46 protein-coding genes and 3 pseudogenes (1 of these 49 only partly in view) are annotated in these 47,542 nt (G+C 59.7%); 13 read left to right on the top strand and 36 right to left on the bottom strand.

Annotated elements, in window-relative coordinates; genetic code table 11:
* Nucleotides 1-361 precede the first annotated feature (361 nt).
* The 3 genes and pseudogenes from A7P95_RS05605 to A7P95_RS12475 form a co-directional block, all read right to left on the bottom strand.
* A complete protein-coding gene (locus A7P95_RS05605; RefSeq protein ID WP_245636570.1) occupies nucleotides 362-922 on the bottom strand; it encodes a DUF4376 domain-containing protein in 561 nt (186 codons plus the stop codon).
* 93 nt (nucleotides 923-1,015) lie between these two features.
* Nucleotides 1,016-1,729 (bottom strand): gp53-like domain-containing protein, encoded by a 714-nt coding sequence (locus tag A7P95_RS12480; protein ID WP_067592434.1) that lies wholly within the window; start codon nucleotides 1,727-1,729, stop codon nucleotides 1,016-1,018.
* A 32-nt stretch (nucleotides 1,730-1,761) separates the two neighbouring features.
* Nucleotides 1,762-1,890 (bottom strand): annotated as a pseudogene (locus A7P95_RS12475) (phage GP46 family protein); the annotation flags it as partial.
* A gap of 177 nt (nucleotides 1,891-2,067) precedes the next feature.
* Here A7P95_RS12475 and A7P95_RS05595 point away from each other — a divergent pair.
* The gene (locus A7P95_RS05595; RefSeq protein WP_082890746.1) at nucleotides 2,068-2,910 is read left to right on the top strand and encodes a helix-turn-helix domain-containing protein; all 843 of its coding nucleotides are present in this window, start codon (nucleotides 2,068-2,070) and stop codon (nucleotides 2,908-2,910) included.
* A gap of 483 nt (nucleotides 2,911-3,393) precedes the next feature.
* Here A7P95_RS05595 and A7P95_RS05590 read toward each other — a convergent pair whose 3' ends face one another.
* The 6 genes and pseudogenes from A7P95_RS05590 to A7P95_RS05565 all read right to left on the bottom strand — a co-directional run bounded on the left by A7P95_RS05590 (nucleotide 3,394) and on the right by A7P95_RS05565 (nucleotide 11,626).
* Nucleotides 3,394-4,095 carry a tannase/feruloyl esterase family alpha/beta hydrolase gene (locus A7P95_RS05590; protein ID WP_082890745.1) on the bottom strand — a complete coding sequence of 234 codons (702 nt, stop codon included), beginning with the start codon at nucleotides 4,093-4,095 and terminating at the stop codon, nucleotides 3,394-3,396.
* 198 nt (nucleotides 4,096-4,293) lie between these two features.
* Nucleotides 4,294-5,589, bottom strand: a complete 1,296-nt coding sequence (gene efeB, locus A7P95_RS05585; RefSeq protein ID WP_067592432.1) for an iron uptake transporter deferrochelatase/peroxidase subunit — start codon at nucleotides 5,587-5,589, stop codon at nucleotides 4,294-4,296.
* A gap of 132 nt (nucleotides 5,590-5,721) precedes the next feature.
* Entirely contained in the window at nucleotides 5,722-6,909 is a 1,188-nt protein-coding gene (gene efeO, locus A7P95_RS05580; protein ID WP_067592431.1) for an iron uptake system protein EfeO, read from the bottom strand.
* A gap of 25 nt (nucleotides 6,910-6,934) precedes the next feature.
* The gene (gene efeU, locus A7P95_RS05575) at nucleotides 6,935-7,795 is read right to left on the bottom strand and encodes an iron uptake transporter permease EfeU (RefSeq protein WP_067592430.1); all 861 of its coding nucleotides are present in this window, start codon (nucleotides 7,793-7,795) and stop codon (nucleotides 6,935-6,937) included.
* A gap of 241 nt (nucleotides 7,796-8,036) precedes the next feature.
* The gene (locus tag A7P95_RS05570; RefSeq protein ID WP_082890744.1) at nucleotides 8,037-8,435 is read right to left on the bottom strand and encodes a hypothetical protein; all 399 of its coding nucleotides are present in this window, start codon (nucleotides 8,433-8,435) and stop codon (nucleotides 8,037-8,039) included.
* A gap of 109 nt (nucleotides 8,436-8,544) precedes the next feature.
* Nucleotides 8,545-11,626 (bottom strand): annotated as a pseudogene (locus tag A7P95_RS05565) (TonB-dependent receptor domain-containing protein).
* 382 nt (nucleotides 11,627-12,008) lie between these two features.
* Here A7P95_RS05565 and A7P95_RS05560 point away from each other — a divergent pair.
* On the top strand, nucleotides 12,009-12,668 hold the full coding sequence (locus A7P95_RS05560; RefSeq protein ID WP_067592429.1) for a hypothetical protein: 660 nt from the start codon (nucleotides 12,009-12,011) through the stop codon (nucleotides 12,666-12,668).
* Between the two features lie 134 nt (nucleotides 12,669-12,802).
* On the opposite strand, the gene A7P95_RS05555 is transcribed toward A7P95_RS05560, so the two are convergent.
* Nucleotides 12,803-13,696 (bottom strand): AraC family transcriptional regulator, encoded by an 894-nt coding sequence (locus A7P95_RS05555; protein ID WP_067592428.1) that lies wholly within the window; start codon nucleotides 13,694-13,696, stop codon nucleotides 12,803-12,805.
* Nucleotides 13,697-13,892: 196 nt separating this feature from the next.
* On the opposite strand from A7P95_RS05555, the gene A7P95_RS05550 reads away from it, so the two are divergent.
* Together A7P95_RS05550 and A7P95_RS05545 are read left to right on the top strand one after the other, a co-directional pair.
* Nucleotides 13,893-14,231: a carboxymuconolactone decarboxylase family protein gene (locus tag A7P95_RS05550; RefSeq protein WP_067592426.1), complete on the top strand. Its 339-nt coding sequence runs from the start codon at nucleotides 13,893-13,895 to the stop codon at nucleotides 14,229-14,231.
* A gap of 251 nt (nucleotides 14,232-14,482) precedes the next feature.
* Nucleotides 14,483-14,860: a rhodanese-like domain-containing protein gene (locus A7P95_RS05545; RefSeq protein WP_245636567.1), complete on the top strand. Its 378-nt coding sequence runs from the start codon at nucleotides 14,483-14,485 to the stop codon at nucleotides 14,858-14,860.
* A gap of 66 nt (nucleotides 14,861-14,926) precedes the next feature.
* On the opposite strand, the gene A7P95_RS05540 is transcribed toward A7P95_RS05545, so the two are convergent.
* From A7P95_RS05540 to sucC, 3 genes are all read right to left on the bottom strand, one after another.
* Nucleotides 14,927-16,255, bottom strand: a complete 1,329-nt coding sequence (locus A7P95_RS05540) for an L-cystine transporter (RefSeq protein ID WP_067592424.1) — start codon at nucleotides 16,253-16,255, stop codon at nucleotides 14,927-14,929.
* Nucleotides 16,256-16,398: 143 nt separating this feature from the next.
* Complete coding sequence (gene sucD, locus A7P95_RS05535; protein ID WP_067592422.1) at nucleotides 16,399-17,289, bottom strand: succinate--CoA ligase subunit alpha; 891 nt, start codon at nucleotides 17,287-17,289, stop codon at nucleotides 16,399-16,401.
* A 10-nt stretch (nucleotides 17,290-17,299) separates the two neighbouring features.
* On the bottom strand, nucleotides 17,300-18,466 hold the full coding sequence (gene sucC / locus A7P95_RS05530) for an ADP-forming succinate--CoA ligase subunit beta (RefSeq protein WP_067592419.1): 1,167 nt from the start codon (nucleotides 18,464-18,466) through the stop codon (nucleotides 17,300-17,302).
* A 129-nt stretch (nucleotides 18,467-18,595) separates the two neighbouring features.
* Between sucC and A7P95_RS11600 the strand changes: the two genes are divergently transcribed.
* Entirely contained in the window at nucleotides 18,596-18,787 is a 192-nt protein-coding gene (locus A7P95_RS11600) for a hypothetical protein (protein ID WP_156503510.1), read from the top strand.
* Nucleotides 18,788-18,863: 76 nt separating this feature from the next.
* On the opposite strand, the gene A7P95_RS05525 is transcribed toward A7P95_RS11600, so the two are convergent.
* The 3 genes from A7P95_RS05525 to A7P95_RS05515 all read right to left on the bottom strand — a co-directional run bounded on the left by A7P95_RS05525 (nucleotide 18,864) and on the right by A7P95_RS05515 (nucleotide 21,008).
* Complete coding sequence (locus tag A7P95_RS05525; RefSeq protein WP_067592416.1) at nucleotides 18,864-19,523, bottom strand: deoxynucleoside kinase; 660 nt, start codon at nucleotides 19,521-19,523, stop codon at nucleotides 18,864-18,866.
* Between the two features lie 96 nt (nucleotides 19,524-19,619).
* Nucleotides 19,620-20,111: a 2-amino-4-hydroxy-6-hydroxymethyldihydropteridine diphosphokinase gene (gene folK / locus A7P95_RS05520; RefSeq protein WP_067592413.1), complete on the bottom strand. Its 492-nt coding sequence runs from the start codon at nucleotides 20,109-20,111 to the stop codon at nucleotides 19,620-19,622.
* Between the two features lie 150 nt (nucleotides 20,112-20,261).
* Nucleotides 20,262-21,008, bottom strand: coding sequence for a rhomboid family intramembrane serine protease (locus A7P95_RS05515; RefSeq protein ID WP_179945900.1), 747 nt, complete (start codon nucleotides 21,006-21,008; stop codon nucleotides 20,262-20,264).
* A gap of 250 nt (nucleotides 21,009-21,258) precedes the next feature.
* On the opposite strand from A7P95_RS05515, the gene A7P95_RS05510 reads away from it, so the two are divergent.
* Together A7P95_RS05510 and gloA are read left to right on the top strand one after the other, a co-directional pair.
* Nucleotides 21,259-22,596, top strand: coding sequence for a replication-associated recombination protein A (locus A7P95_RS05510; RefSeq protein ID WP_067592407.1), 1,338 nt, complete (start codon nucleotides 21,259-21,261; stop codon nucleotides 22,594-22,596).
* Between the two features lie 514 nt (nucleotides 22,597-23,110).
* Nucleotides 23,111-23,505, top strand: a pseudogene (gene gloA, locus A7P95_RS05505) (lactoylglutathione lyase).
* Nucleotides 23,506-23,585: 80 nt separating this feature from the next.
* Here gloA and A7P95_RS05500 read toward each other — a convergent pair.
* From A7P95_RS05500 to A7P95_RS05470, 7 genes are all read right to left on the bottom strand, one after another.
* On the bottom strand, nucleotides 23,586-27,272 hold the full coding sequence (locus tag A7P95_RS05500) for a DUF2339 domain-containing protein (RefSeq protein WP_067592404.1): 3,687 nt from the start codon (nucleotides 27,270-27,272) through the stop codon (nucleotides 23,586-23,588).
* A gap of 421 nt (nucleotides 27,273-27,693) precedes the next feature.
* The gene (locus A7P95_RS05495) at nucleotides 27,694-28,272 is read right to left on the bottom strand and encodes an opacity family porin (RefSeq protein WP_067592401.1); all 579 of its coding nucleotides are present in this window, start codon (nucleotides 28,270-28,272) and stop codon (nucleotides 27,694-27,696) included.
* Between the two features lie 460 nt (nucleotides 28,273-28,732).
* Entirely contained in the window at nucleotides 28,733-29,239 is a 507-nt protein-coding gene (locus A7P95_RS05490) for a hypothetical protein (RefSeq protein ID WP_067592398.1), read from the bottom strand.
* A gap of 12 nt (nucleotides 29,240-29,251) precedes the next feature.
* A complete protein-coding gene (purN, locus tag A7P95_RS05485) occupies nucleotides 29,252-29,872 on the bottom strand; it encodes a phosphoribosylglycinamide formyltransferase (RefSeq protein ID WP_067592396.1) in 621 nt (206 codons plus the stop codon).
* 85 nt (nucleotides 29,873-29,957) lie between these two features.
* Nucleotides 29,958-30,773: a glutamate racemase gene (gene murI, locus A7P95_RS05480; RefSeq protein ID WP_067592393.1), complete on the bottom strand. Its 816-nt coding sequence runs from the start codon at nucleotides 30,771-30,773 to the stop codon at nucleotides 29,958-29,960.
* A 139-nt stretch (nucleotides 30,774-30,912) separates the two neighbouring features.
* A complete protein-coding gene (locus A7P95_RS05475; protein WP_067592390.1) occupies nucleotides 30,913-31,398 on the bottom strand; it encodes an FxsA family protein in 486 nt (161 codons plus the stop codon).
* Between the two features lie 179 nt (nucleotides 31,399-31,577).
* Nucleotides 31,578-32,210 (bottom strand): DJ-1/PfpI family protein, encoded by a 633-nt coding sequence (locus tag A7P95_RS05470; protein WP_067592387.1) that lies wholly within the window; start codon nucleotides 32,208-32,210, stop codon nucleotides 31,578-31,580.
* A gap of 218 nt (nucleotides 32,211-32,428) precedes the next feature.
* Between A7P95_RS05470 and A7P95_RS05465 the strand changes: the two genes are divergently transcribed.
* Together A7P95_RS05465 and A7P95_RS05460 are read left to right on the top strand one after the other, a co-directional pair.
* Nucleotides 32,429-33,094 (top strand): peptidoglycan DD-metalloendopeptidase family protein, encoded by a 666-nt coding sequence (locus A7P95_RS05465; protein ID WP_067592452.1) that lies wholly within the window; start codon nucleotides 32,429-32,431, stop codon nucleotides 33,092-33,094.
* A 262-nt stretch (nucleotides 33,095-33,356) separates the two neighbouring features.
* Nucleotides 33,357-34,178 (top strand): class I SAM-dependent methyltransferase, encoded by an 822-nt coding sequence (locus A7P95_RS05460; protein ID WP_067592384.1) that lies wholly within the window; start codon nucleotides 33,357-33,359, stop codon nucleotides 34,176-34,178.
* A gap of 81 nt (nucleotides 34,179-34,259) precedes the next feature.
* Here the strand turns inward: A7P95_RS05460 and A7P95_RS05455 are convergent, their stop codons facing one another.
* Nucleotides 34,260-34,841, bottom strand: coding sequence for a hypothetical protein (locus tag A7P95_RS05455; protein ID WP_156503509.1), 582 nt, complete (start codon nucleotides 34,839-34,841; stop codon nucleotides 34,260-34,262).
* 194 nt (nucleotides 34,842-35,035) lie between these two features.
* Nucleotides 35,036-35,917: a hypothetical protein gene (locus tag A7P95_RS05450; RefSeq protein ID WP_067592378.1), complete on the bottom strand. Its 882-nt coding sequence runs from the start codon at nucleotides 35,915-35,917 to the stop codon at nucleotides 35,036-35,038.
* Nucleotides 35,918-36,160: 243 nt separating this feature from the next.
* Between A7P95_RS05450 and A7P95_RS05445 the strand changes: the two genes are divergently transcribed.
* Nucleotides 36,161-36,448: a hypothetical protein gene (locus A7P95_RS05445; protein ID WP_067592376.1), complete on the top strand. Its 288-nt coding sequence runs from the start codon at nucleotides 36,161-36,163 to the stop codon at nucleotides 36,446-36,448.
* Between the two features lie 134 nt (nucleotides 36,449-36,582).
* Nucleotides 36,583-37,953 carry a bifunctional UDP-N-acetylglucosamine diphosphorylase/glucosamine-1-phosphate N-acetyltransferase GlmU gene (glmU, locus tag A7P95_RS05440; RefSeq protein ID WP_067592373.1) on the top strand — a complete coding sequence of 457 codons (1,371 nt, stop codon included), beginning with the start codon at nucleotides 36,583-36,585 and terminating at the stop codon, nucleotides 37,951-37,953.
* A gap of 165 nt (nucleotides 37,954-38,118) precedes the next feature.
* Here glmU and A7P95_RS05435 read toward each other — a convergent pair whose 3' ends face one another.
* The 9 genes from A7P95_RS05435 to A7P95_RS05395 form a co-directional block, all read right to left on the bottom strand.
* Nucleotides 38,119-38,574 carry an MliC family protein gene (locus A7P95_RS05435; RefSeq protein ID WP_067592371.1) on the bottom strand — a complete coding sequence of 152 codons (456 nt, stop codon included), beginning with the start codon at nucleotides 38,572-38,574 and terminating at the stop codon, nucleotides 38,119-38,121.
* A gap of 218 nt (nucleotides 38,575-38,792) precedes the next feature.
* A complete protein-coding gene (locus A7P95_RS05430; protein ID WP_067592369.1) occupies nucleotides 38,793-39,431 on the bottom strand; it encodes an MBL fold metallo-hydrolase in 639 nt (212 codons plus the stop codon).
* 171 nt (nucleotides 39,432-39,602) lie between these two features.
* Nucleotides 39,603-41,168, bottom strand: coding sequence for a glutamine-hydrolyzing GMP synthase (guaA, locus tag A7P95_RS05425; protein ID WP_067592367.1), 1,566 nt, complete (start codon nucleotides 41,166-41,168; stop codon nucleotides 39,603-39,605).
* 96 nt (nucleotides 41,169-41,264) lie between these two features.
* Entirely contained in the window at nucleotides 41,265-41,630 is a 366-nt protein-coding gene (locus A7P95_RS05420) for a hypothetical protein (protein WP_067592365.1), read from the bottom strand.
* Nucleotides 41,631-41,716: 86 nt separating this feature from the next.
* Nucleotides 41,717-42,508, bottom strand: a complete 792-nt coding sequence (gene trpC, locus A7P95_RS05415; RefSeq protein ID WP_067592363.1) for an indole-3-glycerol phosphate synthase TrpC — start codon at nucleotides 42,506-42,508, stop codon at nucleotides 41,717-41,719.
* A gap of 33 nt (nucleotides 42,509-42,541) precedes the next feature.
* Complete coding sequence (locus A7P95_RS05410; protein WP_067592360.1) at nucleotides 42,542-43,045, bottom strand: RNA pyrophosphohydrolase; 504 nt, start codon at nucleotides 43,043-43,045, stop codon at nucleotides 42,542-42,544.
* A gap of 182 nt (nucleotides 43,046-43,227) precedes the next feature.
* Nucleotides 43,228-44,133, bottom strand: a complete 906-nt coding sequence (xerD, locus tag A7P95_RS05405) for a site-specific tyrosine recombinase XerD (protein WP_067592358.1) — start codon at nucleotides 44,131-44,133, stop codon at nucleotides 43,228-43,230.
* Nucleotides 44,127-44,591 (bottom strand): methylated-DNA--[protein]-cysteine S-methyltransferase, encoded by a 465-nt coding sequence (locus A7P95_RS05400; protein ID WP_067592349.1) that lies wholly within the window; start codon nucleotides 44,589-44,591, stop codon nucleotides 44,127-44,129. Before A7P95_RS05400 ends, xerD begins: the two co-directional genes overlap by 7 nt.
* Before the next feature lie 8 nt (nucleotides 44,592-44,599).
* Nucleotides 44,600-45,049: a peroxiredoxin gene (locus A7P95_RS05395; RefSeq protein WP_067592347.1), complete on the bottom strand. Its 450-nt coding sequence runs from the start codon at nucleotides 45,047-45,049 to the stop codon at nucleotides 44,600-44,602.
* A gap of 149 nt (nucleotides 45,050-45,198) precedes the next feature.
* Here A7P95_RS05395 and A7P95_RS05390 point away from each other — a divergent pair, with 149 nt between their 5' ends.
* Both A7P95_RS05390 and A7P95_RS05385 read left to right on the top strand, forming a co-directional pair.
* On the top strand, nucleotides 45,199-45,750 hold the full coding sequence (locus A7P95_RS05390; protein ID WP_067592344.1) for a nitroreductase family protein: 552 nt from the start codon (nucleotides 45,199-45,201) through the stop codon (nucleotides 45,748-45,750).
* A gap of 171 nt (nucleotides 45,751-45,921) precedes the next feature.
* A complete protein-coding gene (locus A7P95_RS05385; RefSeq protein ID WP_067592343.1) occupies nucleotides 45,922-46,599 on the top strand; it encodes a hypothetical protein in 678 nt (225 codons plus the stop codon).
* A gap of 85 nt (nucleotides 46,600-46,684) precedes the next feature.
* Here A7P95_RS05385 and A7P95_RS05380 read toward each other — a convergent pair whose 3' ends face one another.
* The gene (locus A7P95_RS05380; RefSeq protein ID WP_067592341.1) at nucleotides 46,685-46,987 is read right to left on the bottom strand and encodes an integration host factor subunit beta; all 303 of its coding nucleotides are present in this window, start codon (nucleotides 46,985-46,987) and stop codon (nucleotides 46,685-46,687) included.
* Between the two features lie 11 nt (nucleotides 46,988-46,998).
* Nucleotides 46,999-47,542: the final stretch of a 30S ribosomal protein S1 gene (gene rpsA / locus A7P95_RS05375; RefSeq protein WP_067592338.1), read on the bottom strand. The gene runs 1,133 nt beyond the window's last position; only the last 544 of its 1,677 coding nucleotides appear in the window; the start codon falls outside the window, past its right edge; its stop codon occupies nucleotides 46,999-47,001.

Below are 47,542 nucleotides of genomic sequence, written 5' to 3'. Positions count from 1 at the left end.
TGCGGTAGTTGCCCTGCTGGGTGCAGACGTAGGGCGGGTCGAGTACCAACAGCGTGCGCGGGTTGGCGATGTGTTGTGGCAGCAGCTCGCGGTAGGACTGGCTGACTATCTCCACGCCGTTCAGGTAAATCCCATTTGTCGGCAGGCAGAGCCATGGTTTTGGCACGCACTCCGCCGTCGCGCACAGAGGCGGAAAGGCAGTCGTGCACGCCGCCGCTGCCGGGGCCGTAGGCAATCTCGGCGTGGCTGTATTGGCCGCGGGTAAGGATGCGGGTGAGCCAGTCGGTGCCGCGCCCGGCCAGCACGCGCCAGCCGCGGCCGCTGCGGCGGCCTTTGTACAGAGCTAGGTAGTATCGGGATTTCATGATTTAGATTCCCCCAGCTCGGCGGCAGCGTGCTCAAAGTTGGCCGTCCAACCGCCTGAATAATCGTACTCAAGCGGTTTGTCGGCTTGGAGCATGGCGGCGCGGTGTTTTTCGGCGTTGGCGAAATCGGCCTGCTCGTCCACCATCATTTGGTCTAGCAGCTCGCCCAACAGCTCTTTGGTCATAGGCAAAAAGCTGTTGTCCATCGTTTTCCAAAGCAGGTTTTCAGGTAATTTTGTTCGCACCGCTAGTGCCAAATACTGCGTACGGCTGTTATCGTCGGTGTGAAACCACTTGCCCACGGATTGGATATAAACGCCGTGCCGCAGGTTGTCGGCACGCTTGGCTTTGATGCGCTCCCACATTTCGGCCTGCTGCTCGGCTTTAAGCCGGGCGGCGCACTCGGGGTCAATCTGCCATTGCTCCCCATCCCAAGTGCTGCTCGGGCAGGGCGGCTGCGGTGCCAGCACGGGTTTGCCGTCTTTGCCGGGCATAATCACTTGCCCGACAGACTGACCGGCCAGCAAGGCGGTGTGCTGCTCTGGGCTAATCTCCACAATATTTTCAGGCAGCCTGTTATGGATTTGGTCGTCGTAAAATCCGCCGGTGAATCATGAGTAAAAAATAGTCATATCTACTCCTTTAATAGCTTAATAGCCGATGGCAAAAACATATGCGGTAGCAGGATTACCGTGCCCATTGAGTGTCCATATATCCACGTACAAATCAAACGTGGATTTAGATTGAGCGATGGCACGCACTATCTGCCCGCAGCCGCCTTCTGGGCGCTCCAAATATGAATTGACCATAATCGCTGCACACGAGTTCGGGAACGCTACGGGAAAATTATAAGTACCTTGAAAAGCATTCATATTTTTCTTAATTCTTATCCACTGCAATATGATATCGCCGTCCATTTTCAGGTAGCCATTTTCAGCTTTGCTTGCCTCCGTAGTCTGTAAATCGTCTATATTCAGCAGCCGCTTGCCGTCGTAGTGCAGCTCGCCGTTGTTAAGGAGTGAGAGGATTTTGCCGCTACTTTGGTTTTTTAGGTAGGCGCTTGTCCCATCCGCGCCCAGTTTCAGCGAGCGGCTGGCAGCAAAGTGGGCGGCGCTGTCGCTCGCCAGCAGGCCGGATTTGGCGTGCAGAGTGTTGGTAAAGCTCTTGATACCGGCGATGTCTTGGTTGCCAGTGGTTTTAACTGCGCCGCCGGCCTGCTCGTCGATGATTTTGCGCAAAGCCTCCAGCACTTGGTTAGGCTTGGCCTTGTCCGGCTGGATGCCGCCCGCCGTCAGCACAGCCAGCAGCTCGGCTTGGATTTGGTTGAGCCACCACGCCGGCAGGATGGTGCCAAGCTCGCTCACGCCGTCGCCGTCGTGAAAGGTCTTATCGGGGGTTTGGCCAGCACGGCGATGCGCGGCAGGTCTTTCATGCGGCGCAATTCGTGCAAGCGGCTGCCCAGCGCAGGCTCGGCCCAGTAGCTGCCCAAAGGCGTGACCAGCCGCACATAGACTTCGTTTTCAATCCCTTGTAGCCCCGCTTGTTTAGCTCTTGATAGATTTTTTCAGAGTTCATAAAATACGCTCAATTTCTAGGCTAAATTTAACAACTTAAATGAAGCACCAAAGATGTTTCATCACTATTTGCACGAATATTAGTAAATAAATTTGACCATGTCAAATTTATTTACACTGGAGATACCATGTCTGACGAAAATGCAATGATGGAAGAAGTGGCAGATCGCCTGATTTCGGAGCGAGTTCGCTTGGGGTACTCTAAAGCGGATTTCGCTAGAGAAATAGATATAACTAGAAATACATTAAGGACTTACGAAATAGCGAAAAGCAATATTCCGTCTAATATTTTGGTGCGGATGGGCAGCTTAGGCGTGGATGTAATGTATGTGTTGTTTAATCAACGCAATCCGGCTCAAGCCGAATCTTTGGCCGAACAAACTAGGCGCGAAGGCGAAAGATTGGCAGAGCAGATGATTAGCGGCAATACCATGTCCAATAGTGTGATTGCTGGCAACGGCTCAACCATCAACAACATAAACACGACTAAACACGTCAGCAAAACGGTGGCAGAGGTTAAACCCGGCAAGGGACACATCACAGATGAGCAAGCATCCACGATACAAAAACTAGTCGATGACATAGTGGTCATCGAGAGCAGCGTAAAACAAAAGCCTAGAGGCCATAAAGCGGTCTGGACAGCCTTTAACCGCCGCATGAAAATTCCCAGTTACCGCTTGCTCCGGTTGGAACAGTTTGATGATGCTTGCAACTATCTCCGTTCCACCGTGGGGCGCCTAATGAAACAAAAAAACGCCCGCAAAAAATTGCCGGGCGATGAGTGGAGAAACCGAAAGTATCGCTATATCCATGCCAGCTTCAAAGAAATCCCCGAGCTGGAGACTTGGTTCAAGAGGCACATAAAGGCTAAATTTAAGGTGGATAGCAAAGCAGATTTAAGCGACGATGAGCTAGAGCAGGCATACACCTCCTTGTCCAATAAGAAACGCGAATTAGCCAAGCGAAAATGATTTAACCGTACAAGTTTGAGAGTGGCATTTAGCGTACAAGTTATATTTTTGAGCAGGCAGCCATAATATCTTTTATATGACTGATTTTATTTGGCTTAATTAAACTTATACGCCGTATTAGTTTAAACAAGCCCGTGTATAAGTTCACGTTTCAAACTTATCCTGTATAAAGCGCGACCTCCTTTTCTGCTGCCGAGAGCTTAGGTTGATGCTAGGCACCAGTTCACAGCATGAGTAGCTTTTTGTGCAACGGCTGGCTAACAGGGATTAGACATAGGAGGCATCGGTTGTGGTGAGCGGTTCGGCCGTCAGGTTTAAAACCTTTTAAACCTCTTTTAGAAGGTGCTCAATCCCCTCTCATTCTGGTGCAAAAGATAACGCATTTTTTATCAAACTAAAGCAAAAGCTGGTGCAAGTTTTTTCTCGCACCAGCTTCGCTCAAATCCGCACCTGATAAAGTTTTCCGCCGTTTTTCGCCTCCGGTCATCCCAGTGCAAAAATAACCACCTCCCCACAGTTGGCGGCAATCACGCCGTCAAATTCCAAAGGATAACGCTGGGCGGCCATCATCGCCTCGCGTCCGCCGTTGGAGCAGCCCATGAAGTAGCTGTGCTGCGGGGCGGCGGCATACATTTTTTGAATCAAAGCCTTGGCAACGGCAGTAACTTTGCCGGTGGACTGGTAGGCAAAATCCAGCCGCGCCTGCTGGTCTGCGCCGAAATCGGGCGTGGGTGTCGGGTGTCCGCCGTCCATGCTGACCACGGCATAACCGCGCATCAGGGCAGGCGCGGCAGTGGAAGTGCGCACGGGGATATTGCCGACTGCCGGCGCGACAAAGCCGTCCACCCCGCCGCCGCCTTGAAACAGAAAATTGCCGTTCCAGTTTTCAGGCAGGCGAAGCTGGAATTTGGTGCCGTAATGCTTGCCGTCCGCGCCCGTGCGCGCGCCGATTTCGCCTTCGACGATGCAGTGCGGTTTCGCCTGCTGGCTGCTTGTTGAACCACCCGTGAGCGACGACATTTTGTCCGCGCCGATTTCGCCGTTTGACCATTCGGCTTTGGTGATGGCGGTGTCGGGCAGGGCTGCGTTTTTCAGGGCAAGGCATTGCTGCTGCGGCGAAGCCTGGGCGGTGGCGGAAACGCCTGCCCACAACAGCAGGGTGGCAATGGGGGTGACTTTGTGCATGACGAACTCCCTTTAAACAGTGTGAAAAAACGGTCTGCCGCGATGATAAAGCACCATACCCGGAAAGACCATGCCAAGATTTTTCAGGTAGCCTGATTGAGCCGGGCGCAAGGGCTACCTGAAAACCAAAAGGCTACCTGAAAACGAGCAACGCGAGTTTCTGCGAAGCTAAATTTTTCAGGTAGCCTTTTGGCTGCCTCACAATACGTTGGCCAGCAGGCTTTGGCCGAGGTAGCCGCCCTGCTCGGCGCCGGGCAGGGTGAAGAAGTAGCCGCCGCCGAAGGGACTGATGTATTCCTCGAGCGGTTCGAAATCGAGCAGCTTCTGCACGAAGATGAAGCCGTCGTCGAGGTTGGCCTGATAGCAGATGAAAATGAGGCCGACGTCGAGCTGGCCGGATTTGGCCAGGCCGCGCGAGTAGTCGAAGGGGCGGCGATAGAGCAGGTGCCGCTTCATGAATTCAGGGTCGCGCGGGTTGGCCAGGCGCATGTGGCTGTCAGCGGGAAGGGTTTTGCCTTCGGGGTCGGAAGCGTAGTTGGGGATGTCGCCTTCGTTTTTCATGCCCAGCGGGGCGCCGCTGTATTTTTCGCGGCCGAAGATGGTTTGCTGTTCTTGCAGCGGGGTGCGGTCCCAAAATTCGACGAAGTGGCGGATGAGGCGCACGGCTTGGTAGCTGCCGTTTTTGGCCCAGGCGGGCTCGTCTCGGCTGTTTTCGGCCACGCCGCTCCACAAGACGGCGTCGGCGGTTTCGGGCTTGGATACGTCGGGGTTGCCGGAGCCGTCGCGGAAGCCGAAGAGGTTGCGGGCGGCGAGTGCGCCGGGCTCGGCCTTGGGCAGGAAGCCGTCGATGCTCCAGCGGATGACGGCGAATTGGGCGGTGTTTTTAATGATGTCGCGCAGGGCGTTTTGGCAGGTTTCGGGGGTGAAGGCGCAAATTTGCAGGCTGAGGTCGCCGTCGCACCAGTCGCGTTGCAGTTTGTCGTTGGGGAAATCTTTCATTTCCTGGAGGTGTTTGGGCTTGTGGGGGGCGAGGCCGAAACGTTCGTCAAACAGGCTGTTGCCCACGCTGAGGGTGATGGTGAGGCCGTCGGGCCGGATGACTTTGCCGAGGATGCCGCTGCCTTGCGGGGGGAGTTTGGGGTCGCCGTCTTGCAGCTCGCCGCCTTTGGTGAGGAAGTCGGCGCGGGCGGTGATGGCGCGGAAGAGGTGTTCGAGTTCTTTGGGGGTTTTGGCGAGCACGTCGAAGGCGGCCATGATGGCGAATTGTTGGTGCGGGGTGGTGATGCCGGCTTGGTGGGTGCCGTAGAAGGGGAAGCTTTGGCTGGAGTGGTGTTCGGGGCTGTTGCCGCCGTTTTGCGCGGAGCCGCTTTCGGCATTTTGCTCTTTACTGCCCATGCCGCAGGCGGCGAGCCCGGCGGCTGCGGCGCCAACGGCGAGGCCTTTGAACAGGGTGCGTTTGGAGGGGGATTGGGGTTGCTGGTCGTTGGGTTGCATGGTTTCTCCTGCTGGGGAAGTTTTCAGGTAGCCTGGATGCGCTAAAAATAATTTCAGGTAGCCTCTGGGACGATAGAGGCTACCTGAAAACGGGATTCCCTTTTTTAAACTGGGTCAAACATTTCGGGCTGATTAGTTCAAACCGAGAATGCCGCGCAGTTTGGCCAAGTCTTCAGCCAGGGTGTTAATCGGTGCCTGCAAGGTTTTGCGGTCGGCTTCGGTGAGCTTGTCGTAGGGCTCGAAGCCTTTGTCGTTGCGGTATTTAGCGAGGATGTCGGTAACCTGTTTGAAGTTGGCATCCACTTTTTCCAGCAGGGCTTTGTCTTTCTCGGCAATCATCGGGCGGAAGAGCTCAACGATTTTCTGCGCGCCTTCCACGTTGGCTTGGAAGTCGCTCAGGTCGGTGCGGCTGTAGCGGTCTTCCTCGCCGCTGATTTTGCTGTTGGCCACTTCTTCAATCAGCACGGCGGCGCCGCCTACCACTTTGGTGGGCGGGAAGGTGAGGATGTCGATTTCCTGTTTCAGCTTCTGCACGTCGGCCAAGAGTTTGTCGGCCACGGGCTCCATGCCTTTGGTGGTGTTCAGCGTCCACAGGGAGTGCTCGATGCGGTGGAAGCCGCCGAAGCCTTCATCTTTCTCGCCGAGCTTGAAGTCGTCGGCGCGGGCGTCGATGGCCGGGTCGAGCTCGTTAAACAGCTCGGCTATCGGCTCGATGCGCTCGTAGTGGCTGCGCACGTCGGCAAACATGGCTTTGGCTTCTTCGGTGCGGCCGGCTTTCACGGCGTTCACGAAGGCGGTGGTTTTGGTAACCAGCTGATCGGCTTCGTTTTGCACGTATACTTTGTAATCCGCCAGGGGCTGTGCCAGTTTTTCCATATCGGCTTCGCCAGCGGTTTCTTTAAAGCCGCTGTCGGTAACCACCAGCTTGCCGCGCGGGTTGTTCAAGAGGCCGCAGGTCATTTCGTATTCGCCGGGCAGCAGGGTTACGGTCATCTTATCGCTCAGGGTCGGGGCGATGTTTTCACGCTCATCCACCACCATCACGCCTTTGAGGATTTCCCATTCCAGCTTGCGGGCGCTGTTGTTTTTGATGTTGAACACTACCTGGCCGCTGGGCACGGTCATTTCCATCGGCTCGCAGGCGTGGTCATTCACCGCGATGTTGTAGCTGCCGTCGGCATTGGGGGTGGCGGCGGCACCGGAAGCGGCAGACGCGCCTGAAGCGGCAGGCTGGCCGGAAGTTTCGGCAGCCGGCGGCTGGCAGGCGGCCAAACCGAAAGCGGCAAACACGGCCAAGGCGGTAAGATTCAGTTTCTTCATAGTAAGACCTTTCACATGGCAAAACTTAAGGGGTTGGAGAAGATGCAGCGGCGGCAGCTGGCTTGCTGCCGCGCAAAAACAGAAACAACACCGGAATCAGATAAGCAAAATACAGAATAAAATCAGACAGCACCGGATGGTGCGTGTAGCCGAAGAAGCCGCCCATCAGCACGCCCAGCGGGCTATCCTCATGCAGCACGCCCGACCAATCCAGCGGCATCGGCGAAGACCAATCAAACGGGTTCACCTGCCACACATTCCACACCCCCGCCTCATGCAGCGCGCGGAACGCCCCGGCAGTGAGCCCGGCGGCCACAAAAATCAGGAAAATGCCCGTCCAGCGGAAAAAGCGCGCCAAATTGATGCGCACCCCGCCTTGGTAAATCAGCCAGCCCACCACCACCGAAGCCGCCAGCCCCAGCACCGCGCCCAGCGGCATGGCCGCACTCTGGCTCTGGTTGAACACCGCCAGCAGGAAAAACACACTCTCCATGCCCTCGCGCGCCACCGCCAGAAACGCCATGCCCACCAGCGCCCAGCCGTGGCCCTTGCCCCGGTTCAGCGCCGCCGTAACCGACTGCTGCAAATGCTGTTTGATCGACTTAGAAGCCTTCTGCATCCACAGCACCATATAAGTGAGCATCGCCACCGCCACCAGGCCGATCACGCCCACCACAAACTCCTGCTGCTTCTGCGGAATCTCGCCGGTTTCCTTATAAATCAGCCAGCCGGCCAGCAAACACATACCCGCCGCCAGCACCACGCCCAGCCACACCTTCGGCATCATGCGCTGGTAGCCGCCCTGCTTCAAAAAGCCGGCCACAATGCCCACAATCAGCGCCGCCTCAATGCCCTCGCGCAACATAATCAACAAGGCAATCAGCATGGCTGCCGCTCCTTTACATAAACTTGAACTTGCCCGATTATATCCCCGCCCTCTAGCAAAATGCAAACAATTCCCAATTGAATTCAAACAAAATCCACCAGCATTCACAAGCAATTAAAAAGCAAAAGAAAACCAAAATGCCCGGCCGTCTGCCGCCGGGCATTCCGATGATTTTGTTATGGTGGTGAACACCTCTCCGCACAAGGCCGGCACAGGCTACCTGAAAAATTCCAAGCCCGCCCTACCACCAATACGGGTAATACGGCCGATACATCATCCACTCCAGCTCACGCCGCCGCTCGCGCCTCTCCAGCTGTGCCAAGCGCTCCCGATACACCAAATTCTCCCAAGCCATCCGGTAGCAGGCCTGAAACGCCGGCTCCGACACCTTGTCCGCATATTCCAGCCGCAGCTTGGCCTTCTGCTCATCCGGCACACCCAGATAATCCTCCTGCTGCAAAGCAATCAGCTGCGCCGCACGCCTATCGCACTGCGCCGCCAGCGCCACCGCCGTCTGCTTCATCTCCCGCTCCCGCGCCGCCTCATAGGCCGCACGCTGCTGCGGCGTCATCGCGCAACCCGCAAGCAGCAGGCCGCAAAAGGCTACCTGAAAAATAGGTTTCATCCGTTTCGCATTCATCGTTTTCCTCCTTAAGCGGCTGTTTCATCCGCCGATTTATCATACACCATCCAACCGGCGGCTCAAACCGCCCTTTCGTTTTTCAGGTAGTCTTTTACTTCATGCTCGGCTAAAACCTGGCCTTGATGCCGAACGTTACCGTCCTGCCCGGGCCGGGGGTGGGCACGTTGCTCATCGGGTCGAGATAGTAGCGGTTGGTGAGGTTGTTCACGCCGAGGTTGAGGCTGAATTGCCTGCCGATGCGGTAGCGGGCGTAGGCATCCCACACAGTGGAGGCGCGCCAGTGGTAGGCCGTACCGGTGGAAGTGAGCAGATGCCCCATGCCTTGTTCGATAAGCCGGTCGTGCTGTTTGCTGCTGCGGCGGCTATGGTGGATGCCGCGCACGCCGAGTTCGAGTTTTTCGCCCAACAGCCGCACGCCCAAATCGAGGTTAAGGGAATATTTGGGCTGGATGGACTGATAAAACCGCGTCGCGCCGATGCCGCCTTCGATGCAAGCAGGCACGCTGTTGTAGTACATATCGTAGGCGAAGGAGAGGTTTTCATCGCAGGTTTGCTGTTTCAAGCGATAAGTACCGCCAAGCGACATGAAGAAGCGGCCGAAATCGAAGCGGCTTTGCAACTCGATGCCTCGGGTGATTTTGCGGTCGTATTGGATGAGGTCTTTATTGGCGGCGGTGTCGATGACGTTTTTGATGGTGTTGGAGAAATAGGTGAGCCGTACGTCGCCTTCGCGTAGTTTTCTCCACAACGGGGCGAAGTTATAGGTGTAGCCGACTTCCCAGTTGGTGCTGCGCTCGGGCTTGAGGTCGAACGAGGGCAGCATGGCATCCAAATACACCGCGCCGAAGCTCATATTGGTGGCTTCGTAGATGCTGGGGAAGCGCGTCATTTGCGCCCAGCGCAGGTGCAGGCGGCTGTTGTCGGTCAGGTCGTAGCTGAGGGCGACCATGGGCGACCAAGCCGAGCCGTTGAGGCGCTTCACCGGCGGGAAGTTGGCATCGCCCGTTATCGTGGTAGAGAGATGATGGGCTTCGGCAGTGAGATCCGTGCTGGCAATATCGTTGCGGCGGGTGCGGTAATCAGGCGAAGTGTCATCATCGGTGTTTTCGTAATATTGGCTGGCTTCATAACCGTAATCAAACGTATAGTTGTCGTCATTGGGATAATATCCGAAGCGGGCGCTGCGGCTGATACGCAGGTAGCGGTAGTAGCTGCCCTGCCTGCCCTGCGGGTTGCTCACGCGCTGGTCGAAAAAGCCGTTTTCAAAGGCCGGGCCGTGGAATTTGTGGTTGCCGTATTCCACGATTTTGGGGCGCATCGGGCGGTAAAGTACGGTGCGGCTTTCATCGAAAGCCTGATAATCACCGTTGCCGTCGATATAGCCGGTGTTGCCGTTTTGGTCGTGGCGCGACAGGCTCTCGTCGGGATAGAAGCCGTAGCGTTGCTCAAATTCGCGGTAAATGGGTTCGTAATTGTCGGGGTCGGCGGCGATGGCGGCGCGGGCGCGGTTGTAGGCGGCGATTTCTTCGGGCGTCATCACTTGCAGATACGGCAGGGCGATACCGCTGATCACGTCGCCGCCGTCCGCACTGTAAGTAACGGAATAGGCGGGGTTGCGGCTGGCGCGGGCGCGGGCGAGCAGGTCGTCGAACGCCCAAAATCGGTCGTAGCGGACGCCTGCTTCGATTTTCAGGCGTTCGGTCGGCCGCCAGTCGAAACTCAGTTGTGCACCCCATTCCTTGCGCCGTCCGGAGCGCAGGCCGGTAAGCTTGGTGAGCGCGGTTACGGCATCCATGATGCCGAAGAAGTCTTTATCGTTTTGCGCCACTTCGCTGCTTTCATCCAGCTTCTCGTATTGGTGTCGGGCGGAAAGGGTAAAGCTGAAATTGTCGCTCAAGCGCATGCGGTTGCTGATGTTGAAGCCGGTGCGGGTGGCTTTGGTGGTTTGCACCGCGCCGGAAAATACGGTGTTCGCGCCGTCGATAACGGGCGGGTTGTTGGGCGGATTGTTGCGGTCATAGCCTTCGTCTATCAGTTCTTGGCAGCTGGCGATGCCGCGTGCGGGGTCGGGCTGGAAGTTGTGGCGGAAGCAGCGTGCCCAGGCATCGTATTTGGCATCGCCGTATGGCACGGCCAAATCGGGGCCACCGCTTTGGTGGCGGGTGCTGTTAGTGCGCACGCGCCAGATGTCGGCTTTAAGGTCTATCCAGCGGCTGCCTTCGGGCTGCCATTGGTAGCCGAGTTTGTAGGTGCGGTTGCGGATGTCGGAATCGATACCCTGCACGGGGGCGATGTCGTAACGCTGCCGCCGCATATTGTATTCGCTGCTGTATGGCATTATTCAGGTAGCCTGCTCACGCCGCGCTTGCCGCTGAAATAAGTACCTTTGCGGCGGTCGCTGTAGGCGATGAGGCCGTCTGAAACATCGGTTTGAAGGCGTTAGAGAACAATAGGTTACGGTCGTTTTTAAATTCGCTAAAACGGCTGCTTTGGCGTGGTTTGTCGGCATCCGAGCCATAGAAATTGAGTCCGGTGAAAGGTACGCCGCCTCCCAACATGCCGGATGCGCCATCGGCAGTGGGGTTGCCGGGCAGGGTGCGGTAGTCTTTGCCCAAGTAGTCGTTGAAATTCTGAATCTGCTCGGCAGTGTTGTTGGAAAACTCGGTTTTCAGCTCCACGCCCCAGCTCTTGCCTTCGGGGATGATGTCGGCAGGCTCGATGGTGCGGATGGACACCGCGCCGCCCACGCCGGATTTCACCCCGCGCGTCATGGCCGGGCCTTTTTCCACCGTGATGCTGCGAAACAGGGCGGGATCGACATAGTTGCGGTCGGCAATGCCGTAGTTGTTCATCCACACGTCCACGGTCTGCTCCGTGCCGTCGATGGTAACGGGGATGCGCCCTTTGCCGCTGATGCCGCGTATATTGGGCGTAATCGCGCTGCCCGCATTGCGGGTATTCATGTTGTACACGCCGTTGAGGCCTTTGAACACGTCGCCGGCGGCATCGGTGCGGTAGCGTTCTAGGTATTCGCGGCCGGCGTAAACGCTGGACACGTTTTTGCGGTACACATCGTCTGCGCCGCGCTGGTCGCGGCTGCGGCCTTTGATTTCGATGGTTTCGAGCTCGCCGGCGGCGGGCGACGCACCATCGTTCTTGGCTACGGCCGAATCGGCCACAGCCTGCATATGGGCAAAGGCGGCGGAAAGCAGCAAAACTAACAAACGGGGGCGGAATGCTTGGGGCTTCATGTTAATATCCTGCAAAGAATAGTCATCAACAATCAAACAAAGCAGCTTATTTCCCTATTTTTTATCAGTGTATTTTTAACTTTTGTTAAATTAACTGGCATACTATTAAAATTAAGAATTATTTTCAATAGCACTAAGGGTAGTTTTTAGGATGCTGCGACCGTAACAACAAAACAACCCTGCCTTGCCGCAAAGCTGTTTTATTTTTTCAGGTAGCCTTCCGCCGGTTTCCCCATTTTTGAAAAACTAACGATTATTCTTTACAATGGCGCCCCAGCAGCGATGCTGCCCAGTAAACAACCAAAAAAGGAATCAACTGATGAAATCCAAACAAGCCCTGTGGCTGTTGTGCCTTTCCGCCGTGCTCGGCCTCTCCGCCTGCGGCGGCAAAAGCGAAGGCCAGGCTCCTGCCCAGCAGGAAGGCCAAACCCAGGCACAAAGCCAAGACAACGCCCAACCCGAAGCTGAAAGCAAGCCCGAAGCTGCCGCTATGGACAACTTCCTGAGCAACGCCGAAGCCCTGCAAGCCGCCGAAGATTCGCTCAAAGCCCTGCCCCAATTTGAAGGCAAGCCCCTGAGCATCTTCCAAAACATCCAGTTCTACGGCGGCAGCCGCCCGCGCATCGAAATCGACGTGCAAGACCCGAACAAGCCGGAAAACATCGACCACTACACCTACGAAAACGGCCAGTGGAGCGAGCCCCAGCCCGTGCAGATTTCCGGAGGCGGCGACATGAAACACAACGTTACCCCCTTGGCCGACATCAAGTTTGCCACCGTGGCCACCATCGCCCAAACCTGGGCCGAGAAAGCCAAGGAAGTGGAAGCCACCGAAGCCGAGCTCGATTTCGTGAGCTTCCAACTGTGGGTGCCCAACCAAACCCGCCGCTGGATTACCTCTTCCATCGAAACCCCGCGCGCCAAATACTCAGTTGATTTCAAACTGGACGGCAGCCTGCAAGAATTTAAGAAACGCTGATTCTTAAAGCAATTTGGCAAGCAAAAGGCTACCTGAAAACCGAAATTTGGTTTTCAGGTAGCCTTTTTATGTATTCGCAGACTAAGGATGCAGCAAGCAATCAGGCAGCCCAAAGGCTACCTGAAAAACACCCCTCAGCCCGACCGGTTCGCCCCCACCCGATACTGCTTCGGCGTTTGCCCAAAATACTGCTTAAACGCCCGGTTGAAATGCGATTCCGACACAAAGCCGTTGTCCAGCGCAATGCGCAGCACCGTACCCGCACTGTCGGCCAGCTGCACCGCCGCCTGCTGCAGGCGGATCGACAGCACGAAGCGGTGCGGGCTCACCCCCACCACAGCCTTAAACAAACGCATCAGCTGCGCACGCGAAAGCTTGGCCACCTCCGCCATCCTGTCCACCGGCCAATCTTCCTGCGGCGACACCAACACCGCCTGCAACACCGCATTCAGGCGCGGGTCGGCCAGCTGCGACAAAAACGACGGATCGCTGCTCTGCTGCCGGTAGCGCCGCAATACCGCCACCAGCATCACCTGCGACAGAGCGTTCACCACCGTGCCGCTGCCGTAGCGCGCGCCGTCGGCCTCCTCCAGCATGGTCAGCGCCACCTGCCGCATTTCCGGCAACGGCAGCAGCAGGTATTCCGGCATGCCCAGCCACAGCGCGGCATGGCGCGTGTAGCGGTATTGGCCGCACAAAAGCTGGAGGCTGTTGCCGCCACAGTCTTTAATGGTAAACACGCCGCGTTCGCTCAAATGCGGGCTGCCAGGCGGCTGGCGCAGCCCTTCCAGGCTGTCGGCGATGCTGTGCGGCGCATCATGCGGCAGCAGCACCGCGTCGCCGCTGTGCAGCGCCACCGCCGGCCCGTTGCCCACGCGCAGCCAGCCGCCGCCGGAAAGCACCCAGTGCAGCCGCGCCGTTTCTGGCTCGCCCTCGTGCCCGAGATGGAAGCCGCCGCCCAAACGGCAGCACACGTCTATCCGGCCGCGCAATCTGGCCAGATACATCAATTTATCCAACACATCCATGATTCCCTCCCCCTAGTTTACCCTTCCGCCCGCGCTTTCCCGCCCGCCATCCAAGCGGGCAACAGAATGAGACAATCGGGCAAGCCTCGCTCCATTTTCCGTAGCACAATACGCCGCATCAAACAGCCGAACGGACGCTACAACCCGTTCAGGCTATATTTACTCCAACTCACCCCATTACACAAGGAGCATCATCATGTTTTTAGATTGGAAGAAACACGCCGCCCACGTTAAACAATCCTTCGGCAACCTGGGCAAAAAACACCCGAAAATGCTGGCCGGCTATGCCGCGCTGGATAGCGCCGCCGCAGCCGAAGCGCTGGATGCCAAAACCCGCGAGCTGATTGCCCTCGCCGTGGCCATGACCACCCGCTGCGAAAGCTGCATCGCCGTGCACGCCCAAGCCGCCGTGAAAGCCGGTGCCACCGAAAGCGAAATTGCCGGCGCGCTCGCCACCGCCATCTCGCTGAACGCCGGCGCCGCCTACACCTATTCGCTGCGCGCCATGGAAGCCGTGGAAGCCAACCGCGAATAAGCCGCGCCCACATTTTTCAGGTAGCCTCTTGCACTGCGCCTGAGGCTACCTGAAAAAAGCGATACGGCTCACGCCAACGCGCAAAAGAACACTCACTACCAAACCGAGCCGTATCGCTTTAAACCGCCATAGCTTTAATCCCGTAGCAATCCAGTTCGTTTTAACTACGTTGAAGCTAACGCTTTCAGGTAGCCTCCACGGCAACGCCAGAGGCTACCTGAAAATTTAAACCGCCCACGCAAGGATTCGCCATGAATATGCACAAACTCCCCACCCTCGCCGCCATCGTCCTGCTCTCCGCCCTGCCCGCCGCCGCATCCGCCCACGGCAGCCAGCGCCACGCCCACAGCCAGCCGCCCCGTGCCGCCGCCCGCCAGCAGGCCGTGTGGATCGACGTGCGCAGCCCCGCCGAATACGCCCAAGGCCACATTCAAGGCGCACACAACCTGCCGCACGACCAAATCGCCCGGCAAATCACCGCCGTCGCGCCCGACAAACACACCCCCATCCAGCTCTACTGCCGCAGCGGCCGCCGCGCCGAAGCGGCCAAACAGGCGCTGGAAAGCCTGGGCTACACCAATGTGCAAAACCGCGGCGGCTACGAAGCGCTGAAGCAGTCCGGCATTTAATCACCCCGCCTTTGTCTCAAACAAAAACCGCACCCGATTCCGGTGCGGTTTTTCATGGCCACGGCCCTATTCTTTCAGCTTCAGCCATTTATTGCTCAGCGTGCCGGCCACCATCGCGCCGTTCACATTCAGCGCGGTGCGGCCCATATCAATCAGCGGCTCGATGGAAATCAGCAAGCCCACCAGTTCCAGCGGCAGATTGAGCGTGGAGAGCACCACGATGGCGGCAAACGTGGCGCCGCCGCCCACGCCGGCAATGCCGAAGGAAGACACGGCCACCACAAACACCAAAGTGGCGATGTAGCTCATGCTGAAGGGATCCACGCCCACGGTGGGCGCAATCATCACCGCCAGCATGGCCGGATAAATGCCCGCACAGCCGTTTTGGCCGATGGTGGCGCCGAAAGTGGCGGAGAAGTTAGCGATGGCGGAATGGTTGCCCAGTTTGTCGGTTTGCGTTTCGATGTTCAGCGGGATGGAGGCGGCGCTGGAGCGGGAAGTGAAGGCAAAAGCCAGGGTGGGCATCACTTTTTTGAAGTAGCCCAGCGGGTTGATGCCGGAAAGTGCCAGCAGCGCGCCGTGCACGATAAACATCAAGATAATCGCCAGATAGGAAGCCACGATGAAGCTGCCCAAGTTTAAAATATCCGTCCATTTCGAGGTGGCGGCCATCTTCAGCATCAGGGCAAACACGCCGTAGGGCGTGAGGCGGATCACGAAGCGCACCAAGCGGCTCACCAGCTTGTTTAAAGTATCCACGCCCTGCGCGATGCGTTCGCCCAATGCTTGGTCTTCCTTACGCAGGCTCAAGGCGGCCACGCCCAAGAAAGCGGAAAAAATCACCGTGCTGATGATGGAAGTGGGGTTGGCGCCGGTGAGCTCGGCAAACGGGTTTTTCGGAATAAACGAAAGCAGCATGGCCGGAATGGTGAGGTTGCTCACCTGATCCACGCGCCCCACCACATTAGCCTGCGCCGCCATTTCGCGCTCGCCGGCAATCAGGCCTTCCGCCGTGAGACCGAACACCTGCACCATGATGATGCCGATAAAGGCGGCAATCGCCGTGGTAATCAGCAGCACGGAAAGCACGCTGAAGCTGATTTTGCCCAGGGCGCTGGCCTGGTTCAGGCGCGTGATTGCCGACAAAATCGACACGAACACCAGCGGCATCACGATCATTTGCAGCAGGCGCACATAGCCGCCGCCCACCAGGTTGATCCAATCCAGCGCCGCCGCCGTGGTTTCCGGCGCAGCAGATGATTGCAGCAGCGCGCCGAAAGCCAAACCGGCCAGCATGCCGGCAAACACCGTTTGCCCCAGCTTCTGCGTTTTCTTATATAGATAGCCCAGGCCGGCCAAGCCCAGCGCGAAAACAGCCAAAATCAAGAACAACATTGCTTGCTCCCTTGTGTGTGTCAATAACGACCGGCACTATACCTGCCGTGCAAAGAAAAGGCTACCTGAAAATTCTAGCTGCGCAGAAACTTCGCTGCGCTGCGTTTTCAGGTAGCCTCTGTTTGGCAGGCAATCAGGCCGGATTAAGCCAAACCTTTGGCTTTCAACACTTCCAGCATGGTGCTGCCCAATTCGGCCGGGCTGCGGGTGTAGGCCACGCCGGCTTTTTCGAAGGCGCGGAATTTCTCTTCCGCCGTGCCTTTGCCGCCGGAGATAATGGCGCCGGCATGGCCCATGCGTTTGCCTTTGGGCGCGGTAACGCCGGCAATGTAGCCGATTACCGGTTTGGACACGTTGGATTGGATGTATTCCGCCGCTTCTTCTTCGGCCGTGCCGCCGATTTCGCCAATCAGGATGATGGCTTCGGTTTGCGGGTCGGCTTCAAACAGCTTCAGCGCGTCGATTTGGTTCATGCCCGGAATCGGGTCGCCGCCGATGCCGATACAGGTGGATTGGCCGAGGCCGAGCTTGGTGGTTTGCGCCACGGCTTCATAAGTCAGCGTGCCGGAGCGGGAAATGATGCCGATTTTGCCGAGCTGGTGGATGTGGCCGGGCATGATGCCGATTTTGCATTCGCCGGGGGTAATCACGCCGGGGCAGTTCGGGCCCACCAGGCGGGTGCCGTTGCCGTTGGTTTCCAGATAGCGCTTGGCTTTCAGCATATCCAGCGTGGGCACGCCTTCAGTAATCACCACCACCAGCTTCACGCCGGAATCCACCGCTTCCACGATGGAATCGAGCACGAAGGGCGCGGGCACGTAAATCACTGAGGCATCAGCGCCGGTTTCGCGCACGGCTTCGTTCATGGTGTTGAACACGGGCAAGCCCAGATGGGTTTGGCCGCCCTTGCCCGGGGTTACGCCGCCCACCACTTTGGTGCCGTAGGCAATCGCCTGTTCGGAGTGGAAAGTACCGTTTTTGCCGGTGAAACCCTGTACCAATACTTTGGTGTCTTTGTTTACTAATACGCTCATTCTGTTCTCCTTAGGCGTTTACCGCGGCAACAATTTTCTCGGCGGCGTCGTTCAGGCCGTCGGCGGAAGTCAGTTTCAGGCCGGATTCGTTCAGAATCTTGGCGCCCAATTCGGCATTGTTGCCTTCCAAGCGCACCACCACCGGCACGCCCACGTTGATTTCCTTCACAGCGGCCACAATGGCTTCGGCAATCATGTCGCAGCGCACGATGCCGCCGAAAATGTTGATCAACACGCCTTTCACCGATTTGTCTTCCAAAATCAGCTTAAATGCTTCCACCACGCGCTCTTTGGTGGCGCCGCCGCCCACGTCGAGGAAGTTGGCCGGCTGGCCGCCTTTGAGCTTGATGATGTCCATGGTGGCCATCGCCAGGCCGGCGCCGTTTACCATACAGCCGATGTTACCTTCCAATGCCACATAGTTCAGATCGAATTCGGAAGCCTTCAGCTCGCGCTCGTTTTCTTGCGATTTGTCGCGCAGCTCGGCCACTTTCGGCAGGCGGTACAGGGCGTTGCCGTCGATGCCCACTTTGGCGTCCACGCAGGCCAGGCTGCCGTCTTGGCGCACGCTCAGCGGGTTGATTTCAAACAGGGCGAAATCGTTTTCGATGAAGGCCTGGTAGGCGCCGGTCATCAGTTTCACAAACTGGTTCACCTGCTTGTCTTTCAAGCCCAGCTTGAAGGCCACTTCACGCGCCTGACAGGGTTGCAGGCCCACCAGCGGGTCTACTACGGTTTTGAAGATTTTTTCCGGGGTTTCGGCGGCCACTTTTTCAATTTCCACGCCGCCCTCGGTAGAGGCCATGAACACCACGCGGCGGGCGGCACGGTCCACCACCGCACCCAAGTAGAGCTCGGTTTGCACCGGATACATATCTTCGCACACCAGCACGCTGTTTACCGGCTGGCCGTTGGCATCGGTTTGATACGTAATCAGATTGGTACCGATCAGGCTTTCGGCCACCTGCCTGGCTTCTTCGCGGCTTTTCACCACTTTCACGCCGCCCGCCTTACCGCGGCCGCCGGCGTGCACCTGAGCCTTAATCACGGCAAATTTGCCGCCCAGCTTGTCGAATGCGGCGGCGGCTTCCTCGCCGTTCACGGCCAAAATGCCGCCCTGCACGGGCAGGCCGTAGCCGGCAAGCAGCTCTTTTGCTTGATATTCATGTAGGTTCATCAAAGTTCCCTCAGTTTAGGTTAAACAAAGTTTGCGGTTCATGGCGAGCGCAACGCTCAAATTTAAATCCAGCTTTGATAATGCAGGGCGAAGTATAGACGAAAACCCGCAGCCCACAGCGGGGGTTTTATGTTAGAACAAGTAAATACGCGATGGATTTTTCCGGCTTGCGGTTGCTTTGCGGCAGCGCTTGGGCAAACGGCGGCGGATGCCGCAGGCAAAGAAAGGCTACCTGAAAATATCCCGCCCGAATCGCTTGCGGATTTTTCAGGTAGCATGTGGGGCAAACGGCTGCGTGTGCGCAAACCAAAGGCTACCTGAAAACGGTGAGGCGGGAATATCGGCTTTGCCGTTTTCAGGTAGCCCTTCGGCGCGGGGCGCGTTTGCCGGCGCGGAATCAGCGCTCGCTCAGGTTGAGGTAATGCCGGCTGCCGCGCAGGTTGGCGATGGCGTGCAGCAAGAGATCGAAGTGCTCGGGGTTGTTGATGAAGTCGAGCTCGTCGGTATTGGCGATGAGCAGGGGGGCGCGGTCGTAGAGGTAGAAATAGCGGTGGTATTCGTCGTGGATTTGCTGGAGGTAGCCGGGCGGGAAGAGGTTGATGTGGTTGTCGCCGCGCTGGCGCAGCTGCTGTTCGGCGGCGCCGGCGCTGGTTTGCAGATAAATCACCAAATCGGGCACGGGGATTTCGGGCATCACTTTCTGCTTGAGCTGCCAATACAGCGCCTGTTCGTCTTCGCGCAGGATGGTGGGCACGAATATCTGGTCTTTTTCCAGCAGGAAGTCGCTCACCACGCGGTGCATGCCGTGGTTGGCGTTGCCGATTTCGTCGGCTTCGGCGATGAGTTTGGGCACTTCGGCGCGGCGCAGCAGGAAGTAGAGCTCGGTGGCGAGGCCGTGGTTGGCGGCGTTGAGGTAGAACTGTTCGAGGAAGGGGTTTTGCTCGGGCTGCTCGCTGAGGAGGGTGCAGCCGAAATGCTCGGCCAGCTTGCGGCTGAGCGGGGATTTGCCGCTGCCGATGGGGCCTTCTACAACGATGTAGCGGTAGTCTGTTTGCATGGTTTGCTTTCTGTTTGGATTTTTCAGGTAGCCTTTGCCGTGCCGCCTGAGGCTACCTGAAATAAACGAAGTGGGTTACTGCGAAGCAGAAAAAGTTTAACCGCCCGCTCCGATACGCTGCACGCCTTCGTTGCCCAATGCGGCGGCAAGCTCGGCGGCGGTGGCGGTTTGCCCGGGCAGGATGTGCTGCGGGGCGATTTCGGCCAGGGGAATCATCACGAAGCTGCGCTGGTGGGCGCGGGGGTGCGGCAGCTGCAAATCGGGGGTGGCGAGCGTTTGGCCGGCGTAGTCGATGATGTCCAAATCCAGCGTGCGCGGGGCGTTGCGGAAGGTGCGCACACGGCCGGCGGCGGCTTCGATGCTTTGCAGCAGCGCCAACAGCTCGCTTGCAAGCAAATCCGTTGCCAGCAGCGCCGCGGCGTTCACAAAATCGGGCTGATCGGCATAACCCACGGGCGCGGTGCGGTAAAACGACGACACGGCGCGCACTTGCACTTCGGGCTGCGCGGCCAGCTTGTCCAGCGCGGCTTGCAGCTGCTGTTCGGGCTGCTCCAGATTGCTGCCCAGCGCGATGACGGCTTGTTTCATATTTGCTTCCTGCTATTCCAATCCAACCATTATCGTGAATTAAAATCAGAATGCTACCGCGTTGATTTGTCCTGTCCCATTCTGATTTTCATCCAATATATTTTTCAGGTAGCCTGTATCACTGCCCAAGAGGCTACCTGAAAATCTGCCTCACAGCCGCCGGTTGCGGTAATCCGCAAACGACACCGGCTCGCGGCTGCTGAGCCAATACCAAGCCAAAAACGAGCCGCACACCGCCCCGCCCACATGCGCCAGATGCGCGATATTGTCGCCAAACAGCGACACGCCGCCAAACTGCGCAAACAGCTCGTAGCCCACCGCCACCGGCACCAAATGCTTGGCCTTAATCCGCATCGGCAGAAACATAATCGTGAGCGGCGCGTTCGGATAACACAGCGCAAACGCCGTCAGCACGCCGAACACCGCACCCGAAGCGCCCAGCAAGTGCGTGTAAAACGCCCGCGCCAAGCCCTCCGGCACATTCGGCAGCCCGCCCGAAATCAGCGCCGAGCGCACCGTGGCCGCATCCAGCCCCAGCTGCTCGGCCACATTGCGCACCCCACCCGCAATCAAATATTCGTTCCAGCCCGTGTAGAGCAGCGCCCCCGCCAGCCCGCTGGCCAGATACAGCAGCAGGAAGCGTTGCACCCCGAAGCGCTCCAGCAAGGGCGGCGCAAACGACCACAACACAATCATATTAAACAGCAAATGCGTCAAACTCGCATGCAAAAACAAATGGCTCAGCCACTGCCAAGGGCGGTAGTAGGGATGCGCCATCGGCCACAGCGAGCCGAGGATTTCCCAATCGGGCAAACCCGGCAGCTGCATCAGCACAAAGGCCAACACATTCAGCCCCACCAACACATACAGCGCCATCAAAGGAGAACGGAATTTCATAAACATGGATTCAATACAGTAGAAACAACAGCCCGCCCGGGGCTGCTGACGATGATTCGGATGATTCGGCGGCATCTGCCTGAGGCTACCTGAAAAAGCAAGAGGCTACCTGAAAAAAGCAACCCCTCCTCCGCCACAGCGCCGCATGATACCACAAGCCGCCGCGCAGAATTTGCTAAAATCCCCACCCTGCCCCTTACGCTTCGGCCTCGCAAAACTTCCTTGCAGCCGCACTTTCAGGTAGCCCGCCATGACCGACACCACCGCACCCGACCTCTTCTCCCGCGCCCCCGCCGCCCCGCTGGCCGAACGCCTGCGCCCCCATTCGCTCGACGACGTTGTCGGCCAGCAGCACCTCATCGGCCCGGGCAAACCCCTGCGCGTGGCCGTGGAAGGCGGCCAACCCCACTCCATGCTGCTTTGGGGGCCGCCCGGCGTGGGCAAAACCACCCTCGCCCGCATTCTGGCGCAGAGCTTCCATGCCCAATTCCTGCCCGTATCCGCCGTGTTTGCCGGCATCAAAGACATCCGCGAAGCCGTAAACAAAGCCGAGATCGCCCTCCAGCGCGGCCAGGCCACCATCTTGTTTGTAGACGAAGTGCACCGCTTCAACAAATCCCAGCAAGACGCCTTCCTGCCCTACGTGGAAAACGGCCTCTTCACCTTCATCGGCGCCACCACCGAAAACCCCTCCTTCGAAGTCAATCCCGCCCTGCTCAGCCGCTCCCAGGTATACACCCTCCAGCCCCTCTCCACCGAAGACCTGCGCCGGCTCAGCCGCAAAGTGTTCACCCTGCCCGAATACAGCGGCTTCACCATCGAAGAAGACGCCGAAACCCTGCTGCTGCACACCGCCGACGGCGACGCCCGCCGCCTGCTCAACCTGCTCGAACAGCTCCTGCGCGCCGCCCACACCCGCAGCATCAGCCGGCTCAACACCGCCTTCCTCGCCGACAGCCTCGGCAGCCAAATCCGCCGTTTCGACAAAGGCGGCGAAAGCTTCTACAACCAAATCTCCGCCCTGCACAAATCCGTGCGCGGCTCCCACCCCAACGCCGCCCTCTATTGGTTTTGCCGCATGCTCGACGGCGGCGCCGACCCCTGCTACCTCGCCCGCCGCATCGTCCGCATGGCCTGGGAAGACATCGGCCTTGCCGACCCCCGCGCCTTTACCATCGCCAACGAAGCCGCCCAAACCTACGAACGCCTCGGCTCCCCCGAAGGCGAGCTCGCCCTCGCCCAAGCCGTGCTCTATCTTGCCGCCGCCGCCAAATCCAACGCCGGCTACACCGCCTACAACCAAATGCGCCAGTTTGTGAAGCAAAACGGCAGCGCCGAAGTGCCGGTACACCTGCGCAACACCCCCACCAAGCTCATGAAAGAGCTCGGCTACGGCCGCGCCTACCGCTACGCCCACGACGAACCAAACGCCTACGCCGCCGGCGAAACCTATATGCCCGACCACCTGCCCGAGCCCGACTTCTACCAGCCCGTCCCCCGCGGCCTCGAAACCAAAATCGCCGACAAACTCGCCTGGCTCAAAAGCCTCGACGAAGCCGTTGGCGATAGTAGCGACAGCAATAAATAATTTTTCCACAAATCTAAGCGCAAAATATTTGGCACTAACGGCTGGGCTACGTCCTGCTCTGCTGGTACAGCCGAACGGAGCGCGGTTTTTCGGGGAACAAGGGCTTGCATGTTCGAAGCGGCGAAGCCGCAAGTTGCGAGCCCGCCCGAAAAATTGCGTGGAGTGAGGGAAGTTTGGCGAAGCCAAACCTGTGCCCGCAGTCGCCTTTCTTTTGCTTCCTTTTCTTTGGCGAAGCAAAGAAAACGAGGTCTCCGCAGGAGGACGAGTTTCTGCGCAGCTAAAAGTAGGTGCCCGCGCCGGCATGAGGCGCAAAGGGAAACGAAGCAGAAATGATGGGGCTATCTGAAAGCCAGCAAGCCTCCAGAATCCCAACTTACTCTTTTCAATTAAATTATTACACACCCGGGCTTCACGGGAATTAATATAGGCTACCTGAAAACAGCTGTTTACTTTTTTCAGGTAGCCCTTATCTTTTGCTACAATCCGCCCTTTCATCCCACACTAAGGACAAACCATGCGACTCCTCCACACCATGCTGCGCGTCGGCAACCTCGAAACCTCCCTCGCCTTTTATCAAGAAGTGCTCGGCATGCGCCTCCTGCGCCGCAAAGACTACCCCGAAGGCCGCTTCACCCTCGCCTTCGTCGGCTACGGCGAAGAAGACGACACCGCCGTAATCGAGCTCACCACAACTGGGACACCGACTCCTACGACCTCGGCAACGCCTACGGCCACATCGCCATCGAAGTGGAAGACGCCTACGCCGCCTGCGACGCCGTGCGCGCCAAAGGCGGCAAGGTGGTGCGCGAAGCCGGCCCCATGAAACACGGCAACACCGTAATCGCCTTCGTGGAAGACCCCGACGGCTACAAAATCGAATTCATCCAAAAGCACGGCCGCCAAGATTAAACCCTTGCCGCCCCGGCAAAAAAGGCTACCTGAAAACCAATCCATCGTTTTCAGGTAGCCTTTTGCCCAAACAAACCCCGCTAATCCCCCTCCCTCGGCGGCACCGGCGCAAACCAGCCCACCAGCAGCAACAGCAGGCCCACGCCGATAAACGACACAATCCGCGCAATGCCCCCGCTGCCGCCCAATTCCACCGTAAACAGCTTCAGCACCACCACGCCCATCAGCCCCGCGCCCGCCATCCAGCGGATGCGCCGCCCCGAGCGGTGGCCCGACACCATCAGCCCGATTGCCGCAGAAGCCCACACAATCGACAGCGCCGCCTGCAAGCCGAACGAAGCCATAATTCCCGGCAGCGTCCATTCCACCCCCATATAGAAATACCACAGCCGCAACACCGCCCCGCTCACCAGCGTGAGGCCCGCCAGCACCGAGCCCGCCAAATGCAGGCGCAGCCCCTCCCCTTCCAGCTCGAAATCCTCCTGCCACATTTCCGCGCTCCTCAGCCACAGCGCGCCCACCGCCAGCCCCGCCAAATCCATCGGATTGAGCAGCGGCCAATAGCCCAGCGGCGCCACCGCGCGCGGCTCCAGCACATTATTGCCCACCAGCCACAGCAGCGCATACATCCCGCACAGCAGCGAACACACCGCCGCATAAGGCCGCAGCGCATCCCGCTCCCGCGCCAGGTAAAATAGCAGCCACAAAGCCAGCGGCAGCCCCAGCCAAGCAAGCTGCGCCCACACGCCCGGCAGCGTTTCGCCGCCCAGCATGCCCGCAAAGCCCGTGGCCTGCGCCGCCCACAGCATAAACGCCGCCACGCCCCAAGCCCGCTCCGTTTCCGGCGAGCCGAAGCGCTGCATGCGCAACACGGCAAACAGCAAAAGAGCCAGCAGCACCAGCATCAGGCTACCTGAAAACGCATACGGCGCAAAACCCACACGGTTCAGCCAGCCTGCCAGCCACATCGCATGGCACGGCATCAGCGGTATCAGCAGCAGCGCCGCCCGCCTGCCCTGCCGCCAATCCAGCCAGGCCACCGCCGCCGCCCACAGCGCAAACGGCAGCAGCAGATACCACAGCCGCGCCGTATCCGCCCACGCTTCGGGCAAGTGTCCCAAAAGATTGGCGGCGGAAAGTAGCGTGCCAAACAGCGCCATGCCCGTCAGCAGCCCGCCCGCGCCTTGGTTTAGCGGCAGGCCGCCGCTGTTTTGGCGAAGGTGTTGGTTGCGCAGCCGCGCCACGCGTTTGCTTTGGCGAAACTCGCTTCGCTCATTTTCAGGTAGCCTGTAGCCCGGCGCCGTTTCGTTTGTATGGTGCAGCGCATAGCCGGCCGCACCCAGCAGCAGCGTGGCCGCCCAGCAGGCCGCAGTAGCCGCCCAGCCCGCCATGCCGAACGCGTCCCCCAGCAGCGGCAGCACCGCCGTGCCGTAGCCCAAAGCCGCCGCCAGCAGCAGGTTGAGCCCCACGGGCAGCTCCGGCGAATCGTCTGCTTCATCATTGCCTTCGTCTTCATCTTCCTCCGCCAAGAGGCTACCTGAAAAATCCGCATTGCCAGCAAAACGGCGGAACAGCTCGGCCTGCGCGCGCACTGCCGCCCAAGCCAGCGCGGCCAAAGCCGCCATCGCCCAATGCTGCAGCAGGCTCATCAGCGGCAGCAGCCCCGTGAGCAGCAGCCCCGCGCCCAGCACGCCCTGCTGCCACCAAGCCTCCCAATAGGCCGACCCGCGGCAACGCCAGCGCAGCCAGGCCGCATACATCACCAAGCCGGCCAGCGCCGCCGCAAACGTGGAGGCCAGCGGCCCGTCCAGCAGCGGCTCGTTTGCCCCGCCCGGCGCAAACGCAAAACCGCTGCCCAGCAGCGCGCCCAGCGACAGCAGATACACCAGCGCCGCCAGCACGCGCGTGTACGGCCTTCTCTGGCGCAGCGCAAACACATACACCAAGCCCGCCTCCAGCGACCACAGCGCCACCGTAGCCTCCCGCTCGAAGGCCAGCGGCACCGCCAGCGTAACAAACACCAGCGAGAGCGCGCCCAAAGCCTGCCGCAGCAGCGGGAAATCGCGGCTGCCGGTAAACCAGGCCGCCAGCAGGGTATAAACCCCGGCAAAACCGAGCGACGCGCCCGCCGCCAGATGGTTCGCGCCCTCGGGCAGCATGTGGTATTGCAGCATAAACGCCGCCGCAGCCGTGCCGAACAGCAGCATGCCGTCGATGGCGCCGATGATCATGCCGTGGGTGAGCAGGCTGTCGGCCAGTTCGTCCAGATCCGCATTGTCGGGCACGTGGTGTTCTTCGGCTTCGTCGCGGCGATGCAGCGCATAGAGGCAGGCCACCAATGTGTAGAGCAGCCAATGGTAGAGCAGGAAAGGTTCGGTGCTGGCAAAGCGCTCCACCGTGTATTCCGAAGTGCCCCACATCAGCGCGATGGCCAGCGTGCCGATAAAGCCGATTAAATTCAGGCTTCGCCAGGTTTTGAAGCGGGCGATGGCCGCCACGCCGGTGTTGAGCAGCGCAAGATAAGTAAACAGCACCACATGGCTGCCGCTGCCGTCCGACACCAGCATCGGCGCGGCCAAACCGCCGATGAGCGCCACCTGCGCCATGATTTTGGCATCCTGCCGCACCGCCATCAGCGCCATCGCGCACACCAGCGCCACCATCAGCACAAAGGCCGTGCCCGAAGGCAGCAGCGGGTGCAGCTTCACCGCCGCCAGCACGGTAAGATACATCACCGCCATGCCGAAGCCCTGCAAAATCAGGCCGTATTCGCGGCGGCGGCGCTGCAACACCCAGCCCGCCACGGCCGCCGCCAAGCCGGAGCCCATCACGCTGAGATAGCGCATTTCAATCGGCACATGAATCCGCTCCGAAGCAAAGCGCAGCAGGAATACCAGCCCCAAAAACAGCACCACGATGCCGGTTTTCAGCAGCAGGTTGCCGTGCATCAGCCAATCAACCAGCGGGGCAAACGCGCTTTCCCGCTGCGGCTCGGCGCGGCGGGCGGCACGGCGGGCTTGGCTTGCAGTTTGGCCGGTTTCGGCAGAGGGCGCACGTGCCGCAGCCTGTTCGTGCGGCTGGGCAGGCGTTGGCGCCAGATGCGGCTCGCCCGGCTGCACCCGTTTGCGGATTTTTACCGTGCCCGGTCGGCTGCCCAGCACCACGCCGCTGCCTGAAGCTGCGGGAGCGGGCTGAGCGGCAGAAGCAGGAGCGGCAGGAGAAACAGGAGATTGTGGATGAAGTGGCGCAGCAGCCGCCTCGGGCGTGAGGCTACCTGAAAACGGCGGCTGGGTTGGCTCGGACGCAGATGGGGCGGATGGCGCCGCCAGCGGATGCACCGAAACGTCGGCCGGCTGGGCATCGGCAGGCAGGCGGGCGGAAGTTGCGGGAGAAAGGGAATCGTATGCGGAGAAATGAGGTCTTGTCGCGCCGGAAGCGGCGGCAGTGGGCACATCGGGGTTGTACGGCCAGCCGCCGAAATCGGGCTGCGAAGCGCCGGTATGCGGCTCGCTGCGGGCGCTGGCATAGAGGCCGCCTTGCTGGCTTGGCGGCAGTTCACCGCGCCCGGCTGTGCTGCGCGGAGACTCGCCTGCTGCGTTTTCAGGTAGCTTTTGCTCTGAAACGGGCGGGCGGCGGCGCAGTTTTTCCACTTCCGTTTGCAGCCGCGATAATTTTTCGGCCAGATCCTGCTGCTGCATGCGGGTTTGAAACAGCATCCCCACGATAATGCCGAACAGCAACAGCAATAGGGTTATCACGAAAGCCATATCACACCTCGTTTGGGCAGGCAGGCCGCAGGCTACCTGAAAATAGAAAATGGTTGGATTTACCTGAAGCCTTTGCAAAGCCTCGGATTTGGGCACAATTCAAAGCGATAGCATCGCAAAACGCGCAGACATACCGTGCGGGTAGGCAAGCGTTTGAGAAGCGCATCGCGAAGAAGTGTGCCCAAAGACGGGGAGTTTGCAAAGGCTTCAGAGTATTTACTTCGGCCAGATTATAGCCGTATCCGTTGCCGGCGGGGAGGCTGGCGGGTGGGCATTTATATGCAAACGAGCCTTGCCCTGTTTTTCAGGTAGCCTCCAAGCAGGGAGAGGCTACCTGAAAAAGATTGCCCGCCCCGCGCCAATAAAAAACCACCCGAGCCTAGCAGCTTCGGGCGGTTTGCGGCACGCAGGTTGCGGCAAATCAGAATCTCACGCGCAGGCCGGCGGAAACTTCGTGGGAATCCAGCTTCGTGCCGTCGAATTTGCCCCAGTAGTTGTAGCGGTAGCCTGCATCCAGGGTGATGTTTTGGGTGATGTTGTAGCCCACGCCGAGCAGGGCGCCTACGCCGGTTTTAGTTTTGCTGAAGTGGTAATTGTCGTCATAACCGGGAGCGTAGTCATGATCGTCGAACGACAGGTGGTTGACGTCGATGCGCGCGCCTACATAGGGCTTCACCGGGGCGTTCAAGTCGATATCGTAAATGGCAGACACGCCGAAGCTGCGGAATTTGTATTCCCAATCTTCCCCGCCTACCGGATAAGTTTCGTGGCCGCTTTCGCTCTTATAGTGGGTGTAGTCGGCCGCCACGCGGAAATCGCCGAAATCGTAGCCCACAGACAGGCGCGGGCTGAAGCCTTTGGCGCTCAGGGCTTCTTCGCTGTCATGCAGCTTCACCCTTGCATGGCCGAGGTCGGCTTGCACATAGAAACCGCGGTTGTCGTCGGCCAGGGCGACGGCGGGAAGGGAAAGGACGAGCAGCGTGGCCAAAACTTTTTTCATGATGTTCTCCTTAATATGAAATCGATAAGATGATTGTGAATAGGCAACGGATTGTGTTTACTCCTTTTGCTGCCTGAATTGTATTGCGTAATGGCAGCATTAACAATCTTAAACTATTTTAACGAAGCAGATTGTTGGAATATTGCAATGAAGTGTGCAAGCCGCGCCGAGGGTAGCGTTTTATAGCGAATTAACTTAACCGGCTCGCTTTGTATCATTGCATATTAATCCGCCCTAGCCGCTCTATTTTTCAGGTAGCCTTCGGGCGCGGAGAGGCTACCTGAAAAAAGAAATGGCGGGCAGGTTGCTTAAACCTGCCACGCCACGCTCCGGCATTTTGTGCCAGCAAATTGCGGCGCCTTCCCTGCCTACCCTACATCCAGCCGAGGCGGTGCAAGATAAGTTGCACCAATAAAAACAGGATGGCCAAAGTCATCGAGAAACCCCAAGAATACCAAAATTAGAGGGCTTTACCCCGCCAGCCCGAAGGCGGTTCGGGCGGTTCGGTGTAGACAACTGCACCTTTCTTTACACGGTAGCTTTCGCCCGCATCGCCGAGCACATAGCTGCCGTCGTTGAGCGCGAGCATGATGTCGAGCAACAATTGGAGCTGGCTTTCGCTTGGGTTTTTCAGCCACAGGCTGTCGCCTTCTTGCTCGTTGTGTTGGTAGAAGACGGCGGTGTCTTCGCCTAGCTCGTTTTGGCTTCGCAGAAACTCACTCTGTTTGTTTTTGCTTCGCGAAAATTCGCTTTGCGTATTTTTGCTTCGCAGAAACTCGCTATGCTCGTTTTCAGGTAGCCTTTCGGCCTGTTCGGGCGGGGCGAAGCAGATGAAATTGCCGCTGGCATCGTGGCAGGCTTCGAGCTGAAACTGTTCTTTCAGCAGGCGGGCGGTGTCGCTGAAACTATCGAGAATTTTGGGCTGTTTGGCGGGGCGGTCGTTGAGCAGGTAAACGAGATAGCTCATGGGTTTGCTCCCTTAATCCAGCCCGGCTTCGCCTGCGCTGCGGCGGTTAAACACGCGTTTGCCTTGGATGCGGAGGTGGCCGGCGGCGAAGTCGGCCACGGCTTGGGGCAGCAGCCGGTGTTCAACCTTGAGCACGCGCTCGGCGAGGGTGTCTGCGGTGTCGGAATCGTACACGGGCACGGCGCCTTGGGCGATGATGGGGCCGCAATCGAGCTCGGCGGTGACGAAGTGTACGGTGCAGCCGGCGAGGCGACAGCCTTCGTCAAGGGCGCGCTGGTGGGTGTGCAAGCCGGGGAAGGCGGGCAGCAGGGAGGGATGGATGTTGATGGTTTTATTGGCAAAGCGGCTGCAAAATTCGGGCGGCAGGATGCGCATGTAGCCGGCGAGGAGGACGAGGTCGGGCTCGTGGCCGGCCACAAGCTCGAGCATGGCTTGGTTGAAGGCGGCGCGGCCGGGGTAGTCTTTGGGGGTGAGGGCGGCGGTGGGGATGCCCTGCCCTGCCGCCCAGGCGAGGCCGGGGGCTTGGGGGTTGTCGGAGAGGACGGCGGCGATGTGCAGGTTGGGAATATTGGCTTGCACCACGGCCTGCATATTGCTGCCGCGGCCGGAGATGAGGATAACGGTTTTGGTCATGATGTGATTATTTGAAAAGTGGTGGAAATATTTTTCAGGTAGCCTGTGATGCCGCTCAGGGCTACCTGAAAATGTTTGGGCGCCCTCATCCCAGCCGCATCATTTCTATCTGCTCCATGCTGCGGCCGAGGAAGCGTTCGCCGATGGTGCGGAAGCGCAGGGGGATGTCGCTCACGTAGAAGCGGTAGTCGGCGGGGGCGGCGCCGGTGTTGAGCAGGCCGGCGGCGGCGAGGGCTTCGGCGGTAGCTTCGGCGGTGGTGAGCGCGGAATCCACCAGGGCGAGGTGCGGGGCTTCGCTTTGCAGCAGGGGTTTGAGCAGGGGGTAGTGGGTGCAGCCGAGCACGAGGGTGTCGATGTCTTCGGCTAGGAGCGGCTTGAGGTATTCGCGCACGGTGAGGCGGGTGACTTCGTGCTCGAGCCAGCCTTCTTCCACCAGCGGCACGAGCAGCGGGCAGGCTTGGGAGGGCACGCGCGCCTGCGGGTTTTGCGCGTGGATGGCGCGGGCGTAGGCGTTGGAATTGACGGTGGTGGAGGTGGCGATGATGCCGATGTGGCCGTTGCGGCTGGTGCGCAGGGCGGCCTGTGCGCCGGCGCTGATCACGTCGAGCACGGGCATGCTGCCGGCCATCTGCCGCACTTTGGCGCCGGCCACGGCGGCGATGGTGTTGCAGGCAATCACGAGCGCTTTCACGTCGTGCTGCATGAGGAATTCTACAATTTGCCCGGTGTAGGTTTCGATGGTGCTGCGCGATTTCACGCCGTAGGGCACACGGGCGGTGTCGCCGAAATAGATGATGTTTTCGTTGGGCAGCCGCTCCATCAGGGCGCGCACGTTGGTGAGACCGCCGACGCCGGAGTCGAATACGCCGATGGGGCGTTGCGTGAGACTGTTGGGTTTCATGTTGCCGGATTTGCCATTACGGGGAAAAGGCGTATTGTACACGCGCGGCGGATAAGGGAAAGGCTACCTGAAAAACAGCGTGTATATTTTTCAGGTAGCCTTTTTGCGCGGAGTTAGACTTAAAAGAGTTGGGCTGGAATCAGCCTTGGCGCGGCGGCTCGCCGTCGTGCTGTTCCAGCAGGCGGGTTTCCCCGCGCTCTTCCTGCGGGCGCACGGTTTCAAACTCGCCGTCGATGATGTCGCCGTCTGCGCGGTAGCCCGAAGCGCGGTAACCCTGCCCCATTTGCTCGGGGCGCACCGCCGAGGGGCCGCCCTTAATCGGCAGCATCAGCACGCAGGCCAAAAGCGTGGACACAAAGCCCGGCGACATCAAAAGCAGCGCCGCCACAATATAGCGCAGCGGCCACAGCATTTGGTAAAACGACAGCTCGCCCTGATTGTGAAACAGCGAGCCGGCCAGCATCACCGAAGAAAAGCCCAGATTGCGCAGCATGGCCAGCCCAGCCATAAACGACAAAATCATCAGCAGCAGCGTGGGCAGCCCGCCGAGCCGCTCGGCCACCATCACAATCGAAGCCGCTTCCGCCCCCGCCAGCAGCAAGAGCCAAATCCCTAGGTAACGCATTGAGTTTCCTTTCAAACTAATCTTTCTAACGTTGAGTTTCGCCGAAGCTGTGCTTTACCCCGTTTCAGGTAGCCTCGGCTCGGCCACAGCACCGCGCCCTCCCCTATATCTGCCCGCCAAGCGCAAAATCAAGCGCCCATTCTGCAAAGTTTCCCCGGCTTTTGCGCAGCCGGCAGAGGCTACCTGAAAATTCCTGAGCGGCTGGCAAACGGGTCGCCCGCCGGATTGCTGTGCCAAATATATTCGCAATGCGCGGCGATTTCCTCCGCTTGAGCGCGGCCGTAGTGGTCGGCGATGAAGCCCAGCGCCATGTCCATGCCCGCCGATACGCCCGAAGAAGTGTAGAACCGCCCCGACGTCACCCAACGTGCCGCCGGCTGCCAAGCCACCTTGTCGTTTACCGAGCGCACCCAATCGAAAGCCTTTTTGTTTGACGTGGCCGGCAAGCCGTCCAGCCTGCCGCTGGCGGCCAACAGCGCCGCGCCGGTACACACCGCCAAACAGCAGGCGGCCTGGTCCAGCCATGCGCCCAAATCGCGCAGGAAAGCCGTATCCCGCACCAGCGGCCGCGTGCCCTGCCCGCCCGGTATCAGCAAGACAGCATTTTCAGGTAGCCTTTCCAGCCGCTGCGTCTGCACGGCAAAACCCTGCCGGCTGTCCACCATGCCGCCGCCCCTCGACACATAATGCAGCCTAGCTCGCGGCAGGCGGAATAAAAACTCCACCAGCCCCATTAAATCCAGCGTTTCGTATTGTTCGAACAGCAGGCAGTAAATCTCGGCTTCGGCCTGCGGGTTGAATGCAGAAGGCATGGCTCACTCCTTGCGCGGTATTTGGCAAACGGCCCTATCATACCCCGTTTGCAAGCGCCTTAGCCGCCCGCCCGGTTTGTTTCCCTGCCATTTCCTATAGTATGATAGGCACACCTTCTCGGCAGCGAGCCCGGCAAACGGCCAAATCGGTTTGCCCGCGCCCGCTGTATCTTTCCTTTTCAGGTAGCCCTGCTGCCGCTTCAACCGGAGTGCACACCTTGAAATTCTCTTCCGCCTGCACCGTTCTCTTGTGTACCACCCTTCTAGCAGCCTGCGTCGGCACCGGCACCGGCGACCAATACTACCGCGTACAGCGCGGCGACACGCTCTACCGTATCAGCCGCCGCTTCAACCAGCCCGTATCCCGCCTGATGGCATGGAACAACCTGAAAAACCCCTCCCAGCTCGAAGTGGGCCAGCGCCTGCGCGTGGGCCACGCCCGCGGCGGCAGCAATGCCCGCAGCAGCACCGCCGCCAACCGGCCGGTGAGCCGCGCCCCCGCCGAGCGCACCACCGCCGCGCCCAGCAGCCTGCAATGGCCGGCACGCGGCGAAATCATCACCCCGTTCAACGGCGGCTCCAGCAAAGGCATCGACATCGCCGGCACTGCCGGCACACCCGTGAAAGCCGCCGCGCCCGGCCGCGTGAGCTACGTGGGCGAAGGCATCCGCGGCTACGGCAAACTCATCCTCATCAACCACACCGGCGGCATGCTCACCGCCTACGCCCACAACAGCCAAATCAGCGTGCGCGAAGGCCAGCAGGTATCCGCCGGGCAAACCATCGGCAGCATGGGCAGCAGCGGCACCGACCGCGTGAAGCTGCACTTCGAAGTGCGCATCAACAACCGCGCCGTCAATCCGCTGGACTACCTGTCGAAATAAAGCAAAAGGCTACCTGAAACTTTGCCCACCATTTTTCAGGTAGCCTCTTTTACCCACGCCACATAAGCAAAGGCTGCCCGAAACACAAATGTCAACCGAATAAAACGGCAACCTACTCAATACACCAACCGCTCCCGAACCCCCATCCCTTTCCGGCTACACCGAAATATTTTCAGCTTCGCCGAAGCGCACGCTTTAACTTCGTTGAAGCCCACGCTTTCAGGTAGCCTGCCCACGCTCTTTGCCTCTCTCGGGAGTTTCCATGAACCAACGCCTTTCCTCCGACACCATCAGCCAACTCTCCACCACCATGCTCATCCCGCTGTGGGCCAAGGCGGTGGAATACGATCGTGCCGACGCCCTCATCAAAGACGCCGCCGCCGTGCAGATGCTGCGGCAAATCAACTACGATTTCAGCATCTTCGCCAAATCGAAACTGTCGCAGCCCGGCTGCTGCGCCCGCGCCGCCCTCATCGACGAAGAGGCGCAACGCTTTATCGCGCAACACCCCGACTGCGTGGTCGTGCAGCTCGGCGCCGGGCTGGACGCACGCTTCGAACGCCTCGGCCGCCCGCCCGTTACCGCCTGGTACGACCTGGATTTGCCCAACGTCATCGGCATCCGGCGCCAACTGCTGCCCGAATCGGGCAACCACTACCTAGCCGCCTCCATGTTTGACGAAAGCTGGGCGCACACCGCCGCCGCACACGGCAAACCAGTGCTGCTGCTCACCGAAGGCGTGCTGATGTATTTCGAAGAAGCGCAGGTCAAAGCCCTGCTGGCCATGATTGCCCGCACGCTGCCGCACGCCGTGCTGGTGTTCGACATGCTGCCGCCGGTGGCCGTCGGCCGCGCCAAGCGGCACGATGCGCTGGGCAAAATGGCGCAGTCGCCCGAATTCAAATGGTCGCTGCCCGATGCCCGGGTGATGGAAGCATGGCTGCCCGGCAGCAAAGTGCGCGTGGTGGGCAGATTGAGCCGGCGCTGCGGCCACCGCTACCCTTGGCTCTTCCGCCTGATTTACCGCACCGGCTGGGGCAAGCGGCTGTTTGACCAGAAAATTATCAAAATCGAGCTGCCCTAGCCCGCCAGCCAAGTGCCATTTAAAGGCTACCTGGAAACTGGCAAACCACTTTTCAGGTAGCCTGTTTGCCTCACCGCACCATTACTCCCCAGCACACCCCTGCTCGCGGCAAGGCGGGCAAGATTCCCGCTCGTGGTAGCTGCCCGCCAGCCGGAGCAAAGCCGACTCCACTGCCGCCGCATCCGCCCGCGCCGGCACCTGCGCCACAAAATAATTCACCGAGCGCCGGCCCGGAAAATACGCCGCCAGCTCCTGCCCGCCGCTGCGATAGCCCGTAAAGCGCCACAGCTCGCCCGAGCTGCCGCGCGAACGGATGCGTCGCACCATCGCCGGCCGGATTTGCTCACCCGACCCGGCATACTGCGCCGCCACATCGTTCACCTGCGCCCGCACCGCCTCGGCAAAGCTCCCGCCCGGCCGGGGGGCAATGCTGCCCGTATACATCATCACCCGCGCCGCACGCAGCCCGCCCTCCTGCGGCAGAAACACCATCGGCACGCCCTTGTCCGCCAACAGCCGGTTATCCTGAATCCAGCCCGCCGGCACACGGAAACCATAGCAATGGTTCGCCCCGTGCGCATAGCCCGTATCCCCCTCCGGCGCCGCCTGCACACTCCCCGCCGCCAAAGCGGCCGCCAGCAGCCAAGCCAAACGTTTCATCATTTTCTCCTTTTTTCCAATCGGTTAAACGGCACAGCGCCGCCCCGCCACTCTACCACCCCACCGCCGAAGCAGCCAGAACACCACCTATTTTCAGGTAGACTCAAAGCAGAGACCTTTCTCACACCAGCAAGCAAAAGGCTACCTGAAAATTTTGAGCCGCGCGGAAACGCCGCTACGCTTTCAAGCAGCCTGCTTCATTCATCCTTTTTCTCAAAAAACACATCCCGACACGCCGCATACAGCACCAGCATCAAAAATAAGCCAAACATATTGTCCGCCAGAGCCACTATCCGCCAAAGCCACACGGGCGGCACCGTATCCATCGCCGCTATCGATATTACTTTAGGTTGAGCCAGCGCTACAGCTATGCCCAACACCACCCGCACCGCCAGACCCAACAAGGTAGCCAACACCACAGCCAGTGCCACCCCGCCCGCATTACGTCCCACTCCGCGCCAACCCGCCGCCCAAGCCCTCGCCACCCCCGCCCGGCGGCACACCACCAGCACCGGCGCCACCCCGTTCGGCAACAGATATGCCAATATAAAAAACAGCCAATTCCAATACATGATCCAGTCTGCCGCTCCACTCAGCAGCGATGACGGTTTACCCCGCATATTGACCACATAAATCCCCAGCAACCCCTCCACCCGAAGCAATAACTGGTCAAACACCACATTCAGCAAACCCAGCAGCGCCAACGCCCCGGCACACCGCACCAACACCACCAAGCCCGCACGCCAATCAACACGGACTTTCCGCCCCACCCGCTCCGCCGCATAAGCCGCCCCCGCCGTAGCAAATACCACGGCAAAATCGTGCACCGCAGGGAAAAAAGAAATCAGAGTAGGCGTGATCAGCTCTGCCAGCGCAGCCAGCACAGACGACAAAATCGTCCAAGCCAACACCAGCCCAAACCACCAGCCAGCCCGCTGCCAAAACAAAGCCCAAGCCGTCCCAAACCAAACAAACGCCCGCCACGCCGGCAACCGGCCGGCTTCAACATTCGCCACCACGTCCGCCTCTTCCGCCACACTCAGCGGCGGTGCATAACGATCGTCTTCCCGTTTATGCATATTTTCCCTTTTATCTTCAGCGCTAATTCAAAACTGCGCGGATTGTATCGCAAAAGACTACCTGAAAAATAAGCCGTTCAAAGCCCGCCCCGCCATTTTCAGGTAGCCCCACACCAGCCGCCCAAGCCCACCCGAAATCGCCGCCCCGCAACAGGCAACACCATTTTCAAGCAGCCCCACAGCCAGCCCCCGCCGTTCGCGTTATAATGACCCAAGCAACCCCAACAACACAAAGGAAACATCATGCGCCCCGCCGTCCTACTGCTCGCCCTCCTCTCCCTCTCCGCCTGCACCTGGGAAACCTACCAAGACCAACACGGCAAAACCGGCCTGCGCCAGCGCTACGCCCCCGGCACCCCCGTCGTGTATCAAGACGGTACCTTCTCCCGCAACCAGCGCTACAACGAATACCGCCCCGTGCCCGTGCCCGTTACCCGCGAAGAACACCAGCACAGCGTGCCGCGCACCACCTGGAGCAACGAAGCCGCCCCCGACACCTCCGGCGGGCAAACCATTCACCCCGCCCAATAAAACACCGTTTCAGGCAGCCCCAACATTTTCAGGTAGCCTCAAAGGCTACCTGAAACCCATTCCCCCGCTTCATAAAGCCGGGAAAACACCGCAAACAATTTGCCCGCCCAACAACCAATCCGAGAAAACCAGCCATGCCCACCCCCCTCCACATCGTCATCCTCGCCGCCGGCAAAGGCACCCGCATGCATTCCGCCCTGCCCAAAGTGCTGCACCAAATCGGCGGCCAAAGCATGCTCGAGCGCATTATCCGCACCTCGCAAAGCCTGAAGCCGCAAAGCATCAACGTCGTCATCGGCCACGGCCGCGAGCTCGTGCGCGAAAAAATAAGCCGCAACGACGTAAACTGGGTGGAACAAACCGAGCAGCTCGGCACCGGCCACGCCGTGCAAACCGCCCTGCCCCACCTCGGCGCCGAAGGCCGCACCCTCATCCTCTCCGGCGATGTGCCCCTCATCAACCGCGAAACGCTCCAAGCCCTGCTCGATGCCGCCGGCGACGAAGTCGGCCTGCTCACCGACATCCCGCCCAACCCCTTCGGCCTCGGCCGCATCATCCGCAACGCCGAAGGCCAAGTGGACGCCATCGTGGAAGAAAAAGACGCCAGCCCCGAGCAAAAAGCCATCCGCGAAATCAACACCGGCATCCTCGTGCTGCCCAACCGCCACCTCGCCGGCTGGCTCGCCCAACTCTCCAGCAACAACGCCCAAGGCGAATACTACCTCACCGACGTGATCCGCCTCGCCCGGCAAAGCGGCGTGGCCGTGCACCCCGTACAAGTGGCCGCCTCCCACCTCGCCGCCGGCGTGAACAACAAAGCCCAGCTCGCCGAGCTCGAACGCATCTTCCAGCGCGAACAGGCCGAAGCCCTGCTGCAAGCCGGCCTCACCCTGCGCGACCCCGAGCGTTTCGACCTGCGCGGCAGCCTCGAACACGGCCAAGACGTGGTCATCGACGTGAACGTGGTGCTCGAAGGCGAAAACCGCTTCGGCCACAACGTATCCATCGGCGCCAACTGCGTGATCAAAAACGCCGTGATCGGCAGCCACACCGTTATCGAGCCCTTCTCCCACCTCGAAAACTGCCGCATCGGCAGCAGCGCCCGCATCGGCCCCTTCGCCCGCCTGCGCCCCCATGCCGACCTTGCCGACGAAGTACACATCGGCAACTTCGTGGAAGTGAAAAACAGCACCATCGGCCGCGGCAGCAAAGCCAACCACCTCACCTACCTCGGCGACGCCCAAATCGGCAGCCGCAGCAACATCGGCGCCGGCACCATCACCTGCAACTACGACGGCGTGCACAAACACCGCACCATTATCGGCGACGAAGTGCGCATCGGCTCCGGCAACATGCTCGTGGCCCCGCTCACCATCGGCCACCGCGCCACCACCGGCGCCGGCAGCACGCTCACCCGCAGCTGCCCCGAAGATGCGCTCACCCTCGCCCGCACCCGCCAAACCACGCTCACCGGCTGGAAACGCCCCGAGAAAGAGGAAAAATAAGCCCTTGCCTGAACAAGCATTATCGGCACACAAAAGGCTACCTGAAAATCCCACGGCAGATTTTTCAGGTAGCCTTTTCTTGCAGGCAGCAAAAACCGGCAGCAGCGGATTGCTCCGCGGCTGCCGGCCTGATTTCACTCATGCGGCGATTGAATTCAAATCAAATTAACGGCGTTGGCAGGAGGTCTCCACCTGGTTGCCGTAGGGGTCTTTGAAGCTGAACACGGCTTCGTTGCCTTTGCGGTGCCATTCCGCGCCGCTGCCGAACAGGCCGCGGTTGCTGGTGTAGCGCTCGCCGGAAGCGGCAACGGCGCTGGTAAGCACGGCGCGTTTGTCGTCGAGCTGGAGGCTCACGCGGCCGGTGCCTTCCTGGCGCACGCTCACGCTCAAGCCGTTTTCGCAGCTGAAGCGCTCGATGCCTTGCCGGCCGTGGCGTTCGTGGCGCGGGCGGCGCTGATGGTCGCGGTCGTCGCGGCGATCTTGCATGTCGTCGCGGCGCTGCTCTTCATAACGATGGGGGGGCGGCCGGTTGTGGTCGCCGTCGTCTGCATGCATGGGCGCCGCGCAGGCGGTCAGCAGCAGAGCCAATGAGGCGGGCACAGCCCAAGTACGTACTTTCATCATGCTTTTCCTATAAGGTTAGAAAATGCCGCCTGCACTGGGCAGGGGTGGAGCTATCTTAGTCTAAAGGTTTGGGCATAAAAAGAGGGATTAACCAAGATTTACGGCGGCAGCGGAATGCATGCATCTTAACGGTGGCCGTCTTTGCAATTATCTTGCGCGGGGCAGGCTGATTTTCCCCTACCACAGCGGCTTTGGGCAGGGGAAATCGGGTTGAGCTAGCCGAGCAGGAAGGGATTGTGCCGCTTTTCGTGGCCGATGGTGGTGGTGCGGCCGTGCCCGGGCACGACGATGGTGTCTTCGGGCAACACCAGCAGTTTTTCGCGGATGCTGCGCAGGAGGTCGGCATGGCTGCTGCGCTCGAAGTCGGTGCGGCCGATGGATTCGTAGAACAATACGTCGCCGGCAATCAAGAGTTTGGCTTCGGCGCAGTAAAACACAACGTGGCCGGGGGTGTGGCCGGGGGCGTGCAGCACTTGGAAGCGGTAGCCGCCCACGCTAAGCTCGTCGCCCTCTTCCAGCCAGCGCGTGGGCTGCACGGGCGGGGAAACGGGGAAGCCGAAGCCGGCGGTGGTGTCGGGCAGGCTGTCGAGCAGCCATTGGTCGGCGCGGTGCGGGCCGATAACGGGCAGCGGGGTGCGGGCGATCATGTCGGCCACGCCGGCGGCATGGTCGAGGTGGCCGTGGGTGAGCCAGATTGCTTTGGGCTGCAAGCCGAGTTTGGCGGCTTCGCCCTGCAGCCATTCGGCTTCGCCGCCCACGTCGATCCACACGGCTTCTTTGCTTTGTTCGTCCCACAGCAGGGAGCAGTTTTGGCGGAAGGGGGTAACGGGGAAGAGGTTGAGTTGTAGGGCCATGGCGGTGTTGTGGGTGGAGGGTTGGAAAGGATTTTCAGGTAGCCTGCAAAGCGGGGAGGCTACCTGAAAATATAGCTGATGGTTTCGTTTCTATAACAGGCAGTTTATCTGTAGCAAATATTTTCAGGTAGCCTGTATTCATGCTGAGGCTACCTGAAAATCCTGCACCGGTTATTCCCACTCAATCGTGGCGGGCGGTTTGCCGCTGATGTCGTACACCACGCGGTTGATGCCGCGCACTTCGTTGATGATGCGGTTCGACACTTTGCCCAGCAAATCGTAGGGCAGCTCGGCCCAATGTGCGGTCATGAAATCGCTGGTGATGACGGCGCGCAGTGCCACCACGTATTCATAAGTGCGGCCGTCGCCCATCACGCCCACGGATTTCACCGGCAGGAATACGGTGAAGGCCTGGCTGGTGAGGTCGTACCACGATTGGCCTTCTTCATTGAAGGTGTTGCGCAGCTCTTCGGTGAAGATGGCGTCGGCGCGGCGCAAGAGCTCGGCGTATTCGCGTTTCACTTCGCCCAAAATGCGCACGCCGAAGCCGGGGCCGGGGAAGGGGTGGCGGTAGATCATTTCTTTGGGCAGGCCGAGGGTGAGGCCGAGCTCGCGCACTTCGTCTTTAAACAGGTCGCGCAGGGGCTCGAGCAGCTTCAGGTTGAGGGTTTCGGGCAGGCCGCCCACGTTGTGGTGGCTCTTAATGGCGTGCGCCTTTTTGGTTTTGGCGCCGGCGCTTTCGATCACGTCGGAATAAATCGTGCCCTGCGCCAGCCATTTGGCGTTTTTCAGCTTGGCGGCTTCGCGTTGGAACACTTCGATAAACTCGGCGCCGATGATTTTGCGTTTGCGCTCGGGGTCGGTTACGCCGGCGAGTTTGCCCAAAAACTGCTCGGAGGCATCCACATGCACCACGTGCACGCCGAAATGCCGCCCCATCATATCGAGCACGGCGGTGCGCTCGTCCAGCCGCAACAGGCCGTGATCGACAAACACGCAGGTGAGCTGGTCGCCAATGGCGCGGTGTATGAGCGCGGCGGCCACGGAGGAATCCACGCCGCCGGAAAGCCCGAGGATCACTTCCTCATCGCCCACCTGCTCGCGGATTTTGGCCACCATTTCATCCACATAATTGGGCATAGTCCAGCCCGGCTTGGCGCCGCAAATGTCCAGCACGAAGCGGTTGAGCAGGGCGCGGCCTTGTTTGGTGTGCGTGACTTCGGGGTGGAACTGGATGCCGTAGAAGCGTTTGGCTTCGTGCCCCATGATGGCCACGGGGCAGGAGAGCGTGTCGCCGAAAATGCGGAAGCCTTCGGGCAGGGCGGACACTTTGTCGCCGTGGCTCATCCACACTTCCAGCGTGTTCGGCTCGCCATCGCTCAGGCCGGCGGTGAGCGGGCTGTCGGTGGTTTTCACTTCGGCATAGCCGAATTCGCGCTGGTCGCCGGGGGAGACTTTGCCGCCGAGGTGGTGCGCCATAAACTGCATGCCATAGCAGATACCGAGCACGGGCACGCCCAAGTCGAAAATGCCGGTGTCGGCCTGATAGTCGGAATCGTACACCGAATTGGGGCCGCCGGAGAGGATGATGCCTTTGGGATTGAAGGCTTTAATCTCGGCAAGCGGCATATCGTAGGGGTGCAGCTCGCAATACACATGCGCCTCGCGCACGCGGCGGGCGATGAGCTGGGTTACTTGCGAACCGAAATCGAGAATCAGGATTTTGTCTTGGGTCATATCGATGTCTCTGGGTGGTTTCGAATGGGGTTTCTTTTTTCAGGTAGCCTGCCCTGCCCTCAAAGCAGCTTGAGGCTACCTGAAATATTTTGCAATTCAGCGGTAGCGCCGCAGGATGCGCCGGATATGCGCGCTGCGCTGGCGGCACACCGCCGCTGTGTCTACATCGGCCGCGGGCTCGTAGCGGGCGCGCTCGGCGGCCATCTGTGCGCCGTTTTGCCGCCACCAGGTTTCTTGGTCGCTGCCGGAGCATTGGCCGGCCAGCTGCATCAGTTTGTCGGACTGCTGCTCGGCGGCGGCGGGCAGCTCGGCGGCATCGTGATTGGTGCAGGCATACAGATAAGTGAGCACCTCGATGCTGTCGCGGTTCACCTGCGGGCATGGCGCCTGCCCTGCCGGCTGTTTGGCCAGGGTGGCGGCAGGCAGCAACAGCAGCGCTAGCATGGCTGGAAAACGTTTCATGCCTACTCCTTGCGTCAAAATCAAGCCTCAAACCTGCCATGAACTTTTTCAGGTAGCCCCAGCTCTGCAAAAGGCTACCTGAAAACTCAAGCAAACAGTTTTTCCACTTCCGCGCCCACGTCTACGGCACGCATAAAAGTTTCGCCAATCAGGAAGCTGTGCACGCCGTGGCGGCGCATAAACTGCACGTCTTCGCGGCTGCGGATGCCGCTTTCGGTAACGATTACGCGGCCTTCTCCGGCGATTTCGGGCAGCAAATCCAGCGTTTGCTGCAGGCTCACTTCAAAGGTGCGCAGGTTGCGGTTGTTCACGCCGACAAGCGGGGTGGCGAGGCGGCGGCATTTTTCCAGCTCCCCGGCATCGTGCAGCTCCAGCAGCACGGCCATGCCCAATTCGTGCGCGATGCCCTCCAACTCTTCAAGCTGGGCTTGGCCGAGCGCGGCGGCAATCAGCAGCACGGCGTCGGCGCCCATGGCGCGGGATTGGTAGATTTGATAGGCGCTCACCATAAAATCTTTGCGCAACACGGGCAGCGCCACGGCGGCGCGGGCGGTTTTCAGGTAGCCTGCCGAGCCTTGGAAATACTGCTCGTCGGTGAGCACGGAAAGGCAGGCGGCGCCGGCGGCCTCATAGGCGCGCGCCAGCTGCTCGGGCTGGAAATCGGGGCGGATCAGGCCTTTGCTGGGGCTGGCTTTTTTGATTTCGGCAATCAGCGCGGCCTGCCCTTGGCCATGCTTGGCGCGCATGGCTTGCACAAAGCCGCGCGGCGGCGGCATATCGGCGGCGCGGGCGCGCACTTCGGTCAAGGGCAGCGCGGCTTGCGCGGCGGCCACTTCTTGATGTTTGGTGGCGAGGATGTGGGTGAGGATGTCGCTCATCGGCGGTGTCTTTCACTCTTTGGGCAGGGAGGCCTAGCGCTGGTTAAACTGCTCCAGGCTTTCCAGATTGTGCAGGAAGCGGGAAAGCTCCTGCAGGGCATTGGTGTAAACGTCTTTTTTAAATTCAATCACTTCTTCGATGGGCGCCCAGTAGTCGTGCCAGCGCCAGGCGTCAAACTCGGGCTGGCTGCTGGCGCGCAGGTGCACATCGCTTTCGCGGCCGATGAGCCGCAGCAGATACCAAATCTGCTTCTGCCCGCGGTATGCCCCGCGCCATTGGCGGCGCACCCAGTTGCCGGGCACGTCGTAGCGCAGCCAGTCGCGCGTGCGGCCGAGGATTTTCACGTGGTGCGGCAGAAGGCCCACTTCTTCGGCCAACTCGCGATACATGGCGGCTTCGGGGCTTTCGCCGGGCTTGATGCCGCCCTGCGGAAACTGCCAGGAATGCTCCTGCACGCGTTTGCCCCAAAACACTTCGTTGCGCTGGTTGGTGATGATGATGCCGACATTGGGGCGATAACCTTCTCTGTCCAACATAATATTTCGCCCGATTTGAATAATTTTAAACGTGCGGATTTTCCCACAAAACGGCCTGGCAGGCTACCTGAAAAGCTGGCGGGCGGCCTGCCGGGCGGGGTAGCTTGCCTGTTGGGATGCACGGAAATTTTTCAGGTAGCCTTGAAGGCTACCTGAAAACGATCATGCACTTTCTGCCGCCGCTAGCCCCGCGGATGATGCTGCTCCACCATCTGCTTGAGCCGCTCGTTGGCCACGTGGGTGTAGATTTGCGTGGTGTTCAGGCTGGCATGGCCGAGCATCATCTGCACGCTGCGCAAATCGGCGCCGTGGTTCACCAGATGGGTGGCAAAGGCGTGGCGCAGGCTGTGCGGGCTGAGCGAGCTGATGCCGGTTTCGGCCGCGTAGCGCTTCACCATCTGCCACACCAGCTGGCGGCTGATGCCCATGCGCTTCTGCCCCACGAATACGGCGTTGCACGGGGCTTGCTTGAGCAGCGAGCCGCGCGCTTCTTTCAGGTAGCGTTCCAGCCAGTGCACGGCTTCGGCGCCCAGCGGCACGATACGCTGCTTGTTGCCCTTGCCGATTACGGTCACCACGCCGCGCTGCAAATCCAAATCCTGCAACTGCATTTCAGCAGCTTCGGATACGCGCAGGCCGGAGGCATACAGGGTTTCGAGCACAGCTTTGTCGCGCAGGCCGAAGATGGTGCCGGTGTCGGGCGCGGCGAGCAGCGCGTCGATTTGCGCTTCGCTGATGAGCGGCGGCAGGGCGCGGCCGTTGCGCGGCGGGGAAAGGGATTGCGTGGGGTTGTCGCTGCGGCGGTTTTGCAGCTGGAGCAAGCCGTAGAGCTGCTTCACGGCGGAGAGGGCGCGGGCTTGGGAGGCGGGTTTCTCGCCGGGGGCATACACGGCTTCGGCCAGCCCGGCGGCATCGGCCTGGAGCCAATCGGTATCGCGCGCTTGCAGGCGGCGGGCGACTTTTTCCAAGTCGCGCCGGTAGCCGGCCAAGGTGTTGGCAGAGCGCTGGCGGGTGAGGAAGAGGTCGTCTAGCGTTTGCTCGATGGGCTCTTGCCAACGCGGCGGCAGCGGCTCGGCTGTTTTCACCATGCGATGCCCTCGTGCTTGAGCAGCCAGCGTTTCACCGCCAGGCCGCGCTCGGTATCGCCGCCCATGCTGAAGCCGCCCAGCCCGCTTGCCGACAATACGCGGTGGCAGGGTATCAAGAGCGGCAGCGGGTTTTTGCCGCAGGCGCCGCCCACGGGGCGCGGGTGGCTGCCGATGCGCTCGGCAATCTGCCGGTAGCTGAGGGTTTGCCCGGGCGGGATGGCGGCAATCTGCGCCCACACTTTGCGCTGAAACGGCGTGCCGGGCGGTATTTCGGCCACTTTGGGCAGGGCGTGGAGGCTACCTGAAAAATAGCCGTCCAGCCCGCGGGCGAGCGCGCTGTTTTCCGGCAGCGCGGGCAGGAAGTCGATGCGCTCGTTGCCGAGCAGGATTTCGGTGAGCCTGTCGCCGTCAAAACGGCAGATCAGCGTGCCGAACGGGGCTTCGTAGCGGTATTGCATCGCTGCCCCTATTCCACCTGTTCCCGCAGCGCGTCGAGCACGGCTTGGGCGTGGCCGGCGGCTTTCACTTTGCGCCATTCGCGCGCGATATTGCCTTGCGCATCCAGCACAAAGGTGCTGCGCTCGATGCCGAACACTTTCTTGCCATACATGTTTTTCTCTTTTATCACGTCGAACAGGCGGCACACGGTTTCGTCTTTGTCCGACAAAAGCGGCACTTCCAGCGCGTATTTACACACGAATTTCTGGTGGCTGGCCACGCTGTCGCGCGATACGCCGGCTACCTGAAAACCGAGCGCCCGAAATTCGGGCAGCAGCGCGCTGAATTCCTGCGCTTCGGCGGTGCAGCCGGGCGTGCTGTCTTTGGGGTAGAAATACAGCACCAGCGGCAAGTGTTCGGCGGCGGAGAAATCGTGGCCGTTTTGGTCGGACAGGGTGAAGAGGGGCTTGGCGCTCATGGCGGGCTTTCAAAGGATGGGAGACGGGCGCATTATATCGCCAAACGGCACGGGGCGAAGCCGGCAATTTTTTCAGGTAGCCTGAATGCGGGGCGTGTGGTATAAGCACGGCATTTCCGTTTACAACGCACACAAGGAATCTGAACAATATGAACACCCTGGATTTGCTCACCACCCGCCGCTCCGTGCGCCTCCTCACCGCGCCCGGCCCCGATGCCGCCCAGCTGGAAACTATTTTGCAGGCCGCCACGCAAGTGCCCGACCACGGCAACCACACGCCTTGGCACTTTGTCGTGGTGCAAAGCGAAGCGGGCTGGCAAACCTTCCGCCACGTGCTCGGCCAATGCGCGACCGAAATCGGCGGCGAAGCGGCGCGCAAGGCCGAGGTGTTGGGGCAGATGGCGCCCTTGATGATCGGCGTGGTGGCCAAGCCCAATCTAAACTGCCTCAAGCCCAAGCCGGAGTGGGAACAAGTGCTCAGCGCCGGCTGCGCCGCCTACGCCATCCAGCTGGCTGCCAAGGCGCAAGGCTTCGACAACGTGTGGCTCACCGGCCTGTGGGTCAATACCGCCGCCCTGCGCGAAGCCTTTGCCTGCGAAGAGCACGACAAAATCATCGGCCTGCTGATGATCGGCACCGCGCAAAAAACCGCCGACGGTGGCAAGAATACCGATTTGTCGGAGCTGGTGAGCTATTGGTAAGGCGCTTGCTTTGCCCGGATAAAAGGCTACCTGAAAAATATTTCAGGTAGCCTTTAGTTTTCCCCTCTACCAATCATTGCCACACGAGCTGGTATTTGGTTTCCCTGCACAGCAGGCGTACAATTCCCTCGTTCTATCTACTTCAACTATCTACTGAAGAAAGGGTTGAATATGAGTGAAGCCACAAACCCGCCGCCCACGCCGCCACGCCAACCTTCCGGCAAACTCAAAGGCTACCTGAAAAAATACGCGCCGCTATTAAAAAAATTGGCTATTCTCGGCGTCGTGTCATGTCTACTGGTCAGTTGCGACTTCTCCCGCAGTTTGATTCTTCAGTTTCTACCTACCCCAGCTTATCAAGATTTTCCTCTAGGCCAACACAAACGGCTTGAGTTCAACGAAACAATTTATCTCAAACACCGCTACTGCCTCTGGACAAAAATTGAATTCATTGACGGCATGATCAACCTATGGGGACCGGATGCGGATAAAGGCGTTTTTGGCCCCCTCAATGAAGAAGCTCAAAAAATGCAGCGAGCCTTTACCGGCCTAGGTGATTTATCGGAAGAAAGCGAACCAATGTACACCATTCGGATGCGGGTATATCGGAAAGGCCTGCGCCAAGAAACGCTGATGTTCCAAAAGGAATACACCAATTTCGTCATTGAAGATTCATACGGTGCCAACACAGATAATCCGAGAAATATTGCCAACAACATAGCACGTGGTTGTTTCGAACTTCCCATTGGTCGGTATCGTTTTGAGCTAACTGATCAAAGCCCGTTCAGGCCAGAGTTTAATCAAGTACAAACTTCTGTGGTTATTTCACCTGTTCTGAATTTCAAATAAATTTAAAACAATCCCGTTTGCCCAAACATACATAAAAAGGCTACCTGAAATTTTCAGGTAGCCTTTTCTTCAGCTTAAGCCAGTCTTACTTGGCGGCCTGGTCCACGCGTTCGCGCAGCTCCTTGCCGGCTTTGAAGTGCGGCACGTATTTCTCGGGCACGTTCACTTTTTCACCGGTTTTCGGATTGCGGCCCACGCGGGCCGGGCGGTGGTTCAGGTCGAAACTGCCAAACCCGCGAATCTCGATACGCTGGCCGCGGGCCAGGGCGCGGGTCATGGCATCCACCAAAACTTTCACGCTCTGCTCCACGTCTTTCACTGCCAGGCGAGCATGCCCCTGAGCCAGGTATTTTTCGGCCATATGGGCCATCAACTCTGATTTGGTCATTTACAGCATCCTTATTCGTTGTCGCCGCCCAGCTTGGCCTTCAGGAGGTCGCCCAGGCTGGTGGTGCCGGCGTGGCTGGCCGCAGCGTTCACGGTATTGAGCGCTTCGCGGTTTTCTTTGGCGGTGCGGGCTTTCACGGAAAGCTTGATGTTGCGGTTTTTGCGGTCTACCGTAACGATCACGGCTTCCACTTCGTCGCCTTCTTTCAGCTTAGTGGTCAGGTCTTCCACGCGCTCGCTGTCGAACTCGGAAGCGGGCAGGTAGCCCACCACTTCGTCGGCCAGCTGCACTTCGGCGCCTTTGGCTTCAACGGATTTCACGGTGCCTTTCACCAAGGCGCCTTTGTCGTTGATGCTGATGTAGGTGCCGAAGGGGTCGCCTTCGAGCTGTTTGATGCCCAGGCTGATGCGTTCTTTCTCCACATCGATAGACAAAACCACGGCTTCCACGTCTTCGCCTTTTTTGTATTTGCGCACGGCTTCTTCGCCGCTTTCGCTCCAAGAAAGATCGGAGAGGTGTACCAGGCCGTCGATGTTGCCGGGCAGGCCCACGAAA

The organism is Eikenella longinqua (assembly GCF_001648355.1).
GTDB classification, from domain to species: domain Bacteria; phylum Pseudomonadota; class Gammaproteobacteria; order Burkholderiales; family Neisseriaceae; genus Eikenella; species Eikenella longinqua.
The sequence above is the reverse complement of the archived record's forward strand: the minus strand, read 5'-3'. Positions and strand labels throughout refer to the sequence as shown.

Coding starts and splice junctions, on each gene's coding strand:
- A7P95_RS05595 (WP_082890746.1), top strand. CDS start 2,068: ATGTCTGACGAAAATGCAATGATGGAAGAAGTGGCAGATCGCCTGATT.
- A7P95_RS05590 (WP_082890745.1), bottom strand. CDS start 4,095: ATGCACAAAGTCACCCCCATTGCCACCCTGCTGTTGTGGGCAGGCGTT.
- efeB (WP_067592432.1), bottom strand. CDS start 5,589: ATGCAACCCAACGACCAGCAACCCCAATCCCCCTCCAAACGCACCCTG.
- efeO (WP_067592431.1), bottom strand. CDS start 6,909: ATGAAGAAACTGAATCTTACCGCCTTGGCCGTGTTTGCCGCTTTCGGT.
- efeU (WP_067592430.1), bottom strand. CDS start 7,795: ATGCTGATTGCCTTGTTGATTATGTTGCGCGAGGGCATTGAGGCGGCG.
- A7P95_RS05570 (WP_082890744.1), bottom strand. CDS start 8,435: ATGAATGCGAAACGGATGAAACCTATTTTTCAGGTAGCCTTTTGCGGC.
- A7P95_RS05560 (WP_067592429.1), top strand. CDS start 12,009: ATGAAATCCAAACAAGCCCTGTGGCTGTTGTGCCTTTCCGCCGTGCTC.
- A7P95_RS05555 (WP_067592428.1), bottom strand. CDS start 13,696: ATGGATGTGTTGGATAAATTGATGTATCTGGCCAGATTGCGCGGCCGG.
- A7P95_RS05550 (WP_067592426.1), top strand. CDS start 13,893: ATGTTTTTAGATTGGAAGAAACACGCCGCCCACGTTAAACAATCCTTC.
- A7P95_RS05545 (WP_245636567.1), top strand. CDS start 14,483: ATGAATATGCACAAACTCCCCACCCTCGCCGCCATCGTCCTGCTCTCC.
- A7P95_RS05540 (WP_067592424.1), bottom strand. CDS start 16,255: ATGTTGTTCTTGATTTTGGCTGTTTTCGCGCTGGGCTTGGCCGGCCTG.
- sucD (WP_067592422.1), bottom strand. CDS start 17,289: ATGAGCGTATTAGTAAACAAAGACACCAAAGTATTGGTACAGGGTTTC.
- sucC (WP_067592419.1), bottom strand. CDS start 18,466: ATGAACCTACATGAATATCAAGCAAAAGAGCTGCTTGCCGGCTACGGC.
- A7P95_RS11600 (WP_156503510.1), top strand. CDS start 18,596: ATGTTAGAACAAGTAAATACGCGATGGATTTTTCCGGCTTGCGGTTGC.
- A7P95_RS05525 (WP_067592416.1), bottom strand. CDS start 19,523: ATGCAAACAGACTACCGCTACATCGTTGTAGAAGGCCCCATCGGCAGC.
- folK (WP_067592413.1), bottom strand. CDS start 20,111: ATGAAACAAGCCGTCATCGCGCTGGGCAGCAATCTGGAGCAGCCCGAA.
- A7P95_RS05515 (WP_179945900.1), bottom strand. CDS start 21,008: ATGAAATTCCGTTCTCCTTTGATGGCGCTGTATGTGTTGGTGGGGCTG.
- A7P95_RS05510 (WP_067592407.1), top strand. CDS start 21,259: ATGACCGACACCACCGCACCCGACCTCTTCTCCCGCGCCCCCGCCGCC.
- A7P95_RS05500 (WP_067592404.1), bottom strand. CDS start 27,272: ATGGCTTTCGTGATAACCCTATTGCTGTTGCTGTTCGGCATTATCGTG.
- A7P95_RS05495 (WP_067592401.1), bottom strand. CDS start 28,272: ATGAAAAAAGTTTTGGCCACGCTGCTCGTCCTTTCCCTTCCCGCCGTC.
- A7P95_RS05490 (WP_067592398.1), bottom strand. CDS start 29,239: ATGAGCTATCTCGTTTACCTGCTCAACGACCGCCCCGCCAAACAGCCC.
- purN (WP_067592396.1), bottom strand. CDS start 29,872: ATGACCAAAACCGTTATCCTCATCTCCGGCCGCGGCAGCAATATGCAG.
- murI (WP_067592393.1), bottom strand. CDS start 30,773: ATGAAACCCAACAGTCTCACGCAACGCCCCATCGGCGTATTCGACTCC.
- A7P95_RS05475 (WP_067592390.1), bottom strand. CDS start 31,398: ATGCGTTACCTAGGGATTTGGCTCTTGCTGCTGGCGGGGGCGGAAGCG.
- A7P95_RS05470 (WP_067592387.1), bottom strand. CDS start 32,210: ATGCCTTCTGCATTCAACCCGCAGGCCGAAGCCGAGATTTACTGCCTG.
- A7P95_RS05460 (WP_067592384.1), top strand. CDS start 33,357: ATGAACCAACGCCTTTCCTCCGACACCATCAGCCAACTCTCCACCACC.
- A7P95_RS05455 (WP_156503509.1), bottom strand. CDS start 34,841: ATGATGAAACGTTTGGCTTGGCTGCTGGCGGCCGCTTTGGCGGCGGGG.
- A7P95_RS05450 (WP_067592378.1), bottom strand. CDS start 35,917: ATGCATAAACGGGAAGACGATCGTTATGCACCGCCGCTGAGTGTGGCG.
- A7P95_RS05445 (WP_067592376.1), top strand. CDS start 36,161: ATGCGCCCCGCCGTCCTACTGCTCGCCCTCCTCTCCCTCTCCGCCTGC.
- glmU (WP_067592373.1), top strand. CDS start 36,583: ATGCCCACCCCCCTCCACATCGTCATCCTCGCCGCCGGCAAAGGCACC.
- A7P95_RS05435 (WP_067592371.1), bottom strand. CDS start 38,574: ATGAAAGTACGTACTTGGGCTGTGCCCGCCTCATTGGCTCTGCTGCTG.
- A7P95_RS05430 (WP_067592369.1), bottom strand. CDS start 39,431: ATGGCCCTACAACTCAACCTCTTCCCCGTTACCCCCTTCCGCCAAAAC.
- guaA (WP_067592367.1), bottom strand. CDS start 41,168: ATGACCCAAGACAAAATCCTGATTCTCGATTTCGGTTCGCAAGTAACC.
- A7P95_RS05420 (WP_067592365.1), bottom strand. CDS start 41,630: ATGAAACGTTTTCCAGCCATGCTAGCGCTGCTGTTGCTGCCTGCCGCC.
- trpC (WP_067592363.1), bottom strand. CDS start 42,508: ATGAGCGACATCCTCACCCACATCCTCGCCACCAAACATCAAGAAGTG.
- A7P95_RS05410 (WP_067592360.1), bottom strand. CDS start 43,045: ATGTTGGACAGAGAAGGTTATCGCCCCAATGTCGGCATCATCATCACC.
- xerD (WP_067592358.1), bottom strand. CDS start 44,133: ATGGTGAAAACAGCCGAGCCGCTGCCGCCGCGTTGGCAAGAGCCCATC.
- A7P95_RS05400 (WP_067592349.1), bottom strand. CDS start 44,591: ATGCAATACCGCTACGAAGCCCCGTTCGGCACGCTGATCTGCCGTTTT.
- A7P95_RS05395 (WP_067592347.1), bottom strand. CDS start 45,049: ATGAGCGCCAAGCCCCTCTTCACCCTGTCCGACCAAAACGGCCACGAT.
- A7P95_RS05390 (WP_067592344.1), top strand. CDS start 45,199: ATGAACACCCTGGATTTGCTCACCACCCGCCGCTCCGTGCGCCTCCTC.
- A7P95_RS05385 (WP_067592343.1), top strand. CDS start 45,922: ATGAGTGAAGCCACAAACCCGCCGCCCACGCCGCCACGCCAACCTTCC.
- A7P95_RS05380 (WP_067592341.1), bottom strand. CDS start 46,987: ATGACCAAATCAGAGTTGATGGCCCATATGGCCGAAAAATACCTGGCT.